Origin of the sequence: Weizmannia sp. FSL W8-0401, from assembly GCF_038009125.1 — a bacterium.
GTDB classification, from domain to species: Bacteria; Bacillota; Bacilli; order Bacillales; family Bacillaceae_C; genus Weizmannia; species Weizmannia coagulans.
Map to the genome: position 1 here is coordinate 749,728 of NZ_JBBPAG010000001.1, position 57,671 is coordinate 807,398.

The 57,671-nt window shown below is 45.4% G+C and carries 49 protein-coding genes, 2 tRNA genes, 2 pseudogenes and 1 riboswitch (2 of these 54 only partly in view); of the genes and pseudogenes, 37 read left to right on the top strand and 16 right to left on the bottom strand.

Translation table 11 applies throughout. The features are described from left to right. Positions 1-455 carry the 5' portion of an alpha-galactosidase gene (locus tag NSU00_RS03445; protein ID WP_340703414.1) on the bottom strand. The gene continues 1,738 nt to the left of window position 1, outside the view, so only the first 455 of its 2,193 coding nucleotides appear in the window; it begins with the start codon at positions 453-455; its stop codon lies beyond the left edge, outside the window. Positions 456-819: 364 nt separating this feature from the next. Between NSU00_RS03445 and NSU00_RS03450 the strand changes: the two genes are divergently transcribed. The 5 genes from NSU00_RS03450 to NSU00_RS03470 all read left to right on the top strand — a co-directional run bounded on the left by NSU00_RS03450 (position 820) and on the right by NSU00_RS03470 (position 6,845). Further along, positions 820-1,152: an acyl carrier protein gene (locus NSU00_RS03450; RefSeq protein WP_244490605.1), complete on the top strand. Its 333-nt coding sequence runs from the start codon at positions 820-822 to the stop codon at positions 1,150-1,152. Positions 1,153-1,333: 181 nt separating this feature from the next. Beyond that, a complete protein-coding gene (gene rlmD / locus NSU00_RS03455) occupies positions 1,334-2,731 on the top strand; it encodes a 23S rRNA (uracil(1939)-C(5))-methyltransferase RlmD (RefSeq protein ID WP_340703415.1) in 1,398 nt (465 codons plus the stop codon). 137 nt (positions 2,732-2,868) lie between these two features. Continuing rightward, the gene (locus NSU00_RS03460; protein WP_340703416.1) at positions 2,869-3,858 is read left to right on the top strand and encodes a DNA cytosine methyltransferase; all 990 of its coding nucleotides are present in this window, start codon (positions 2,869-2,871) and stop codon (positions 3,856-3,858) included. Between the two features lie 2 nt (positions 3,859-3,860). Then, positions 3,861-4,811, top strand: a complete 951-nt coding sequence (locus NSU00_RS03465) for a HaeIII family restriction endonuclease (RefSeq protein WP_340703417.1) — start codon at positions 3,861-3,863, stop codon at positions 4,809-4,811. Between the two features lie 768 nt (positions 4,812-5,579). Further along, on the top strand, positions 5,580-6,845 hold the full coding sequence (locus NSU00_RS03470; protein WP_340703418.1) for a transposase family protein: 1,266 nt from the start codon (positions 5,580-5,582) through the stop codon (positions 6,843-6,845). Here NSU00_RS03470 and istB read toward each other — a convergent pair whose 3' ends face one another. Both istB and istA read right to left on the bottom strand, forming a co-directional pair. Continuing rightward, a complete protein-coding gene (istB, locus tag NSU00_RS03475) occupies positions 6,846-7,616 on the bottom strand; it encodes an IS21-like element helper ATPase IstB (RefSeq protein WP_035191190.1) in 771 nt (256 codons plus the stop codon). Then, on the bottom strand, positions 7,600-9,195 hold the full coding sequence (istA, locus tag NSU00_RS03480; RefSeq protein ID WP_412734241.1) for an IS21 family transposase: 1,596 nt from the start codon (positions 9,193-9,195) through the stop codon (positions 7,600-7,602). The genes istB and istA overlap by 17 nt, the downstream gene beginning before the upstream one ends. 559 nt (positions 9,196-9,754) lie before the next feature. On the opposite strand from istA, the gene NSU00_RS03485 reads away from it, so the two are divergent. The 3 genes from NSU00_RS03485 to NSU00_RS03495 all read left to right on the top strand — a co-directional run bounded on the left by NSU00_RS03485 (position 9,755) and on the right by NSU00_RS03495 (position 11,961). Beyond that, the gene (locus NSU00_RS03485; protein ID WP_340703419.1) at positions 9,755-10,009 is read left to right on the top strand and encodes a hypothetical protein; all 255 of its coding nucleotides are present in this window, start codon (positions 9,755-9,757) and stop codon (positions 10,007-10,009) included. A 452-nt stretch (positions 10,010-10,461) separates the two neighbouring features. Next, the gene (locus tag NSU00_RS03490) at positions 10,462-11,559 is read left to right on the top strand and encodes a GH25 family lysozyme (RefSeq protein ID WP_340703420.1); all 1,098 of its coding nucleotides are present in this window, start codon (positions 10,462-10,464) and stop codon (positions 11,557-11,559) included. A gap of 87 nt (positions 11,560-11,646) precedes the next feature. Further along, positions 11,647-11,961 carry a hypothetical protein gene (locus NSU00_RS03495; protein ID WP_340703422.1) on the top strand — a complete coding sequence of 105 codons (315 nt, stop codon included), beginning with the start codon at positions 11,647-11,649 and terminating at the stop codon, positions 11,959-11,961. Positions 11,962-12,008: 47 nt separating this feature from the next. On the opposite strand, the gene NSU00_RS03500 is transcribed toward NSU00_RS03495, so the two are convergent. After that, positions 12,009-12,914: a TIGR01777 family oxidoreductase gene (locus NSU00_RS03500; protein WP_327076450.1), complete on the bottom strand. Its 906-nt coding sequence runs from the start codon at positions 12,912-12,914 to the stop codon at positions 12,009-12,011. A 260-nt stretch (positions 12,915-13,174) separates the two neighbouring features. Continuing rightward, positions 13,175-13,264, top strand: a riboswitch (TPP riboswitch). Here NSU00_RS03500 and tenA point away from each other — a divergent pair. From tenA to NSU00_RS03530, 6 genes are all read left to right on the top strand, one after another. Beyond that, a complete protein-coding gene (gene tenA / locus NSU00_RS03505) occupies positions 13,256-14,077 on the top strand; it encodes a thiaminase II (RefSeq protein ID WP_340703423.1) in 822 nt (273 codons plus the stop codon). Its footprint overlaps the riboswitch before it by 9 nt. Before the next feature lie 39 nt (positions 14,078-14,116). Continuing rightward, entirely contained in the window at positions 14,117-14,635 is a 519-nt protein-coding gene (gene thiW, locus NSU00_RS03510; RefSeq protein WP_340703424.1) for an energy coupling factor transporter S component ThiW, read from the top strand. 326 nt (positions 14,636-14,961) lie between these two features. Further along, positions 14,962-15,426: a phage tail protein gene (locus NSU00_RS03515; protein ID WP_340703910.1), complete on the top strand. Its 465-nt coding sequence runs from the start codon at positions 14,962-14,964 to the stop codon at positions 15,424-15,426. A 358-nt stretch (positions 15,427-15,784) separates the two neighbouring features. After that, positions 15,785-17,902, top strand: a complete 2,118-nt coding sequence (locus NSU00_RS03520) for a BglG family transcription antiterminator (RefSeq protein WP_237348986.1) — start codon at positions 15,785-15,787, stop codon at positions 17,900-17,902. Continuing rightward, positions 17,899-18,198: a PTS sugar transporter subunit IIB gene (locus NSU00_RS03525; RefSeq protein WP_035182291.1), complete on the top strand. Its 300-nt coding sequence runs from the start codon at positions 17,899-17,901 to the stop codon at positions 18,196-18,198. Before NSU00_RS03520 ends, NSU00_RS03525 begins: the two co-directional genes overlap by 4 nt. 111 nt (positions 18,199-18,309) lie before the next feature. Continuing rightward, positions 18,310-19,674, top strand: a complete 1,365-nt coding sequence (locus tag NSU00_RS03530; protein WP_035182290.1) for a PTS ascorbate transporter subunit IIC — start codon at positions 18,310-18,312, stop codon at positions 19,672-19,674. Between the two features lie 639 nt (positions 19,675-20,313). Here the strand turns inward: NSU00_RS03530 and NSU00_RS03535 are convergent. Together NSU00_RS03535 and NSU00_RS03540 are read right to left on the bottom strand one after the other, a co-directional pair. Continuing rightward, positions 20,314-20,943 (bottom strand): hypothetical protein, encoded by a 630-nt coding sequence (locus NSU00_RS03535; RefSeq protein WP_340703426.1) that lies wholly within the window; start codon positions 20,941-20,943, stop codon positions 20,314-20,316. Positions 20,944-21,015: 72 nt separating this feature from the next. Further along, on the bottom strand, positions 21,016-21,150 hold the full coding sequence (locus tag NSU00_RS03540; protein ID WP_340703427.1) for a hypothetical protein: 135 nt from the start codon (positions 21,148-21,150) through the stop codon (positions 21,016-21,018). A gap of 750 nt (positions 21,151-21,900) precedes the next feature. Here NSU00_RS03540 and NSU00_RS03545 point away from each other — a divergent pair. Both NSU00_RS03545 and gabP read left to right on the top strand, forming a co-directional pair. After that, positions 21,901-23,238 carry an aspartate aminotransferase family protein gene (locus NSU00_RS03545; RefSeq protein ID WP_340703428.1) on the top strand — a complete coding sequence of 446 codons (1,338 nt, stop codon included), beginning with the start codon at positions 21,901-21,903 and terminating at the stop codon, positions 23,236-23,238. 44 nt (positions 23,239-23,282) lie between these two features. Next, complete coding sequence (gene gabP, locus NSU00_RS03550; protein WP_340703429.1) at positions 23,283-24,674, top strand: GABA permease; 1,392 nt, start codon at positions 23,283-23,285, stop codon at positions 24,672-24,674. A gap of 50 nt (positions 24,675-24,724) precedes the next feature. On the opposite strand, the pseudogene NSU00_RS03555 reads toward gabP, so the two are convergent. Continuing rightward, positions 24,725-25,435: pseudogene (locus NSU00_RS03555) on the bottom strand (MFS transporter); the annotation flags it as partial. Between the two features lie 41 nt (positions 25,436-25,476). Between NSU00_RS03555 and NSU00_RS03560 the strand changes: the two are divergent. Together NSU00_RS03560 and NSU00_RS03565 are read left to right on the top strand one after the other, a co-directional pair. Then, positions 25,477-27,729 carry an MMPL family transporter gene (locus tag NSU00_RS03560; RefSeq protein WP_340703911.1) on the top strand — a complete coding sequence of 751 codons (2,253 nt, stop codon included), beginning with the start codon at positions 25,477-25,479 and terminating at the stop codon, positions 27,727-27,729. 204 nt (positions 27,730-27,933) lie between these two features. Beyond that, positions 27,934-28,719, top strand: coding sequence for a 5'-nucleotidase, lipoprotein e(P4) family (locus tag NSU00_RS03565; RefSeq protein ID WP_340702362.1), 786 nt, complete (start codon positions 27,934-27,936; stop codon positions 28,717-28,719). Positions 28,720-28,768: 49 nt separating this feature from the next. Here NSU00_RS03565 and NSU00_RS03570 read toward each other — a convergent pair. Together NSU00_RS03570 and NSU00_RS03575 are read right to left on the bottom strand one after the other, a co-directional pair. Then, positions 28,769-28,859 (bottom strand) — tRNA-Ser (locus tag NSU00_RS03570). Between the two features lie 18 nt (positions 28,860-28,877). Further along, positions 28,878-28,950, bottom strand: a tRNA-Thr gene (locus NSU00_RS03575). A gap of 140 nt (positions 28,951-29,090) precedes the next feature. Between NSU00_RS03575 and NSU00_RS03580 the strand changes: the two are divergent. The 8 genes and pseudogenes from NSU00_RS03580 (at position 29,091) to NSU00_RS03615 (ending at position 37,689) form a co-directional block, all read left to right on the top strand. Continuing rightward, a pseudogene (locus NSU00_RS03580) lies at positions 29,091-30,228 on the top strand (acyl-CoA dehydrogenase family protein). A gap of 238 nt (positions 30,229-30,466) precedes the next feature. Continuing rightward, positions 30,467-30,826: a hypothetical protein gene (locus NSU00_RS03585; protein ID WP_340702363.1), complete on the top strand. Its 360-nt coding sequence runs from the start codon at positions 30,467-30,469 to the stop codon at positions 30,824-30,826. Positions 30,827-30,929: 103 nt separating this feature from the next. Next, a complete protein-coding gene (locus NSU00_RS03590; protein WP_013858579.1) occupies positions 30,930-32,111 on the top strand; it encodes a galactokinase in 1,182 nt (393 codons plus the stop codon). Further along, positions 32,108-33,103 carry a UDP-glucose 4-epimerase GalE gene (galE, locus tag NSU00_RS03595; RefSeq protein ID WP_013858580.1) on the top strand — a complete coding sequence of 332 codons (996 nt, stop codon included), beginning with the start codon at positions 32,108-32,110 and terminating at the stop codon, positions 33,101-33,103. The genes NSU00_RS03590 and galE overlap by 4 nt, the downstream gene beginning before the upstream one ends. A gap of 5 nt (positions 33,104-33,108) precedes the next feature. Further along, the gene (gene galT, locus NSU00_RS03600; RefSeq protein WP_340702366.1) at positions 33,109-34,593 is read left to right on the top strand and encodes a UDP-glucose--hexose-1-phosphate uridylyltransferase; all 1,485 of its coding nucleotides are present in this window, start codon (positions 33,109-33,111) and stop codon (positions 34,591-34,593) included. A 293-nt stretch (positions 34,594-34,886) separates the two neighbouring features. After that, entirely contained in the window at positions 34,887-35,927 is a 1,041-nt protein-coding gene (locus tag NSU00_RS03605) for an aldose epimerase family protein (protein ID WP_340702367.1), read from the top strand. 19 nt (positions 35,928-35,946) lie between these two features. Continuing rightward, complete coding sequence (locus tag NSU00_RS03610; protein WP_340703430.1) at positions 35,947-36,933, top strand: LacI family DNA-binding transcriptional regulator; 987 nt, start codon at positions 35,947-35,949, stop codon at positions 36,931-36,933. 567 nt (positions 36,934-37,500) lie between these two features. Continuing rightward, positions 37,501-37,689: a cold-shock protein gene (locus NSU00_RS03615; protein WP_014095913.1), complete on the top strand. Its 189-nt coding sequence runs from the start codon at positions 37,501-37,503 to the stop codon at positions 37,687-37,689. A 168-nt stretch (positions 37,690-37,857) separates the two neighbouring features. Here NSU00_RS03615 and NSU00_RS03620 read toward each other — a convergent pair whose 3' ends face one another. Further along, on the bottom strand, positions 37,858-37,989 hold the full coding sequence (locus tag NSU00_RS03620; RefSeq protein ID WP_014095912.1) for a DUF6254 family protein: 132 nt from the start codon (positions 37,987-37,989) through the stop codon (positions 37,858-37,860). A gap of 5 nt (positions 37,990-37,994) precedes the next feature. Further along, positions 37,995-38,183 (bottom strand): hypothetical protein, encoded by a 189-nt coding sequence (locus tag NSU00_RS03625; RefSeq protein ID WP_019721660.1) that lies wholly within the window; start codon positions 38,181-38,183, stop codon positions 37,995-37,997. Between the two features lie 103 nt (positions 38,184-38,286). Here NSU00_RS03625 and NSU00_RS03630 point away from each other — a divergent pair, with 103 nt between their 5' ends. The 4 genes from NSU00_RS03630 to metA all read left to right on the top strand — a co-directional run bounded on the left by NSU00_RS03630 (position 38,287) and on the right by metA (position 41,584). Next, complete coding sequence (locus tag NSU00_RS03630; RefSeq protein WP_340703432.1) at positions 38,287-39,147, top strand: CvfB family protein; 861 nt, start codon at positions 38,287-38,289, stop codon at positions 39,145-39,147. Then, a complete protein-coding gene (gloA2, locus tag NSU00_RS03635; protein ID WP_340703433.1) occupies positions 39,147-39,542 on the top strand; it encodes an SMU1112c/YaeR family gloxylase I-like metalloprotein in 396 nt (131 codons plus the stop codon). The genes NSU00_RS03630 and gloA2 overlap by 1 nt, the downstream gene beginning before the upstream one ends. A gap of 97 nt (positions 39,543-39,639) precedes the next feature. Then, positions 39,640-40,587, top strand: a complete 948-nt coding sequence (gene manA / locus NSU00_RS03640) for a mannose-6-phosphate isomerase, class I (RefSeq protein WP_327076767.1) — start codon at positions 39,640-39,642, stop codon at positions 40,585-40,587. Between the two features lie 91 nt (positions 40,588-40,678). Beyond that, positions 40,679-41,584, top strand: a complete 906-nt coding sequence (metA, locus tag NSU00_RS03645; RefSeq protein WP_019721663.1) for a homoserine O-acetyltransferase MetA — start codon at positions 40,679-40,681, stop codon at positions 41,582-41,584. Between the two features lie 97 nt (positions 41,585-41,681). Here the strand turns inward: metA and NSU00_RS03650 are convergent, their stop codons facing one another. Then, a complete protein-coding gene (locus tag NSU00_RS03650; protein ID WP_340702370.1) occupies positions 41,682-43,160 on the bottom strand; it encodes an MDR family MFS transporter in 1,479 nt (492 codons plus the stop codon). A gap of 201 nt (positions 43,161-43,361) precedes the next feature. Between NSU00_RS03650 and nagA the strand changes: the two genes are divergently transcribed. From nagA to NSU00_RS03665, 3 genes are all read left to right on the top strand, one after another. Then, positions 43,362-44,495 (top strand): N-acetylglucosamine-6-phosphate deacetylase, encoded by a 1,134-nt coding sequence (gene nagA, locus NSU00_RS03655; protein ID WP_029142736.1) that lies wholly within the window; start codon positions 43,362-43,364, stop codon positions 44,493-44,495. Between the two features lie 225 nt (positions 44,496-44,720). Next, complete coding sequence (gene nagB, locus NSU00_RS03660) at positions 44,721-45,449, top strand: glucosamine-6-phosphate deaminase (protein ID WP_017553752.1); 729 nt, start codon at positions 44,721-44,723, stop codon at positions 45,447-45,449. After that, on the top strand, positions 45,442-46,152 hold the full coding sequence (locus tag NSU00_RS03665) for a GntR family transcriptional regulator (RefSeq protein ID WP_013858594.1): 711 nt from the start codon (positions 45,442-45,444) through the stop codon (positions 46,150-46,152). The genes nagB and NSU00_RS03665 overlap by 8 nt, the downstream gene beginning before the upstream one ends. A gap of 97 nt (positions 46,153-46,249) precedes the next feature. Here the strand turns inward: NSU00_RS03665 and NSU00_RS03670 are convergent, their stop codons facing one another. Both NSU00_RS03670 and NSU00_RS03675 read right to left on the bottom strand, forming a co-directional pair. Further along, positions 46,250-47,500 (bottom strand): C40 family peptidase, encoded by a 1,251-nt coding sequence (locus NSU00_RS03670; protein WP_340703434.1) that lies wholly within the window; start codon positions 47,498-47,500, stop codon positions 46,250-46,252. Between the two features lie 677 nt (positions 47,501-48,177). Next, a complete protein-coding gene (locus NSU00_RS03675) occupies positions 48,178-49,680 on the bottom strand; it encodes a methyl-accepting chemotaxis protein (protein WP_340703435.1) in 1,503 nt (500 codons plus the stop codon). A 117-nt stretch (positions 49,681-49,797) separates the two neighbouring features. On the opposite strand from NSU00_RS03675, the gene NSU00_RS03680 reads away from it, so the two are divergent. Both NSU00_RS03680 and NSU00_RS03685 read left to right on the top strand, forming a co-directional pair. After that, entirely contained in the window at positions 49,798-51,804 is a 2,007-nt protein-coding gene (locus tag NSU00_RS03680; RefSeq protein WP_340703436.1) for a penicillin-binding transpeptidase domain-containing protein, read from the top strand. 491 nt (positions 51,805-52,295) lie between these two features. Continuing rightward, entirely contained in the window at positions 52,296-53,333 is a 1,038-nt protein-coding gene (locus NSU00_RS03685) for a glycosyltransferase family 4 protein (RefSeq protein WP_013858600.1), read from the top strand. Between the two features lie 311 nt (positions 53,334-53,644). Here the strand turns inward: NSU00_RS03685 and NSU00_RS03690 are convergent, their stop codons facing one another. Then, complete coding sequence (locus tag NSU00_RS03690; protein ID WP_340703437.1) at positions 53,645-54,283, bottom strand: YigZ family protein; 639 nt, start codon at positions 54,281-54,283, stop codon at positions 53,645-53,647. A 272-nt stretch (positions 54,284-54,555) separates the two neighbouring features. Here NSU00_RS03690 and NSU00_RS03695 point away from each other — a divergent pair, with 272 nt between their 5' ends. Together NSU00_RS03695 and NSU00_RS03700 are read left to right on the top strand one after the other, a co-directional pair. After that, on the top strand, positions 54,556-55,719 hold the full coding sequence (locus NSU00_RS03695; RefSeq protein WP_340703438.1) for a sensor histidine kinase: 1,164 nt from the start codon (positions 54,556-54,558) through the stop codon (positions 55,717-55,719). 2 nt (positions 55,720-55,721) lie between these two features. Then, positions 55,722-56,405 (top strand): response regulator, encoded by a 684-nt coding sequence (locus tag NSU00_RS03700; RefSeq protein ID WP_013858603.1) that lies wholly within the window; start codon positions 55,722-55,724, stop codon positions 56,403-56,405. A 280-nt stretch (positions 56,406-56,685) separates the two neighbouring features. On the opposite strand, the gene NSU00_RS03705 is transcribed toward NSU00_RS03700, so the two are convergent. Further along, positions 56,686-57,671 carry the 3' portion of an amino acid permease gene (locus NSU00_RS03705; RefSeq protein WP_035180264.1) on the bottom strand. The gene runs 439 nt beyond the window's last position, so the window shows 986 of its 1,425 coding nt (coding positions 440-1,425); its start codon lies beyond the right edge, outside the window; it ends in the stop codon at positions 56,686-56,688.

Consider the following 57,671-nt stretch of genomic DNA (forward strand, 5'->3'; position numbering starts at 1 on the left):
AAGATGGTGTATAAAAGCGTTAATTGAAGGCCTGTGAGTTTGTCTTCCAGCATGATTCTCAATGTTTCGGCTTCATTTGGATTGGCAAAAGTAGCGGGAAGCCCGGGAAGCGCCGGCTTGCCTTTTAAAATGTCATACGCCCGGTAGCGGAAGTCCGTGACCGTTGACCCGTCCGCATGCCGGATAACATGCGCCGGCTCACGGAAATCGCCGTTGCCGTATCCCGGGAATTCCTGCAGCACCGTATCCAGTGAAAATTTGCGGTCTTTTGCACCGGGCGGGTTCGGGGAAAAACTGCGGCCGATGCGGGGATAGGCGCGCCCCCCGTGGTAGGCCCTGACCGGCGCTCCCCAATACAGATGTTCAACGCAGCCGAATGCATCTACTTGTAAGAGGTAACTCACTTCATCATTTTGCAAATGGAAAGTTTTCGTTTGTTCATCAAATGTAATCATCCATCTTCCTCCTTCAATAAAATGCAGAGGCCATTTTCAGTTATGCTGCTGAAGTTGGAATGGCCGGGGCATCCCGATTTTGTTCAATATTATACATATGGGATAAAGCAATGGCACATCTGCTTTACCGCTGGAATCCGTTTACACTAATATCATTTTAGTATTTGCACCGGGCCTTGTCACTTGATTTGTAGAGAAGCTGTCCGGGTACATTCGTATCCCAAAAATGCAGCGCCCTTTCCTAGGAAAAATTTGGCATAAAAAAGTTAGCGCCGGGATATTGCATTCTTGTGCTGGCGTTGTAAAATGGCTATTATTAAAAGTAGATGAGAAATATTTTGTTCACATTTACACAATGGAGCTGATGATGATGCGGGAAACCATTTCAAAAGAAAATATCCGGGAAAGAGTGCGCGACATTGTGTTGAACGATTTCGATGATGACCCTTCGGAAATAAAGGACGACACCCTTTTTGTCGATGATCTCGGTGCGGACTGGATTGATCTATCAGAGCTGGCTGTGGAGTTATCGGATGAATTTGATCTCGATATAGAGGAAGATGAAATCAATAAGCTCGTTTCCATTGAAAAAGCAACAGATTATATATATGAAAAACAGCGAAAATGCCGTGAACATCTGGCAATCAAACTGCCGAGAATACTGGAAATGAGAAAGCAAAACAAGGCCCGTGGATAAGCCGAGAACACGGGCCTTGTTTTTGCTTACGGGGTGGTGCCGGTGCGCAATGCACATTTGCAAACCGCTTTTTTTCCATTATACTATTACAAGGCAGTGAAGCGCCCTGTTTTTTGAATATAAGAACTTTACACATCAAATGTGTTGAGATATTCGTTTTTCATTGGAAGGAGAGATTGGATTGGCCATTTTGCAAGGGGAATCATTGATAACGGAAATCCGCGGCCTGGATACAAAAGGTTCCGGGCAGGCGGTTGTCTGGCGTGAAAATGAACTTGGCAACGCGAAAAAATTAAAACTGACCATTCCGCGTACGCTTCCGGGGGAGAAAGTGCGCGTCACCGTGGACCAGCCGGAAAAAAGAAGAAGAAAGGCACTGCCGGAAGAAATTCTCGAAGCCCATCCGGAAAGGGTGGCGCCAATGTGCCCGCACTTTGACCGGTGCGGTGGCTGTGTCTGGCAGCACTGGGCATACGAGGGCCAGTTAAAGCAAAAAACTGCCCATGTAAAAGAAGCCATTGCCGCACAAGGCTTTGACCCGGCGCTTGTCCGTGATACGATCGGCATGGACAATCCCTGGCACTACCGCAATAAAATGGAATTTACATTTGCCCCGGACGGATCGCTCGGCCTGCATGAGCAAGGGAATTTCCGGGAAGTGATTCCGCTTGAAACCTGCCTGATTGCCGGAAAAGAAATGGTGGGTGGCGCGATGGAAGTGGCCGCATGGGTAAAAGGACATGGCTTAAAAGGCTATGACAAAGATGCGCACGAAGGCCTCTTACGCCACTTAATGGTGCGCCAGTCTTTTGTAACAGGGGAAATGATGCTCGCCCTATTTGCAACAAAAGCGCCGGACGGAGAACTGGCTGAAGCGGCCCACGATTTGGCAGAGCGGATCACCGGCAAATTCCCGCAAGTAAAAAGCCTGCTCTGGCTCGAAAATACCGATTGGGCAGACCGGACACAGGCGGAAAAAACACATATCCTCTCCGGACGTGATTTTATTTACGATGAAATGGGCGGTTACCGTTACCGGATATGGTTCGATACATTTTTCCAAACCAACCCGGTACAGGCACAGAAACTCGTCGATCTTGCGCTTGAAATGGGCCGGCCGGAGAAAACAGAAAAAATGATTGACCTGTTCTGCGGCGTCGGCACATTTTCGCTGCCGTTTGCGGACCGTGTCGGGGAACTTGCCGGCATTGAAATCGTCGAAACCTCGATTGAATCTGCCAAACGGAATGCAAAAGACAATGGCATTTCAAACACATATTTCCTTGCCAAAGACGCACGCAAAGGGATTGATGAAGTGCTGGAAAGCTTCGGCAACCCGGAACTGCTGCTCCTCGATCCCCCGCGTTCCGGCGCCGGCGGCAAAGTCATGCGCAAAATCGGCCGGTCCAAACCTGCGCGCATTGTCTATGTCTCCTGCAACCCGGACACATTTGCAACGGATATAAAAGTACTCGAACCGTTTGGCTACAAACTGACTGCCGTCCAGCCGGTGGACTTGTTCCCGCATACGGTGCATGTGGAATGTGTGGCGCATTTGGTTTTGATAAATGAAGACTAGATTTTCATTTCTTTGATGGTCTCAGATTGAATCCGGCATGGAATACTTTATTTTTCTGGTCTTTTAAGAACAATTGTGCTATTATTTATCTTACAAAGAATACGATATAATGGTATATTAAGGGAGGAGCGTTTTTTATGTCTAATATAAACCAACCTGTTTATACAGCTGCTTCCTTGTTTTGCGGGGCTGGCGGTCTTGATATAGGCTTCGAAAGACAAGGGTTTAAGACAATTTGGGCAAACGATATTGATGCTGACGCTTGTGCTACTCACCGCCAATGGAGTGATGCAGAAGTAGTATGCGGCAAAATTGAAGATATAGACTTTAATACGATTCCTAAAACTGATGCTATTTTTGGTGGATTCCCTTGTCAAGGTTTCAGTCTGAGCGGACCAAGAAAAATCGATGATTCACGAAATACTTTATATAAATACTTTGTAAAATTACTGGAAGAAAAACTACCATATATATTCGTTGCTGAAAATGTCAAAGGAATTTTAACATTAGGTGATGGGGCTATCTTTGAGGCGATTGTGACAGATTTTAAAAGTAAAGGATATAAAGTATTCCATCAATTATTAAATGCGAGTAATTATGGCGTGCCGCAAGATAGAGAAAGGGTTATTCTGGTAGGATTTCGTGAGGATTTAAATGTTGAGCAATTTGATTATCCTGAACCACTACCACAAAAAGTAACATTATGTGATGCATTGAAAGATATGCCTGAACCACTACCAGGGGAAATTTGTGATGCACCCTATTCAAGCCGTTTTATGAGTCGAAATAGAAAAAGAAATTGGGATGAAGTAAGTTATACCATCCCGGCAATGGCTAAACAAGTTCCACTTCATCCGAGTTCCCCTAATATGGAAAAATTAGGGAAAGATTTATGGAAGTTTGGGGATGATGGGGTTACAAGACGATTCAGTTGGAGAGAAGCGGCTGCTATTCAAACTTTCCCGAGAAACCTGGAGTTTGTTGGAGATTTGACTTCAAAATATAAACAAATCGGTAATGCAGTCCCAGTTTTACTCGCTTCAGCAGTTGCTGAAAAGGTTTATCAGAAGTTAAACGAGTGTTTACAACAAAGTAAAAAAATTAATTTGGAACGGATGGTGGTGTAAGTATGGCTATACAAACTGAATTAGGTAAAGCGTTTGAATACGCTTGTTTACAGTCGCTGAATAACGCTTTAAGCGGAAAACAACAAATAGTAATCGAACAGAATAATGCATTAGACGTGGCAAGGGATAAATATGATAATGCTGCTACAGAAATGAAAAGCCAGATGGATTCGGGTGCAGACGCAGCGACAAGGGTGATCCTGCGTCTGGAACCCCAACTTACAACTCCTTTATCAAATGTCCCTCTTTATTTTGCTATTCAAGAGGATGCTAGAGGGATTGCGGGAGATGTTAGAGATGTGCTTTGTATTAGACGGCAAAATGATTGGGAAATCGGATTGAGTTGCAAACACAATCATACAGCCGTCAAACACAGTAGATTGTCCGCAAATATTGATTTTGGAGATTCTTGGCTTGGTATTCCTTGTTCGCAAAATTATTTTGATGAGATTACCCCATTATTTAATGAATTACAAAAGTTAAAAGTACAGGGTGAACTTTGGAGGGATATTGATGACAAAGAGGAGCGTTTTTACGCCCCCCTTTTGGAAGCATTTATGCGAGAACTGAAAAGATTAAGTCATGGGAATCCTAAAGTTCCTGAACGCTTACTTCATTATTTGTTAGGGCGAAATGATTTCTATAAGGTGATTACTCACGATCGTAGAAGAGTAACGCAGGTAATGGTCTTTAATATTTATGGAACATTAAACAGAAATGCAGGAAGAGTGCGTTCAATCGTAAATGTTCCTCAATTGAATATGCCAAATCGATTCTTTGACATTAGTTTTAAACCAAATTCACGAAATACTATTCTAGTCACATGTGATAATGGTTGGACAGTAAGCATGAGAATACATAATGCAAGTTCCCGGGTTGAACCAAGTTTGAAATTTGATGTCCAACTGACAGGTGTTCCACCTACCTTGCATAGTCACTATGAAGCGTGGTAATGTTTCGTGTAGTATCTAAAGAGTTTCGTATAGCAAAATTCAACCAGCATTTAACATATCTATAAACTAAGTAACTACATATAAATAAGTAACTACATACTAAAAAACAGGAGCCTTACTGGCTCCTGTTTTCTTTAACAGCTCCTTATTTCGTGTCTAGTTTTATGGGTCCATTATAGTGTTCGGATAATCTTTTTCTGTAATAAATACTTTATTATGTATTTTCACCAGCACCTCATGTGTTGCCACATACACTTCGGACATGTGGAATGTGTGTCTGGCGCATTTGGTTTTAGATGTGTAAACACCAACGATACAGAGCCCTGATTTTGTGAAAATCAACCTTTCCAAAAGCAGGGCTATTTTTTATCCGAAATCAAAATCTCCCAAAGCCGACTTATTACCGGGATTATAATGAATAAATATGATTTGCAATTTTTCGTTTTTTTCTTTTCGCTGAAGTATAATAAAATTAAAGCTGGATAAAATGAGCTAAACATTGCTATTTTGTTACCGGATGCAATAGCAATCATGATGAAAAATGGATGGCTTGGACTTAAACCTGAGCCAGCTCTGAGGAGTAAAAATTTTTCGTGATAATTTAACTATCCCCCCCCAAAAATGCGGCTAAATATGTAATAATTTAAATAATTAGAGCTTGCTGGACGAATATTTTGGCATGGCTTAGTGACAAGTCGAATACAAGCTAAAATTTGATTCGTTCAGCAAGCCCTAATTAAACTTGGCTGTTTTGAGGGGGTTTTTATTTTGGTTACTAGAAAAGAAAAAAGAAATCGTGAAAAAGAAGCAAATTATTTTTTCGAGTTCCTTAAAATTCAGAAGCATTTTTTCAAAGACCTGATGAATAACCTAAAAAAGGTAGCAGACCACCGACATCAAAGCTATATCACTTATGGTCCAGAGGTCCTTTTATTTACGATGATGTTGAAAAATATGACCGGCCTAAAATCCATGAGAAACATGAGTGAGAGTTTTAATAAAGAAGAATGTATTAAAAATGTAGGGAAGGTGTTAGGCTTAGATTCTCTTGAAGAACTTCCACATTATGATACAATTAACGACTTTTTATCTGGCTTAGATGTAAATGAATTAGAAAAAATTAGAACGTATATGATTAAAGAATTATTGAAAAAAAGGTCTCTCGAGTCTTATCGAATTGAAGGAAAGTACTGGGGTGTCATCATTGATGGAACTGGATTACACACCTTTCATGAGAAACATTGTAAACACTGCCTGAGACGGGCATATACAAATAAAGAAACAGGAGAAACGAACGTACTTTATATGCACCATGTACTTGAAGCCAAGCTTGTCGTGGGGGATATGGTCTTCAGTATTGCCTCCGAATTTATCGAAAATGAATCAGAAAATGTTTCTAAGCAAGATTGTGAATTAAAAGCCTTCGACAGGCTGGCAAAGAAAATAAAAAAAATATTTAAAAGACTACCGATTTGTATCTTGGGAGATAGTCTCTATGCATGTGAAACGGTATTTAATCTGTGCAGGGCGCACAAATGGAAATATATATGCAGATTTAAGGAAGGGAGAATTAAAAGTATCTCGACGGAGTTTAAGGCAATAAAAGAGCTGGAACAAAGTAAGGATCAGAATTCATTAGTTTGGGTGAATGATATTGCCTACAAAGACAGAACGGTCAATCTGATGGAGGCCACAATGAAAACAGAGGATGGGAAATCGAAAGAGTATGTATTTATAACGGATATTAAAATCACGAAAAAGAACGTGGAACGACTCATCGCTGCAGGAAGAAGCCGCTGGAAGATTGAAAATCAAGGATTTAACGAACAAAAAAATAATCGTTACAATATAGAACATGCCAATAGCCAAAACTACACAGCCATGAAAAATCATTATTTATTAGTTCAAATAACAGATATTATTAGACAGCTGTTTGAAAAAGGTTCGTCAATCTTAAAAGCACTCAAAAAAACGGCAAAAGAAAAATCCTCAAATCTGTGTAGCCGTCAAGTAAAATTGAACACTTTTTGCTAATTAATTTTGAACACTTTTTTTCATAAAAATGGATGATCGATGTTTCATACGATAGCTGTCATCGTTCCTAAAATGGATGACTTCTGCTCGGTGTAATAATCTGTCCAAAATAGCTGTCGTAATACCTGGATCCCCCAATAGTTCACCCCATTCATTTGGGCCCTTATTAGAAGTTAGAATGACAGAAGCATTGTCATACAAGTCGTTAATTAAATGGAAAAACAAATTTGCCTCCCGTGAATCCATGGCCATGAACATCAAGTCATCAATGATGACCAGGTTTGAATCCCGGATGCGCTTCATTCTTGTTTGCGATTTTCGGGTAACATCTTCCGTCTTCAATGTTTGGATAAGCTGCCCCATGGAGATAAAAGAAACTTTGTAGCCCTGATGAATTGCCTCTATCCCTAATCCCGTTGCCAAATGTGTTTTTCCTACTCCAGGCGGTCCCAGAATAATTAAATTAAAAAGCTGATCAAGCCATGTGAATTCTTTTAACTGATTGATCTGTCTCCTACTTAGCGATTGTTGCTCGTCTACTTGGAATGCATCTATTGTCTTGTAAAACGGAAACGTTGCCCATTTTAATCGTTTTTCAATCAATTTCTCATCTCGGCGTTCCAACTCATAGCTAGTCAGATGTTCCAGAAAAGTGCGGTATGTCCAATCTTGTGATTCAGCTTCTTGAATCAGAGATGGCAAATGATTTGCCGTCTCTGATAATCGCAATGTTCGAAGCTGCTGCTGAAGTTGTTCAAGTGACTGTGTCATACTTTGTTGCTCCTTTCAACACATCCAAATATTGTGCTAATTCCCGGTTCTCCGGCTGTGTATCCAGAAGTGAAGGTTCTATGCCATGCAATGCCTTAATCTCCTCTTCTGCCCGTTTAAATTCCTCTTTTTGTTGCTGCTGTCGCTGAATGAATGCCAGTACGTCACTATATTCACTCGCACTGTATATCCCACGTTTGATGCATTCGCACAATGCTTCATCCCTAGTTCTTTGATCAGAAGCTTTAGACATCTTTAAAACGATTCCCAGCTGATCCCGAACATAACGTGGATATCTGTGATGAATTTCTTCCAGAAAAGCTTTAGCCCTTTCTTCATCTGTAAAATACGAAGATACAGTGGAAATATACGCAGCTATCCCTTTAGTACGATCTCGTGTGTGCTGCCTATCTTGTATAAGTTTTCCTCTCTCGAATGAAATGATATGGTTGGCAATAACTGGCCCATCTGTTTGTTCACGTATTACCAGACGATTCTCAGCTGTTATTTCAATATAGACATCTTTATCTTTTTGATAGGTTCCGAGAGGAACCGAATAGCGATTGGATTGATAGACGATCGTATTGTCCTTACGCACTGTTCTTGTTATACTAGAATTAATACTTGTAGTAGTAATTTCTTTGATAACCGGTTTGAGGTGTTGCTTTTCCAATGTAAACACTTCAACTGGCCTTTTTTTTGTTGTATTATGCACTTTTCGGTTCCCAGTCCTCTCCAGCCAGGATATGCAGCTTTCATTCCATTGATCAATATTTTGAAAGATGCGGTGTTTGGCGAAATTGCCCTTCACATAACCAACGACATTCTCAATTCGCCCTTTGCTTTCCGGGTCAGCTTTTCTGCAGAAATAGACCTTCAATTTTCTCGCTTCCCGATAAGACTGAAATTCCTTTGTCAGAATTAAATCTCCCGCATTCTCGTTTACCATGAGCAGGGCATCCTGATCATATACCAGTTCATCGGTCATCCCTCCAAAGTATTGGAAAGCGTGCTCATGCATGCGAATCATATCTTTTGTCGTAAAAGGCCTGTCCAGCCATTCAACATACTTATATCTAGAATGCGATAACACAAAGCTTATAAAATACAATTTTACACATTTACCTTGAGGCGTTTTCTGATTGGTTTTCCCGAAGTCTACCTGAGCTTGTTGCCCCATTGGCGGGTCAGGTATCGCTTGATAAACCCGTTGATGTGTCTCTTTTGGTATGGCATATTTTTCACGAAGTTCTTTGACATAACTACGTACCGTACTTTCCCCAACAATTAGTTTAGGGTAGTGCTCCATCAACCAATCATGGATCTGTGCCGAAGACACATCTGGGTTTTCACTCAGCCAAGTATGAATAATCATTTCATAAGCATCGAGCTTCTTAGTTCGAGTCTTTGTTGAGGCCTCCCACAAAGCCATTTCTTCCGGAGACTTTTCCAGATATTTATATACTGTGGTTCTTGATATACCAAGCTTTCTGGCTATTCTTCTTATCTTAAATCCTTGTTCTTTTAATTGCTTGATCTTCATGTACATTTCCCATTTGTCCACCTTTACTTCCTCCATAACAATATAAATCAAACTATATTATTATATCGTATCGAGGGAATTATTATCAGGGGAATAACGTCGATGCATTTGATAGGTGTTGCCCCTCCCCGGGGCAACACCTATCAAATGCAAAATACCTGCCCCCATATCTCAGTAAAAGTGTTCATTTTTATCTAGCAGGAATGGTCTACTTTAGTTTAGCATTCACAATCTGTTGGAATCGTTTCGGACACGTATTTTAACAGACGAGGATTTCACCCATTTAAGTAAGCCAATACAAGTAAGGTTTACTTAATGGTTATATTATAGCAAAGGATGTGATGTAAAAAAAGGTTTTTTTGAAGTTATCCACAATTTTAAAAAAGAAATTTGCAAATTCGGCTCTTTTTGACTTTGAAAGCAGAAAAAATAGATGGAAAAATTTTCTAAATGTGGATAAGTCATTTTATCATAAAACATCTAAAAATTGATGAATTTACTCTTCAGAACTGAACCTGAGCCATGTGGAATGTGTTTGCGTTTTAAATTTGATATAATGAAGAAATAAACCACCAGGCGGTGAGAGGTTTTGAGGGTGAGCCGTGAAGAATTAAAGCGGATGATTGATCAAATTCCTGAACAAGATGTCCTTGAAGTGTATGATTTTATTGAATTTTTAACCTTCAAGCGGGGAGAACAAGCACTAAACGAAAAGGAAGTTGAATATCTGGCAAAAGATGAAGAAGTTGTTCGTCAGGTTCAAAAGAGTCGCGAAGATCGGCGAAACGGACGCATTTTCAGCAAAGAACAGGGGCTTAAGTATCTTCGGAGACGTTTCAAGGAGTCTTAAGCGTGGACAAAGAGTATCGTGTATTTTGGTCACAAACTGCGCTGGACGAATTGAGCAATATTCGGGGATACCCTTCAGATGTAAAAGAAAGAAATAATATAAAAATGGATTTTTGAATTATCTACAAAACGATTAATAAAAATTAAGTCTTTTTAGTAATACTCACCAGCATCTTATCTGTTACTTACGTAAATTTCGGACAAGTGCAGTTTGCCACACATTTGTTTTTGACGAATGAAGCCTAAAAAATATGAAGCCCTGAAATGGGAAACTTTACTTTTCCAATTTCAGGGCTTCTCTCACTGAGGTGCCGAACGCCGGGATTATTTTCTATCCCGAAAATTTATCCTTATTTTCATGGTCTCGGATTGAATCCGCCATCATTCGGGCGATGACAGCCCTTATATTAAATGTTAGAATAAGGTAATCTCATATATTCATAGGGGGACAAGATGGTCAAATTTGGATTTAAGTGCGTGATCTCTTTTGTAATGGCTTTCGCTTTTGTATTCCCCACTTTTTCAAATGGTTTGTTCATCAAGGCGCATGCAACTTCCATTACTGTCAAACATGCAACCAGATCGGTGAACCTTGTTTCGAAAGCATCAAGCGCCGGCAAAAAAGTTGGCACTTTGCCCGGCAATGCACCGGTATTTGTCACCGGTTCGTCGGGCAGCTATTACCGCGTTCAATTTCAAAATAAAACGGCCTATGCGTATAAAAAATATATGGCAAACGGCAGACCAAAGGCGTGGTATACCGGCTATGCTGCTGATACAGTGTATTTGCACGACATTCGTACGGGAAAAACATTGAAAAATACGCTTTATCTCGCAACGCCGGTTACCGTTTATGCGAAACAGGGCCACTGGCTGACCATTGGTTATGCAGACGGCTATTACGGATATGCCCAAACTTACGATACCCATATTGTCCGCTACGCCAAACGGGGAATAGATTTATCATATTTGCAACCATCCGGGACAAACGGGATTGATTTCAAAAAAGTGAAAGCGGCGGGTTTTAGCTATGCGATTATAAAAGCAAGTGAGGGAACCGATTTGCCAAAAACGGGCACCGAGGATTATTTTGTCCAGGATGTTAAAGCGGCAGCCAAAGCCGGTTTAAAAGTTCATGTTTATCACATGTTTGACGCCACTTCCATAACGGCCGCGAAACAGGAAGCAGACCATTTTGCGCAGAGGCTAAGTCCTGTGAAACAACAGATTGGCTATGTTTTTGTGGATGTCGAATACGAGAATCTATCGAAAAACAAAGATACTTTAACCCGCTATGTGGATGCCTTTATCACCGAGTTGAAAAGCAAAGGATTCCAACATACTGGGATCTATACGTACTACGATTTTTACAAGAATCGTTTAAATGCATCGAAACTGCCCAAGGGGAATCTATTATGGATTGCACGTTATAACGCAACGCTCGGCATGCAGGCTGACGTTTGGCAGCATCGTAAAACAAACTGTAAGATCAACGGCGTAAAAGGAAATTTTGATTTCGATCTGACTTACAACAAGGCCATTGGCGGCTAAGGTTTTTTGTAAAAAATGGAACGGCAGATAACCAAACAGTATTTGTTTGTGTACATGATGGATAAAAATAAAACGCGGGGCATATGTATGAAATGGGTTGAAGTTCATGCGCATTTTCCGGACGTGGTGTCTGAATGGAAATGCCAGCCATTGATGACATTGAAAACGGTAATGAAGGTTGGAAAGTCTAGTAAAAGCGCGTGCAGAAAATCAAAATCGCGAATGATGTATTTTTCAGGCTGGGGTGCAAAGAAGCGTATCAGATTTCAAATGGATAGCCATGTACCTCTAGTATCTATTGAAATGAAATACAAAGACCAGGGACCTACCATCAGGATGAAACCAGGTCTCCCAACAGCGGAAGACGGCTGTTGGGAGACCTTTATTTTTATGCGCGTGTGAAGAGGGGCCCTTCTGCCGTGGCGTTCGTTGCCTGTACTTTTTTGCCCTTATGGATTTGTAAGCAAATCTTCCAAAGCTTGCCGGAGCGTCGGGAACATGAATTCAAATCCTGCCTGCATGAGGACTTCCGGGCGTACATGCTGGCCTTCAAGCACAAGGCTGCTTTTTTGCCCGAGTGCCAGTTTCAAGGCAAAAGAAGGTACGGGAAGCCAATGCGGCCGGTGTAAAACAGCACCAATGGTTTTGCCAAATGCCTTCATCGTTATAGGCGAAGGGGCAGTGACATTGACCGGGCCGCGGATGTTCTCATTTTTAATAGCAAATAAGATCGATCTTACTACGTCTGTTATATGCACCCACGAGACCCATTGATTGCCGGAACCGACTGTGCCGCCAGCAAACCATTTATACGGCAATACCATAAGGGGCAGTGCTCCGTTTTCCTTTCCAAGCACAACGCCGAATCTCAATAAGACAGTACGGATGGCATGTTTTTCTGCTTGCTTCGCATTGGCTTCCCAACCCGATACCGTCCTGCCAAGAAAATCATTTGCCCTTTGCAATGATTTTTCAGTATACACAGCATTGCGTGATGGCGGATAGATGCCGATTGCACTTGCATTGACCAGCACTGCCGGTTTGCGCGGCATGGCAGACAGGATGCGCAACATTTCATCTGTTGCGCACATCCGGCTTTCATAAATTTGTTTTTGGTGTTTGGCACTCCATCTTCCATCGTTTATGGACACGCCGGCCAAGTTGATGAATACATCCGCATTCCCTATTTCATTTTCGGGAGAAGCATCTTCCACCAGCCATTTTACATACTGCACACGATTTGCCGGCTGCTTGTCTTTCCTTGTTAAAATGACCACTTCATGCCCTTCGCGAAGAAGCATATCCGTTAATTTCCGCCCGATAAATCCGGTCCCGCCAGCGATCACAATCCTCATTTTTGCCCTCCGTTCTGCAAATTTCTCCACGGTTTGCAACTTAAGTCAGGAATAAATGGGCACGAATGATGAAAAATCAAGGTTTCCAACTCATTCGTCCTTGTTTATGGGAAAAAGCCTTCTGTGATGTTCCCGGAGCTGTCCCGATATTAAAAAGTTAATGGAAGACGACATTTTAATCAAGATTAGGATGATAAATCTCCTGTTGCACAAAATTCGGGACTATGATATGGTAAGAGTAATGAAAATGAATATTCATAATAGTCTACTAGGGGCGCCGGGTTGGCTGAGAAGTACCCTTTGAACCTGATCTAGTTCGTACTAGCGTAGGGAAGTAGGTGATGAAATTACACCTGATGATTTGTAATTTATACACCCGCTTTCCGATGGAGGGCGGGTTTTTTATTTTGAAGCTGCTTAGGGCAAAGGGAGAAACCAGCCTGCAAACCGCAATCGGTTTCCCGGTAAACAAGGAGGAATCATTGTTGAAACGATCTTTTACAGAAAGGCTATATCAAAATGTCCAGCCGATTTGGGAGAAAAACCATAACCATCCTTTTGTCGTGGGACTGGGGAACGGAACTTTAGAAAGAGATAAATTTATCTATTATTTAAAGCAGGATTACGTATATTTAGTTGAGTACGCAAAACTGTTTGCCATGGGTGTTGTGAAAGCGGGTAACCTGGACATTATGACGAGATTTGCTGCGGTTCTCCATGAATCGTTGCATTTTGAGATGGAACTGCACCGCCAATACGCTGCCGAGTTTGGCATTACACGCACGGATTTAGAAGCAACTCAACTAACGCCGGCCAATCTTGCTTACACAAGTTATATGCTGCAAGTGGCCGCCAATGGAAGCTTGGCTGAACTTGTTGCCTGCTTGTTGCCGTGTGCCTGGGATTATTGGGAAATTGGGAAACTGCTGAAATTAAATCATCGAGACACATTGGAGACCAATCCTTACAAGAAATGGATCGAAACCTATTCTTCAGAAACGTTCGGCTCCGGAACGCAGTGGTTAATTGACTTAATGGACCAACTGGCAAGCGGAAAATCAGAAACGGAACTGGCAGTCTTAGAACACCATTTCCAAATAGCCTCAAAGTATGAGTATTTATTTTGGGATATGAACGATAAAAAACAAGACTGGCCGGTCTGATTTTCATTCGCAACTAAAAAGGAGGGAGGGTTGGTTCTAATGAGAAAAACACAAAAAATAACAGCAACTGCAGTTATTGCGGCTATCACAACTGCATCCAGCAGCTTGATTTATATCCCCGTAGGTTTTGCAAAAATTTTTCCGGTACAGCATTTTGCCAACATACTCTCGGCTGTTCTGCTCGGCCCCGGTTATGCGGTTGCGCAAGCTTTTATATCCTCGCTTTTACGTAACTTGCTTGGGACAGGAAGTATTTTTGCCTTTCCGGGAAGCATGATCGGCGCGTTTTTGGCAGCTTATCTGTACGCGAAGACGAATAAGCTCATTTTTGCCTTTGTTGGGGAGGTCATGGGGACAGGCATTCTCGGTGCGCTGGCCTGTTATCCTATTGCTGTTTTCCTGCTCGGCCAAGCGTCAACGCTTTTCGGATTTATCCCTGCCTTCTTTTTAAGCTCTTTTGCAGGGGCCATTTTTGGCTATGTTTTGATAAAAGTTTTACAAAAGAATAAAGGATGGGGCAGGATGATCAATCATACCACAAGCAACCACAAGCTTTGAGCCAAGCACCGGGGAGGATTCAAGGCATTTACCACGGTACATACAGGTTGCAAGCAGCCGGTCAAAATCCATGCCAGCAAAATCAGGCTCTTGAAAACAGAGCCTGATGCTGTTGGCATTATGACGCACTCCGGCATAGTCCCATTCATTGCATGCCATTTTGCTATAATAGAAATGCCGGGCGGCGGGCCTGAAAATATCAGTTATGATTTTTGAATTGTCCTTAAGGGGAGTTATGACAAATATTGTGAACTGTTGAGTATAGAATAGGTTTCATATATTTTTGTGTTAACAATCAAATCCATTCAGGAAAAGGAGAATTGCGCATCTCCCATACCGTTGATTTCAAAAATGTGTCTGCTGTTGGTCTGGAGTCTTCGCCTGTTGCGAAGGCGCTGGCCGGTTTGCGTGCGAATGAGGCGCGTTATTTTATGAATAAATACAAACACGTATTTACTGTTTTTCCAGCTGCAGAAAGCAGGGAGACCCTTGACTATGTGAATAGAATTTTGAAAGAAGAACGCGGCATTGAATTTGCAGCCAAGCCATTGGAAACTTCGCGTTTTCAAGTGGAAAATATCCAATTTGCTTACGTCTTTTACGAGGATGGCCTCGTTGTCAATGTAATGTATTCCATAGATGATCCGAAGAAGCGGGCGGTTGGTTTTAAACTTTCTGAGGGGATGGAAGTACCAAAGGAATTAGAAGGGAAATTTAAATTTGCCAGACAAAAGTCAAAACTGGCCGGCACCATACGGGGGTCATTTTTTGTCATAAAAGGCGAGTATTAAAAGCAATAATCTGGACGAGCTTGCTGGACGAGTCAGAACAGGCCAAAAGCTGATTCGTCCGGCAAACTTTCGGTACTTTTCGTTCTTCAAGGACGTAAACTATTCTATCAACTGCCATCTACATAACCAATGCCACATTTTCCATCACTTTTTATTAATTTCATTTGTTTTTTCAACTTAACTGTAAGATATTCCAATTTCCGCCCAGCTGAGAAAAACTCCCCATCCTAGTGATATTGTAAATATTTTAGTTGATCCTTCAATTAAGAAGCCCAATTTTGCACATAACCCTCTGCACTGATTGCGCTTACATGTTTTAACATTTGTTATATGATGAAGATGTAGGAAGGAGGAACAAATGGGAGTGAAAAATATGGGCGCTTCCAAGAAAAAGCTGATTTTAAATTATTTAGCGCATCAAGAAGGATACACATCTGTTGAAGATTTATCAAGCACCTTTAAAATTTCCAAAAGAACGGTCTATTATATTTTCAACGCTCTAAATAAAGAATTGCTTGCAAAAAAAATGGAGCCTATTCAAAATGTCAGGAATGAGGGCTACTATCTAAAAAAAGAAACGAAAGAAAAAATACTTAAAACAGGTGATGTCATCGAAGAATTAACACCGATTAAATATTCAAAAGATGAAAGATGCAACATAGATATTCTGCTTAGTCTAATCAGTACGAAAAAAGTTACCCTTGAAGGGCTGTCTGAACTTGAAAATATCTCAAGAAATACTGCTATAACAGATATTGATCGGGCCAGAAGCCTGCTTAAAAAGTCTAATCTTACTCTTAAGAATGATCCTAAACACGGCTACTGGTTAAGCGGAAAAGAAGAAGATATCCGTTGGTGGTTTCATGAATTTATTAGCAATCACTCAAATTTGTATAGAAAAATGATAAGCAGTGAATATTTTCAACGCTTCATCGATTGCAAAGCTGAAAATCAATTCATACGTGGAACTGGTGCATGGTTAGAAGATGTAGAAAGATTGACAGGAAAACATTTTTCGGACGACGCTATAAACATTTTATCGGTTTATATCCCGTTTGTTATTCAGCGAATTAAAAAGAATAGAACAGTCGGACCATTAAAAGAATACGAATTAAATGTTCTAAAAACGTACCCTGAATACGAACTGGTTTCGCAGCTGTTAAAGTTATTTGATATTAATCCTGAAACATATGAAAACGAAATCTTTTATATAGAAACACTTCTTTTAAGCAGCCAGATCAATTTTATCAGTTCGGAGTCCAAATATGCACCGCAAAAATTTACCGGATTGGATACGGTCGTTGAAAAAGTGATTTTACGTTTTCAACAAATATCCGGCATCAATTTCGATAATATTTATGAATTGAAAAAGAATCTGTACGTGCATCTTCTTGCTTGTTACTATCGGGTGCGTTATGGCGTGAAGTATCAAAACAGGCTGTTAAAGGAGATCAAAAAGAATTACGGGAATGTATTTTCCTTTACAAGATTCTCCATTCAGCCTTTTGAAGCCTTTTGTAAACATTCTATCAGTGAAGATGAAATCTCGTTAATTTCGATTTATTTTGGTGCGGAAATTGATAAACAAAGGAAAAACTGGCCTACAAAAGCAGTTCAAAAAGTTTTGCTTGTCTGCAGCAGCGGTGTTGGAACTGCAGCCATCTTGAAACAAAAACTTCAATCGTTGTTTCCATTTGTAAGTTTTGAAGGTCCAATCACAGAGCGAGAGTATTTAAAACAATCGGAAATACAGGAAAACCTGGTGATTTCCACGGTAAACATTCCGGAAAAAAATAAAAAAGTCATTACAGTTCATTCCATCCCGGATCATCAGGATTTAAAAATACTCACCAAAAATCTTGTTCAATTTGATATTTATCGAAATGAACTTGTCTCATCTATTTTGGATGTTGTTAGTGATTATGCGAAGATTCATGACTTTAATGGCTTAACACAAGGATTAATTCAGCTGTTTAATAAACCAAACTTCAAGAGTGGAACAGGAGGGATCTATCAGCCAATGCTGAGTGAGCTATTAACTGATCATACAATTCAAGTTGTAAAAAATGATGGCCTCGATTGGATGAAAGCCATTCAAAAGAGCGCAAGCCCGCTCTTAATGGAGGGCAAAATTAACCAGGAATATATTGATGCCATGATAAACGTTGTCAATCAGCATGGGCCGTTTATCAATATTGGCAGAGAAATTGCCTTGGCGCATGCACGTCCCGAAAATGGTGTCAAGCACTTAGGAATGTCACTGTTGAAGCTTGATAAACCGGTTGATTTAGTAGATAAAGAACATCCGGTTAGGATTTTTATTACTTTAGCAGCCATCGATAATACGGCCCACTTAAAAGCATTATCCGAGCTTGCAACATTGCTGGGGAAGGAAGAAAAATTAGAGCAACTTTTACATGCGAAAACGAAAGAAGAAATTTTATCCATTATTACAGAGGAGGAGAATATTCAATGAAAATTGCAGCTGTATGCGGATCAGGTTTAGGTTCCAGTTTCATGATTGAAATGAACATCAAGTCGATTTTAGATCAATTAGGGATTAATCAGGATGATATTGAAGTGACTCACTTCGATATGGGAAGTGCTACCCCGGATTCTGCAGACCATTTCTTTGTCGGCCAGGATTTAGCTGAGGCAACTGAAAAACTTGGAGCCGAGAAAGTAACAGTATTAAAAAGTATTATTGATAAAAATGAATTGAAAGAAAAAGTGGTTCAATTTTTGCAAGAATCCGGTCGTTTGCCTGAATAATTCATGGATAAGCAAAAAATTCGTGCATGGATGGGTTTTTATCCAGATCTAACCAAAGATGAATGAACAAAGCATTATTTTTTCATTCAGACAAATTGAGGTGACGAGATCATGAAAGATTTTTTAAATGTATTAATTGGTATTGCCAGTACGCCGGCACTTCTTGTTGCTTTAATTGCCGTTATCGGTTTAATCCTTCAAAAGAAATCGATCAGTAACATATTGCTGGGCGGTATAAAGACGTTTGTAGGATTCCTGGTTTTAACAGGGGGTGCGGGTATTGTACAGAATTCTTTAACACCATTTGGGGAAATGTTTAAACATGCTTTTTCCGTTCAGGGTGTTGTCCCAAATAATGAGGCGATTGTAGCCCTTGCCCTCACAAAATATGGTACACCAACAGCATTGATTATGCTGGTTGGCATGATTGTCAATATTTTCATTGCACGATTTACGAGATTTAAATATATCTATTTAACAGGGCATGCGACTTTATATATGTCCTGTATGATTGCGGTCATTATGACGGTATCCGGTTTTACATCCGTACCCTTAATCCTTTTAGGCGGATTGATTCTCGGAATGGCAAATGCCTTGTCACCGGCTATCGTGCAGCCATTCATGAAAAATGTTACTGGTACAGATGAAGTTGCACTTGGACATACCGGTAATTTTGGATACATGATTTCAGCTGTTATTGGTAAATTTTTCGGAAATCAAAACCATTCAACAGAAGATCTTAAAGTCCCAAAAGGCCTTTCCTTCTTGCGTGATTCAACGGTTGCCATAACGCTTACGATGGGAGTTATTTATATAATTCTAGCTATTTTTACTGGCAAAGGATATATTGAAGCAAAACTAAGCGATGGAACAAACTTTATTATTTATGCCATCCAAATGGCAGGTACTTTTGCTGCAGGTGTGTTTGTCATCCTTTCGGGTGTCCGTTTGATCTTAGGCGAAATCATTCCGGCGTTTAAAGGGATTTCTGAAAAATTAGTTCCAAACTCTAAACCGGCACTTGACTGTCCAATTGTTTTTCCATATGCCCCAAATGCTGTTTTGGTCGGCTTTTTCTCAAGCTTTATCGGAGGAATCGTGAGCATGTTTCTGATGATTGCCTTCCACACGATAATCGTTTTACCAGGTGTCGTTCCTCACTTTTTCTGTGGTGCAACAGCAGGGGTATTTGGCAATGCAACAGGCGGGCGCAGAGGTGCGATACTCGGTTCATTCATCCATGGAATCGTTATTAGTTTCATGCCGATTGCGTTGATGCCGGTATTAGGCAATCTTGGCTTTGAAAATTCTACATTCTCTGATACAGACTATGGTGTTGTCGGCCTTTTCTTAGGAGGTTTAGGAGGATTAGGAGGCGTTGTACTGATAACGACAGGAATTTTTGCTGTTCTTGCCATTATGCTTATTCTAACCGCGTTCAAAAAGAAAAATGCAAATCCTGCTGGAAATAAATAACCAATTGGTTTGGGGAATTTTAGAGATGAGATAAGTGTAAATGGTCTGGACATCCATGGCTGCCATTTTAAAAGACTAAAGCGGATGAATGGATCCGTATGAACGGATGTACTGCTAAAATGCTGTGGGACTCTTCAAATCACTTAAAAAGAAAAAGCAATTGGCTTAAAAACGAAAGAAAGCTCTTTTTGTAGCCGCGAAAAGAGCTTTCTTTTAATGTAGAAAGCCGAGTTGCTGATGGTGCCTACTCATGCGAATGTTTAAAATGAAAACAACGGTGTTAAGAAAAAGCCCTTATTATATAAAATGAACTTAAGTTTTTCATCAAGCATGAGCAGCAATTTGCATGAGGCCTACTTTATTCAGCAGGCAACGGAGCCGCGATATTTTGTTCATTTATATAGGAGCTTTTTTAAGATGTTTTTTTCGTGATTACATCTATTAATTTGATGAATGCTTTTATTATAAATGTGATTACTGCAGCGATCACAAAAGATCCAAAGATCAAGGCAATATAATTAACATTTATAGCTGGAGACATTATTTGTGATGCAAATGCAACTAAGACAATCAAATAAGTAATAATAAACGTTTTAGATAAAAAGAAGCTTTTCAAGCCGCACACCTCCATTCATCATTTCATTTAATGGTTTGCCCGGACCAAGTCTTTCCGTTTTTATCTCCTCTTATATAAACTTTAACATAAACATCTTCAACAGTAAGCTCTATCCCTTGATATTCAGCACCATAATGAAAATTTCCTTTTCCATAGACTTCTCCATGATTGGCACTATTTATAAGCGTCCCATGTGACCACCCAGAAACTTGCCATATTGATAAATTACCTCTTCTATACCACGCATCCACAAAATGAGGAGTAACTTTTGAATGGTTATAAGAGAAATAGCCTTTTACACCTACTTTAAATAAAGTTTGCCCTAGCACATATCCCTTAGCCGTGTAAGTATGTGTAATAGTTTTGGTATTTTTGGTGGCGGCCCTTGCATATAATACGTTTGTATTACTTAATGTTGGTGTTTCTTCCGTAATATTTACAAAATAGGCGGGACCATCTGTAAATATTACCGAAACATTATCGTTTATCGTTTCTTCGACAAAGTTTCCATTATCAATATTTTCATCTACATAATCATCTAAATTTACTTCTTGGCCTGTTCCTAAGTCTTCCGATGGCTTATCAATATCAGGTAAAATTTCTTTGTCCTGAAACTCTTTCGTGTCAATATTTACAGTATTTTCTTCATACACCTTGTCGATGGATGAATCAACTTGATCATCAGTGGTAGGATTATCTTTTTTTAGTTCACTAACAACCTTTGCTTAAAGTTCGGGAACAGAATCGATGGTAGGCTTTTCATCAGCATGAACAACTGAGCTAAAGTTTACTGAAGGAAAAGAAACCAAAGAAATTGACAAAGCAACAGGGACAATTACTCTAAATAACTTTACTTTCATAACTATTAGCCTCCTTTTTGATATGTGACGCACTTATTATAACATCATTTTGAAATCGATTCCATAAAAAATTAAAAAAATACAATTTTTTTGAATCTCTATCCGTTTCACGTTCCTCATTAGTTTTTCTTTATGGGGTATTATCTTCTTTCTCATAGGTTACAAATTCCATCACAAATGCCTTTTTTCAGATAATGGCAGACACGGCTGCAATAAAACCTTTTCTGCCTGTGGTCAGAAAAAAGGTATTGAAAAGCGAAAAAATTCATTCTATAATATGCGCATAGTGTTATTTAGCCAACCATTGTGATGTTCCGGGCAGGGGGCACCTTTTATATCCAAAATTCTGGCTACTGGTTTCTTCAGTTTTATGGTTGGAGGATGGTTCTCTGTCGGAATGTAATGTGAATAGGTGAATCATTTGTCAAACCATTTGCTGAATCCGCTTACAAAAACAGTTGCGAAACAGGGGTATGGCATGGCAAATGGCGAAAAATCGATATGGGCGGCAGGGGGGAGACACCCGTTCTGTAAAGAAGAATGAAAGTCCAGCATATTTTTTCAGGATGGATGCCATGCCGGGGCGAATGCGGTAATGTAAAAAATGGAAGCGCATACTTTCAAGCGGCAAGGCAGTCCGGATATTGCCAATGGGCTGCTTTTGGCCGGGAAATGGGCAAAGGATGCACACTGTTTTTACGCGCAAAAAAGACGACAGCGTGTAACTGAATCAAGGGGATGGGAGGATGAATGCATTTGCAAACAAAAACGTTACAGGAAACAGATGAAAAATATTTATGGCATGCCATGAGGGGAGCCGCAAGTCCCGGGCAGCCCAATTTGATTATCACAAAAGCGGAAGGTGCTTGGGTAACGGACATTGAGGGTAACCGCTATTTGGACGGGATGGCCGGGTTATGGTGTGTGAATACCGGTTACGGCCGGAAAGAATTGGCGGAAGCGGCATACAAGCAGCTTCTTGAGATGCCGTACTATCCGTTATCCCAAAGCCACGTGCCTGCCATTCAGCTGGCCGAAAAATTAAACGAATGGCTTGGCGGGGATTACGTCATTTTCTTCTCTAACAGCGGTTCGGAAGCCAATGAGACGGCTTTTAAAATTGCCCGCCAATACCACCGGCAAAGAGGGGACCTGGACCGGTACAAGTTTATTTCCCGTTATCGCGCGTATCACGGCAATACGATGGGGGCGCTTGCGGCAACAGGCCAGGCACAAAGAAAGTATAAGTATGAACCGCTTGGACAGGGATTTCTTCATGTTGCACCTCCTGACACGTACCGGCATCCGGATGACGTGGAAACGCTTGAAAGTGCCAAGGAAATCGACCGTGTAATGACGTGGGAGCTAAGTGAAACGATTGCCGGTGTTATTATGGAACCGATCATTACTGGCGGAGGGATTTTACTGCCGCCTGATGGTTATATGGCGAAGGTGAAAGAGATTTGCGAAAAGCACGGTGCCCTTCTGATTTGTGATGAAGTCATCTGCGGATTCGGACGGACCGGAAAGGCATTTGGTTTTATGCACTACGGCGTGAAGCCGGACATCATTACAATGGCAAAAGGGATTACGAGCGGTTATCTCCCGCTATCAGCGACTGCTGTCAAAAGGGAAATTTACGAGGCATATGCGGGCAGTGAAGATTATGACCGTTTCCGGCATGTTAACACATTCGGAGGAAATCCTGCAGCCTGTGCGCTGGCTTTAAAGAATTTAGAATTAATGGAAAATGAGGCGTTGTTTGAACGTTCCCGCTTACTGGGTGAACGGCTGCTAGAAGCGCTAAAAAGCCTGAAGGATCATCCAAATGTAGGGGATGTCCGCGGAAAAGGATTGCTGGTTGGCATTGAGCTCGTGGAAAATAAACAAACAAAGGAACCGGCTGCAGTCGAAAAACTGAACAAAGTGATAAGCGCCTGCAAAGAAAAAGGCCTGTTAATCGGCAAGAACGGCGATACTGTTGCGGGATTTAACAATGTCTTGCAGCTTTCCCCGCCGTTAAGCATAACCGATGATGACTTTCACACGATCGTACAGGTTTTAAAAGAAAGCATCTTCCAATTGTAAAAACGTTTCTTGTTAGAAAATGTGCTTCAAAGGAGAGAGAGGGTTTGGAGAATCAGCAACTGAAGAAGGACTTGAAAATTCGCCATATTACGATGATTTCAATCGGAGGAGTCATTGGCGCCGGCTTGTTCATGGGAAGCGGCGCCGTCATCCATTCGGCCGGCCCGGGTGCAGTCATTTCGTATGCTTTGGCAGGTTTACTTGTCATTTTTGTTATGAGAATGCTGGGGGAAATGGCATCGGTGAACCCGACAAGCGGTTCGTTTTCCACCTATGCGCGTGAAGCCATTGGCCCTTGGGCAGGGTACACGATTGGCTGGCTGTACTGGTTCTTTTGGGTCATTGTCATTGCGATTGAAGCAACTGCGGGGGCAGCGAATATTCAATACTGGTTCCCTGAATTGCCGTCATGGCTTTTAAGCTTAATATTAACCGTTTTATTGACGCTCACCAATGTATACTCCGTTAAATCGTACGGCGAATTCGAATACTGGTTTTCAATTATTAAAGTGGCCACTATTGTTTTATTCCTGCTGCTCGGCCTCTCCGTTATTTTCGGCATCGTTCCGGGCGTCCAGTCCCCGGGGCTTTCCAATTTGACCGGGCATGGCGGCTTTATGCCGAATGGCTTTGGCAGCGTCCTATTGGGCATTACGGTTGTCATTTTTTCTTTTATGGGAACCGAAATTGTTGCTGTTGCAGCTGGGGAATCCTCCGAACCGGCAAGGGCAGTCAGAACGGCTACCAACAGTGTCATTTGGCGGATTCTGATCTTTTATGTCGGTTCGATTGCAGTTGTAGCCACCTTGCTTCCGTGGAACTCGGCGAATCTGTTGAAAAGCCCGTTCGTCGCCGTTCTTGAACATGTCGGCATTCCGGCAGCGGCCCAGATTATGAATTTCATTGTGCTGACCGCCGTCCTTTCCTGTTTGAATTCCGGTTTATACACAAATTCGCGGATGCTGTACGGGATGGCAAAAGCGGGCGATGCCCCGAAAATTTTTCTGAAGTTAAATAAAAACGGGGTACCGGTTTATGCCGTTTTGTGCGGCACGGTTTTCGCTTATGTCGGGGTCGTCTTTAATTATATTTCCCCGGATAAAGTATTCTTGTTTTTAGTAAACAGTTCAGGCGGGATTGCTTTATTGGTTTACCTTGTCATTGCCTTTTCCCATTTGCGCATGCGCCGGACGGTGGAAAAAACGAATCCGGATGCCTTGAAGGTGAAAATGTGGCTGTATCCGTATTTAACCTATGTAACCATTTTGGGCATTGTTGCAGTTTTAGTCGCGATGATCTTTATCGACTCATTGCGCACGCAAGTACTGCTGACTTTGCTTATTGCCGCTCTCGTTGTCGGCTCGTATTTCCTTTTGCATCCTAAAAAAACAAGTACGCTGCCGCTGGACAGTGAAGATTCAAGCGTAAAATCTTAAGCACAGCAAAAAGCACCGCCTCTTTTTAAGGCGGTGCCACTCATCAGCTGTTAATCTGAAGCCGGTTTTGTTTGCAAGGGTTTCTTTCTGTTTTCCTTTTTGGCGCCTGGTTTAAATGTATCTGCCCGTTTCACAAAAAGGGACATGATCAATACGACAATATTAATGGCGAGCGCGACGTAGAAGGAATATTGGATGCCGGCCAGCAACGCTTTTTGCCCTAAGGCGGCTTTATCAGCTGCTGTAAAGTGAAGCGGATTGATCCCGGACATCAGGTCTTCCGCTTTCGATTTTGTGACAGCATTCATGATCGTGACAAAAACGGCTGTTCCGATTGACCCGGAAACTTGCTGTGCTGTATTGTTAACCGCCGTTCCGTGCGGGTTCAGCCGGGAAGGCAATTGATTCAAGCCGTTCGTCATAATCGGCATCATCACCATCGACATCCCGAACATCCGGAGTGTGTAAACCAGAATAATATAGGTGTAGCTTGAGTCAATTTGCAAATTCGCCAGCATATAGGTGGAAACAGCTGTGATGGAAAGCCCCGTGACAGCCAGCAGGCGCGGGCCGAATTGATCAAACAGCTTTCCGGTGATCGGCGACATAATCCCCATGGCGATGGCGCCCGGCAGCATCATTAAGCCGGAGTCAAGCGGAGAGATGCCCCGTACGTTTTGCACATAGGCAGGTGTTAAAATCATGCCGGAAAACATGGCTGCCGCATTTACAATGGCAATGACAGAGGCAAGGGCAAACAGATGAAGCAATTGTCCGCACATACCGGACGGCGGGAAAAACGATCGCCTATAGTATTGTGACCGTTTTTATCGCATTTCTGGCGCTTATATTTTCCGAATCGCCGATATATCGGTCAGGTGTCGTTGTGGTGATCGGGGTAACGATCCTTTTGCTTGAAATTTTAACCCTAACCCCTTTCATCATGAAAGTCCTTGGTACAAAGCTTTTCTGGCCGTCGAAAAATGCAGGCGGGCATAAGCCGAACCGGTACTGGGGAAAAGCTTCTTTCATCGCCGTAAAACATCCGATTATTACAGTCACGCTCATTCTTTTGATCATTGCCCCGGCATTGATCTTCCATCAGGAGAAGCTGAATTTTGATACGGTCGGGGAACTTGGCAATCAATACCCTTCTTCCAAAGCAATCAACCTTGTTGCTGAACATTTCGGGAAAGGGCAGTCCATGCCTGCGGAGGTTGTGATTGAAAACGGAAAAGCAATGGATAACAACGCGTCCATGGCTGTCATTGACAATATTGCACAAAGGCTGGAAAAAATAAACGGTGTCGAGAAAGTTTCTTCGGTTACGCGGCCTGAAGGAAAGAAAATGGAGGATTTTTACATCGATAAGCAGATGATTACGGTAACGGACGGCTTGTCGCAAACGCAGAACGGTGTAGACCAAATCAATGCCGGATTAAAGACAGCGCGGGAGAAACTCGGATCCGCCGATTTTTCCAAAGTGAACGACATGGTAGATGGAACCGCCAAACTTGAAAACGGAATGGGCGCTCTCGCGACCGGACTTGAAAAAATCCAAAACGGCATTGGCAATGGGTCCGACCAGCCGGAAACACTGGCAAACGGTATCGCTACCATTGAAAAAAATCTTTCCCAAATGAGCAGCGGGATCAGCGCATTGTCTGCAAATTACGGGAAAATGCAGGCCGGCTATGCTGAAATGGGCAAAAATTATCAGCAGGCTGCACAAGCACTCCTTGGTGTAAAAAGTACGATTGCACAAATGCAGACGCTCGTGACGGCGCTCGGGCAAAGTACGCCAAGTGTGCAGCGCGACCGGAACTATTTGGCGCTTTCGCAAATGACGGACCGGCTCTCATCGTCCCTCAAGCAAATCACGCCGGAAGGAATCAACACGCTGAACAGCAATTACGACAAGACGACAGCCGGGTTTAAGACAGCAAACGCCAATCTGTCCAAGATGGCAGGCGGGCTTTCGCAAATGGCAGACGGGCTCAAGAAGACCGAAACCGGGCTTGGCCAGGCGTCTGATGGCATCGGCAAAATTGTAACCAATATGAACGATGTGGCAAAGGGGCTGGGCCAAATGAAATTGGGCCAGCAGCAACTCGCTTCCGGCCTTAGCGGTTTTAAACAGTTCGGCGATAAGCTGTCGGATGTTAACCGCGGATTAAAGCAAATTTCAGACGGCCTTGGCAAAACAAATGACTATCTGGCACAGCTGAAAACGGAAAAAACCTTCCATATTCCGAAAGAAGCGCTCGCCAACAAAGATTTTAAAAAAGCAATGGAGACGTATATGTCGGATGACAGAAAAGTGACGAAACTGACTGTCGTGTTGAGCAACGATCCTTATTCAAATCAATCATTGGATACCATTGATAAGATCAATAATACGGCTGCCGCCGGGCTGAAAGGAACGGTGCTTTCAAAAGCGGACAGCGGGACAGCCGGCACAAGTGCGACGACCAACGACATGAACCATATTCTGTCAAGGGACCTTGCTAAATCGACCGTGATCGTGACCATCAGCGTGCTGCTTGTGCTCATGCTGGTTATCCGGTCTTTCTGGCCGCCGGTTTTCATTACGGCATCCTTTGTCGGTGCCTATTATACAGCCATGTTTGTCATCAACTCTATTTTTCTTGGCATGCTGGGCTATGAAGGCATTTCTTCGTTTGTGCCGTTCTTTTCCTTTATTATTATCGTCTCGCTTGGTGTAGATTACAGCATCTTCCTGATGATGCGCTATAAGGAATATCCGCTGCTTGACCCGAGGGAAGCGATTATACTCGCCTCAAGACATACAGGCGGTGTCATCATTTCTGCTGTCATTATTTTAGGCGGCACCTTTGCCACCCTGATGCCTTCAGGAATGCTCCTGCTGGCTGAATTGGCGATCGCTGTCATTACCGGCCTTGCCGTGCTTTGCTTTATCCTATTGCCATTTTTTCTGCCAGGCATGATCGCCTTGCCGGAAGCCTTGGAAAAAATATTTTCGGACAAAAAGAAAGAAAACTTGGTGCTGGAGAAAGAATCATCCAAGCGATAATGAAAAAAGCAGCCGCTTATCCAAATTGGAAAAGGGCTGCTTTTTGCTGGCACGGATGAGACATAGGCTTAAGTGAAGGTGCGGGTAAAATCCGGAAAAAAGTGAACGTTGGCCACCCTCGTGAAAGATGCCATTTTAGCATGTATCAATTTCCGGGGTTCCTCTATACTAAACGTAAAAGCATTTTAGAAAGAAGGGGCAAGCATGAACTATTTTGCAGGATTGCTAATGGTCTTTGCACTGGTGCTCGGCAATGCAGGATGCTCTGCTGAAGGCGGCAAACAAAACCGGGAAGCTGCCGTCATGAAGACGGTTCCGGTTTCGGGCTGCACGGCAAAGCAAAAAGCGGAACAGACCAAAATGGGGGTTGCCTGGTATCGGACATCCGGGGAAGCAAGAGCGCTCTATTATCAAGGATACAATATCGGAAAACAGCGTATGGAGGAGAGCCTGAAAACAAAGGTAAAAAAGAAGCGGGCCATCGTGCTGGATCTCGATGAAACGGTGCTGGACAACGGGCCGTACTTATCTTATATGGCAGAAAAGGGCATTTCGTTTGGTAACGGCTGGGGAGCATGGGTGAAAAAAGCAAAAGCAAAACCGCTCCCGGGGGCGCTTTCCTTTTTAAAATATGCCGACAAAAAAGGAATCGATATTTATTACATTTCAAACCGTGACGAAAAATATATGGATGCCACCCTTCGCAACTTGAAAAAAGAAGGGATCCCGCAGGCCGTCCGTTCCCATGTGCTGTTGCAACAAGGAACAAGCAGCAAAGAAACGCGCCGGCAGGCTGTTGAAAAGGACCACGACATCATTGCCTTGTTCGGTGATAATCTGGGGGACTTTTTTAAGGCATTTGACGCAAAAGGAAACAAGGCGCGCAGCCTGGAAGCAGACCGTTTCCGCCATGCATTTGGCCGCAAGTTTATCGTATTCCCGAATCCGGTTTACGGGGATTGGGAACATGAACTGCCATGTGGTTCATAAACGCAAAAAAATTCCGGAGTTTTTCCGGAATTTTAATATGCGCTATGTATGGCGGAGAAGGTGGGATTTGAACCCACGCGACGGTCACCCGCCCTAACGCATTTCGAGTGCGTCCCCTTCAGCCGCTTGGGTACTTCTCCATATGGAAAAAAGAAAGATGCTGGTGAGAGGACTCGAACCTCCGACCCCTTCATTACGAGTGAAGTGCACTACCAACTGTGCTACACCAGCATGGAATCAATCAGGACAATGTAAATTATATTATAATAAAATCCGGATTGCAAGAGGAAATTTAAAAAAAGTGTTGTCATGTTTTTCCGGCATGTTTCCGGTAAAATAAAAGGAAAGAGTTTTTACGGGGAGGAAAGGATATGGATTTTTTACAAACCTCAACGCTGGAGGAAAAACTGGAACTGATTCAAACGCTTGCCGGCCCGTTTTCCGAAAGGGCGGCTGCCAATGACTTGAAAGGGCGGTTTGCTTTTGAAAATATTCAAGATTTAAAAGAAACAGGCTATACAAAGCTGACTGTGCCGCAAAACTACGGTGGGGGCGGCATTTCGCTGTATGAGCTTGTCCGCCTGCAAGAGGCCATCGCGGTTGCGGACGGGTCGACTGCCCTTTCCATCGGATGGCATATGGGGATTTTCATGCATTTGTCCGAAACAAGAACATGGAACGGGCAATTGTTTGAACGCATTTGCCGTGCGGCAGCAGGGGAGGCCGCCCTCATCAACACTTGCGCAACCGAAGTGCAAACGGGCAGCCCGACGCGCGGTGGCATGCCGGAAAATAACGGCAACGGAAAAGAACGGCGAATGGGTATTAAACGGGAGAAAAACATTTGCCACCATGTCTCCGGTGCTCGACTTTTTTATCATTACCGCAACGATTCCGGAAAAAGAAGCGGTTGGCAGTTTTGTCGTTCCGCGGGATACGGCAGGCCTTTCCGTCATCGAAACATGGGACAGCATTGCTTTAAGGGCAACCGGCAGCCATGATGTTGTGCTGGAAAACGCCAAAGTCCCGCTTGCGAACCTGGCGGAGATCCAGACGAAAAAGAAAGAGCCGGCCGGTTATCTGCTCCATATCCCGGCCTGTTATTTAGGCATTGCCGAAGCAGCGAAACGGGAAGCGGCCCGGTTTGCGAAATCGTATACGCCGAACAGCCTGAACCATCCGATTGCGGAACTGCCGGCGATCCGCCAGAAATTCGGTGAAATCGAGCTGAAACTGATGCAGGCGCGGCATTTTCTGTATTCGGTTGCAAAAATGTGGGATGAAGCCGGGGCAGAACAAAGAAAAGAGATGGGCCCGGAACTGGGGGCGGCGAAAATGGCGGTTACAAATCATGCGATAGAAGCAGTTGATTTAGCGATGCGCATCGTAGGTGCCAGAAGCCTGTCCGAAAAAACCCCGCTGCAGCGCTATTACCGGGATGTGCGTGCGGGATTACACAATCCGCCGATGGATGATGCCGTCCTCATGCAGCTCGGCGCGCGGGTGTAAAACAAAAAGATCCGATGGTCTAAATAGCCGGGAAGAAAGGGGGGGCGCAAAGCAGCAAAGCGCCGCCTCTTTTTTTGGCCCGCTTTGCCGCTGCCGCTAAAAAAGCGGCAAGTGCTGAATTTGCACCGTTGCCGCTCTATGGTTCGTTTACATTCTATGATTTGCCGGATAAGCCCGTACGTTTTCATCCTGCCATTTTTCAAGGATTTTCCTGATATTTTCCGGGGCGGTTTTCGGCTTGCGGGTATATGACAGCAGGCCGTTTGTTTCTTACTCAAAAAACCTCGGCACATGGACGTGCCCGGGAAACTTTTCGGATATCCGCGGCAAATACAATCCCGGCTGGTGGGAGAGCAACCACAGCCAGTACGGCCTTTTGAAACATTTGCGGATCAACCAGTATGGCACGTATATGGACGGGGAATGCCTGTCGGATGTCAAAATTTCGGATTTGCCGCTCCGAAACAGCCTGATCACTTTCCGGATTGCTGTACTGGAAGATACGGAACATGTCGGTGGCGCGACCATTTTTGGAAAGGGTTTTGGCAACCACGACCAGGACATCGAATTCAAACTCTATTATTCAGATGTTGAATGATGCAGGTAAAATTTTAGTAAAAAATATTGCATTTTTTTACTTCCTCGTGTAAGATGAAAACGAAGAAACCGTTTACAATCTATTACACTTAGGGGGAACGAACATGAGCAACCCAAATTTGCCTCAGGCTTTCAAGGAGTATTTCGGGACGGCGGCGGAGCGCGCGTTTTTTGCGCCGGGCCGGATAAATCTGATCGGGGAGCACACTGACTATAACGGCGGCCATGTGTTTCCGTGCGCGATTACCATGGGGACGTATGCTTTGGCGAAAAAACGCGGTGACCGCAACATCCGCTTTGTATCTTTAAATTTTAAAGAAAAGGGCGTCATCGAATTTACGCTCGACAACCTTGAGTACACCAAAGCGCATGACTGGGCCAATTACCCGAAAGGCATGCTGAAATATTTGAAGGAAGCCGGGCATGAAATAGAACGGGGTTTCGACTGTCTCGTGTACGGCAATATTCCGAATGGGGCCGGCCTGTCTTCTTCCGCCTCCATTGAACTATTGACCGGCGTGATGCTTGAAAAATTGTTCAACCTAAAAGTGGAACGGCTGGATCTTGTCAAGCTCGGGCAAAAAACGGAAAACCAATTTATCGGCGTAAATAGCGGGATCATGGACCAGTTCGCGGTCGGGATGGGCAAAAAAGACGCGGGCATTTTGCTCGACTGTGCCACGCTTGCATACGAATATGCCCCGATCAAGCTGGATCACCATAAAATTTTGATTATGAACACGAATAAACGTCGCGAACTTGCGGACTCTAAATATAATGAACGGCGTGCGGAATGTGAATCGGCACTGAAACAGCTGCAAAAGAGACTCGATATCGAAACGCTCGGCGATTTGACAGAAGAAACATTTGAAAAAAACAAGGAAATCATAGACAATGAGATTGTGAGGAAACGGGCAAAGCATGCCGTTTATGAAAATGCGCGCACGCTTAAAGCGCTTGATGCATTAAAACGCGGCGACCTGCCCGCTTTCGGGGAACTGATCAATGCCTCCCACCGTTCGCTGCGGGATGATTACGAGGTGACCGGCAAAGAACTTGATACGCTGGCCGAAACTGCCTGGAAGCAGGAGGGCGTGCTCGGGGCGAGAATGACGGGCGCAGGATTCGGCGGATGTGCAATTGCAATTGTCGAAAATGACAAAGTCGATGCGTTTATCAAAAATGTCGGGGACGTCTATGAAAAAGAAATCGGCTACCGGGCGGACTTCTACACCGCAAGCATCGGCGACGGGGCAAAAGAAATCACAATGGAGGAACTTGCATGAGCATTTTAGTATTAGGCGGAGCCGGTTATATCGGCTCGCATGCCGTATATCAACTGATCGACCAAAAATATGACGTGGTGGTGATTGACAACCTGCAGACCGGCCACCGCGGCGCAATCCATCCAAAGGCAAAATTTTACGAAGGCGATATTCGCGACCGTGCCTTTATGCGGGACGTGTTCGGAAAGGAAAAAATTGACGCGATCATTCATTTTGCAGCCAACTCGCTTGTCGGCGAATCGATGGAACAGCCGCTGAAATATTTCGACAACAACGTATACGGCACGCAAATTGTGCTTGAAATGATGAAAGAATTCCATGTGCCGCATATTGTGTTCTCTTCGACCGCCGCAACATACGGGGAACCGGAACGCGTGCCGATTACAGAGACAATGCCGACCGTTCCGACCAACACTTACGGCGAGACAAAACTGGCGATGGAAAAAATGATGAAATGGTGTGAAAAAGCGTACGGCATTAAATACGTTGCACTTCGCTATTTTAACGTAGCCGGCGCAAGATCAACCGGCGAAATCGGCGAAGACCACCATCCGGAAACGCATCTTATCCCGGTTGTATTGGAAACGGTGCTTGGAAAACGCGAGGCGATTACCATTTTCGGCGAAGACTATGATACAAAAGACGGGACATGCGTCCGCGATTACATCCATGTGGAAGATTTGATTGATGCCCATATTCTTGCGCTTCAATATTTACAGAACGGCGGCGCAAGCGATGTGTTCAACCTCGGATCAAGCAACGGATTTTCTGTCAAAGAAATTGTGGATACCGTCCGGGAAGTGACCGGCAAAGGCTTTAACGTCAAAATCGGCGACCGCCGCGCCGGGGATCCGAGCACGCTCATCGCTTCATCCGAAAAGGCTAAACGTGTGCTCGGCTGGAATCCGCAAAAAACGGATATCCGCCAGATTATCAAAGATGCATGGAACTGGCATGAAAGCCATCCAAACGGTTACGACGACAGAAGGTGAAACCAGTGGCAATTTTTGAAACGGTCGAGCAGCTTGTAAACAAGGCTGTCCGCACCCGGTTAATCGGGGAAGAAGATCGGGTGTATGCGAGAAACCAGGTGCTGTCGCTTTTGCATCTGGATGAATTCCGTGAACCGGAAGCAGGCGGGGCAGATCAGGATATTCCTGATCTCCTCGGCATGCTTGTCCGTTACGCGTGCGAAAAAGGCATCATTCAGGATGTACTGGATGAGAAAGACATTTTTGCAAGCCACGTCATGAATGTGTTTACACCGCGCCCATCAACGGTAAACCGTATTTTCCGGGAAAAATATGCGGAAAGCCCGGCTGAAGCGACCGATTATTTTTACGCGTTAAGCAAACACAGCAATTATATCCAAACGAAGCAGATTGCGAAAAACATTGTATACAAGACATCAACGGAATACGGCGATCTTGACATTACCATCAATCTTTCAAAACCGGAAAAAGACCCAAAGTCCATTGCCAGGGAAAAAAACGCCAAAAAAGGCCATTACCCGAAATGCCTGCTTTGCATGGAAAATGAAGGATATGCCGGCAGAACGGGGCACCCGGCACGGTCGAACCACCGGCTTATCCGCCTTACCCTCGGCGGCGAGCCGTGGTATTTGCAATATTCACCATATATGTATTACGACGAACATTGCATTGTGCTGTCAGAAACACACCGCGATATGAAAATCGACAAATCGGCTTTTCAAAGATTGCTTGAATTTGTCGGGCGGTTCCCGCATTATTTCCTGGGCTCAAATGCCGATCTGCCGATTGTCGGCGGTTCGATTTTGTCGCACGACCATTATCAGGGCGGGCGTTATGAATTTGCGATGGCAAAAGCGGCTGACGACTGGCGTTTTGAAATGAAGGCATTTCCGGATGTGAAAGCCGCCGTTATCAAATGGCCGATGTCGGTCATCCGGCTGCGGAGTACAGAGGCGGCACGTCTTACCGAGGCTGCGGATCATATTTTGCAAATCTGGAAACAGTACAGCGACCCTTCCGCCGATATCCTCGCGGAAACAAACGGGACGCCGCATAACACGATTACGCCGATCGCAAGAAAACGCGGGGACAGGTTTGAACTTGATCTTGTACTCCGCAACAACCGGACAAGCGAAACCCATCCGCTTGGCATTTTCCACCCGCACGCCGAGGTCCATCATATTAAAAAAGAAAATATCGGGCTGATTGAAGTGATGGGGCTTGCGATTCTGCCAGCACGGCTGAAAAATGAGCTGGCCGAAGTGGAGAAATATTTGCTCGGGCAGCCGAATGCCATTGCCGCCTACCATCTTGACTGGGCAAACGGTTTAAAGAAAAAATACGAAGGCACGGTGGCAGCGGAAAACGTGGAAGGCATCGTCCGCAGCGAAGTGGGCAAAGTCTTCTTGCAAGTTTTGCAGCACGCCGGCGTCTTTAAACGGGACGAAAGAGGAAAACAGGCATTCCGGAATTTTTTGCGTAAGTTGTAGCGGCGGTCCGTTCCAACCTTTTTTGCGCATGTTCACGACGAAAGGGTGCAGGCTGCTAAACGCCTTCCGGAATGTACCGCGCACACCAAACAGCAGACCGGTTTTTACGGGGCTTTCAGGCCGGCCGCGGATTCCGGAAGCGATTGGCGCGGTCGCGGGGAACTGGAGCCGGAAACACTTTAACGCGGGCTCAACCGAAGGCTATACATCACATTCCGTAACTTTTAGCTCGAACGGGTACACCGGGCCGTTTTTTATGGCCCGCAATCTTTAACGGAAAAGGGATGATCAAAATGGAAATCAAAAAGGCATTGTTTGGGGAATTGGAAGGACGTCCGGTCCATGCTTATGAATTGAAAAATGACCGCGGCATATCTGTAACGGTGCTTGAATACGGCTGCATCATCAATAAGATCATCGTGCCGGACAAAAACGGCAAAGCGGAAAACATCGTGCTCGGGTATGACAACCTTGACGGCTACCTCCATGGTGTTCCGTATTTCGGCGCTATTATCGGCCGTATTGCCGGCAGGATCGCTGGAGCATCTTTTGAACTGGACGGCAAAACATACAAGCTTTCTGCCAATGAAAACCGCAACCATCTCCATGGCGGCTTCAAAGGGTTCAACGCCGTCATCTGGGACAGCACGCCCATTGAACAAGACGGCGCAGTTGGTGTGAAATTTACGTATACAAGCCCGGACGGCGAAGAAGGCTATCCCGGAAATCTCGATGCCACCGTGACCTATCTTTTAACAAATGAACAAGAACTGAAGCTGTCTTATCAGGCACATACGGATAAAAAAACGATCGTCAACATGACCAATCATGCATACTTCAATTTAAGCGGCGACATGAAACGCGATGTGCGCGGCCATGAACTACAAATCCCGAGTGGCCGTGTGCTGGAACTTGGCCGGGAAACGCTGCCGACAGGGAAAACTTTTGATGTTAGAGGTACCGCATTCGATTTCCGGAACGGGCGAAAAATCGAAGACGGCACGGTATCGGATCATCCGCAAAACGTCCTTGTCGGAAACGGCTATGACCACGCGTTTTTATTGCCAGAAACGGAAAAACCGATCCGCTTAAAAGACGAAGAGAGCGGGCGCATGCTGACGGTGGAAACCGACCAGCCTTGCGTCATCGTTTATACTTGCAATACGATGGGAAATGACACATATGAAATCCGCGGCCGCAAGCCTTGTGATTATTTGGCGGTCTGCCTCGAGACGCAGGGTGTGCCGGATGCGATCCATCACCCTGAATACCCGTCTGTGATTCTGGAGCCGGGTGAAACATACCGCGCCCATACAAAATGGATTTTTGGCTGAAAAAGATTGAGGTGTAACAATGGCAACGATTAAAGATATTGCTGAGAAGGCGGGTGTTTCCATTTCAACGGTTTCACGCGTGCTGAATAACGACCCGTCACTTTCCGTTAGTGACGATACGAAAAAAAGAATCTTTGAAGCAGCAGAAGCACTTTCTTACAAGAAAAAGGCAGCCCGGAAACCGGAAAAAATCAAAATTGCGCTTGTGTACTGGTATACGGAACAAGAAGAACTGAATGATTTGTATTATTTATCAATCAGAATGGGCATTGAAGCACGCTGCAGCATGAAAAATATCCGGCTGACGAAATACGATTTGACCCATTTGGAAGAGATGGGGAAAGAGCAAATCCAGGGCATCATTGCCGTCGGGAAATTCAGCCTTGCGCAAGTGGAGAAGCTTCTCTCTGTTACCCCGAATATCGTATTTGTCGACTGCTCGCCTGATGACAACCGTTTTGATGCCGTTGTGGCCGATTTTGAAAAAGCGACGGAAAAAGTGCTCACCTATTTTACGGAAAAAGGCCATACGCAAATCGGCTTTATCGGCGGCAGGGAAAATTATAAAGATGCCTCCGCCACGATTGAGGATCCGCGCGAAATGGCGTTCAGGCGCTGGATGCAGGCAGCGGGCCGCTGGAATGAAAAATGGGTATATATCGGCGCGTTTTCGACTGAAGATGGGTACCGGTTGATGAACGAGGCGGTCCGCGAACACGGGGACGCGCTTCCAACTGCTTTCTTTGCCGCCAATGATGCGATTGCGATCGGTTGCCTTAAGGCGCTTGCGGAAAACAACATCCCGGTGCCCGGCCGCGTGAGCCTTATCGGCGTCAATGACATCTCGCTGTCCAAATATGTTTTCCCGCCGCTTTCTACTGTGAAAGTGTATACGGAATTGATGGGCGAGACAGCAGTCGATACGCTGCTGGAACGTTTGGAAGGCAGAACCGTTGCAAAGAAAATTTTTATTGCCACAAAACTCGTTTGCCGCAAAAGCGGATGAACGGGCAGCAAAATGGCGAAGCCGGAAAAATGATTGGCCGGGCGTTGCAATGCAGTGCGGATCTCGGTTTCGGAATAGCATGTGCGTGTAAAGAAAATGGCCGCGACTTTGCGGAAAGCGGGGCAAATTTTAGGGCAGATCATGCAAAGGCGCCGAAGCAGGGCAGGTTCCTGTTTCAAAATGGCATAGATTGCAAACAAAATTGCCGAACCCTTCGAAAAGTGGGCAGGCATTTAGGGCAGATCTTGAAGCAGTGCAAGTACCGGCTTCAAAAATAGCAGGGGCGCGAAAAAATAGCAGCGAACTTGCGGAAAGTGGATCAGAATGTAAAGCGGGTGCTGCCAATGCATCAAAGCAGGGCAGGCACCGGCCCCAGCCCGGTTGCAAGCCGCAGCCCTTGCCTGGTGCAAAGCGGGCGCATAAAGCCGGGGAAGCATGCATATAATAGAAGCATGCACGAATGCGCCGGGACGGTTTGCACACTTGCCTGCATACGTTAACGCAGCAGGGCCGGTCCCCTTTTTTGTGTTAAAGTGTGTTATACTAAACATAAGAAGGGAGTCTTTTATGATGGCATATTTTAATAACCAGAAGGAGCCGGTGCCTGAGGTGGAAACGACCGTATGGGCCTGCACAAACGATGATTGCAATGGTTTTATGCGTGAAAACTTTACTTTTGAAGAAAAGCCGCACTGCCCGCTCTGCCACTCCGATATGAAAAAAGAAGTACGCGTGCTGCCGGTTATCGGAAGTTAAAAAAAACAGTTATTTTTTGTTGCCATTTTTCGGGCCTGTTGGAAACCTTGTTTTCAACGGGTTTTTTATTGTCTGCGCCCGCTATGGAATCGTTAAGCCATTTCGGAAAACCTGATTGGGCACGGTCTCCAGCATACAAAAGGGGTGCCATGAAAGCACCCCTTTATCTCACTTTTTCTCTTTCCATTCGGCGAATATCTCATCCGCGATTTCTTCCAGAGATTTCACTTTGCCGTGCGGGTTTTGCGATTCTTTCCGGACTTTCCACTGTCGTTCTTCTTCGCGCTTTGATTTACTCACTTGGATCACTCCTGTTTGCCATCTGTAAATTTCGCGAATCTTTTCATATCCTCATCCGTTTCCAGTGCTGTCACAGCAAACGGTTTATAAGGCTTATGTTCACTGAACAAGCCAACCTGGTTGCTCCCATGCGCATCATTGACAACCGTTTCCGCCTCATTGTCCCGATGCGTCACCTCACGTTTGTCAGGCATAGTATTTCCACTCCTTGTTCAAAATAAAATCATGTTTTCCGCCGATCAATGTTATAATTACCTATTATGAAGCAAACGATTTACGGAGGAGGAAACTGCTGCAATGGATTTAACACCAGGAACCGTTGCCGAACTTACGGTGGTGCGGGAAGCGCCGTTCGGTTATTTTTTATCTAACGGGACAGAAGACGTGCTCCTGCATCACCGGGATATTACGGAACCCTTTGATCCGGAAGCGGTGCAAACCGTCTTTCTATATCAGGACCATCAGGGGAGGTTGGCCGCGACAAACGTGATTCCAGACATCCGGCTGGGGACATCCGGCTGGGCGGAAGTTGCCGGCACCAAAGAAAAACTTGGCGTTTTCGTTTCGATCGGCATTCACAAAGATATGCTTCTTTCTGTTGATGACCTGCCCCCGATCCGCTCGCTCTGGCCGGAAAAAGGCGACCGTTTATATATTACCCTTGATCTTGACAAACATGGGCGGTTATTCGCAAAATTAGCCGGAGAAAACATAGTCAGGGATTTAGCGAAAAAAGCCGGCCGAGAAATGTGGAACAAAGATGTCACCGGGCATGTGTTCCGACTGGCAAAAGCCGGTTCTTCAATCATAACCGATGAGGGCTATATCGGCTTCATCCATGAATCACAGCGCAAAAACGAACCGCGCCTCGGGCAGAAAGTGGAAGGCCGCGTCATTGATGTAAAAGAGGACGGGACATTGAATATCTCGCTTTTAGGGCGCGCCTATGAAGCACTGGATAAAGATGCGGAAAATATCCTTGCCTATATGGATTCGCGCGGCGGAAAAATGCCATATTGGGATAAAAGCATGCCGGAAGAGATTCAGGAGCGGTTTGGCATCAGCAAAGCGGCGTTTAAACGTGCGCTCGGCCGTTTGATGAAAAACGGCACCGTCTACCAGCAAGAAGGCTGGACATACCGGAAGGAGGGGAAATAATGGCAGTTCCAAGGTTGAAACGCATTCACCATATTGCCATCATTTGTTCCGATTATGCAAAATCAAAGCATTTTTATGTGGATTGCCTCGGTTTGGAGCCGGTGCGGGAAGTATACAGGAAAGAACGTGATTCCTACAAACTGGATCTTTCGGTCGGCAGCGTATATCAGATCGAACTGTTTTCCTTTCCGGATCCGCCCGCGCGCCCGACATTCCCGGAAGCTGCGGGCTTGCGGCATCTTGCATTTGAAACGGACGATGTAGAAGCGGATAAAAAGCGGCTTGAAGAAATGGGCATTCAAGTAGAAGACATCCGCATTGACCCGCTTACAGAGAAAAAATTCACCTTTTTCCAGGATCCCGACGGCCTTCCGATCGAATTGTATGAAAGCTGACGGCGCGGCTGCAGGAGCGGTATGCTATAATGAAAAGGACTGAAAATGCTTTGTTCATATTTGAGCAAAGGATTGCCTTTCAAGGAGGAAGATTTGTATGACCGAGCCTTTATTTCTTGAACCGGTTTTTAAAGAAAGAATTTGGGGAGGCACCGCGCTGAGGGACCGGTTCGGTTACCGCATCCCGTCTGACCATACAGGGGAATGCTGGGCCATTTCCGGCCATCCGAACGGTCCGTCGGCTGTAAAAAACGGCGAATTTGCCGGCAAAACGCTGATGGAACTGTGGGAAGAAAGGCGTGACGTATTCGGCGGAATGTCTGGAAAAGGATTCCCGCTCCTGACAAAAATCCTCGATGCAAATGCAGATTTATCGGTCCAGGTTCACCCGGACGATGCATACGCCAATGAACACGAAAATGGAGAACTCGGCAAAACGGAATGCTGGTACATCATTGACTGCAAAAAAGGCGCACAGCTCGTTTACGGGCATCATGCCAAAACGAAAGAAGAATTTGTCCGCCTGGTTGAAGAAGGAAAATGGGACAGCCTGCTGCGCAAAGTGCCGATTCACCCGGGGGACTTTTTCTATGTGCCAAGCGGGACGATTCATGCGCTTTGCGAAGGGACACTTGTGCTCGAAACGCAGCAAAGCAGTGATACAACGTACCGCGTTTATGACTACGACCGGACGGATGCTGCCGGCAACAAACGCGAACTGCATTTGCAAAAAGCGATTGATGTTACGATGATACCGCACCGGGATGCCGCAGTCCGCCCCCGTACGGAAGAAAAACCGGGCGTTACCATCACAACGTTTGCAAAGGAAGCCTTTTTCTCTGTATATAAATGGGATGTAGAAGGGACCGCACTTTTTACGCAAAACGAACCGTTCGAACTGGCCAGTGTGCTTGACGGGGAAGGGACCATGAAAGCCGGCGGAAAAACTTATCCGCTTGAAAAAGGGATGCATTTTCTGCTTCCGTCCGGATTTGGCAATTTTGAACTGGACGGCCGTCTGACGCTGATCGTATCCCATCCGTAAAATGTCTGTCTATCAAGAATATTGCAGCAAACGGCAGAAAACCGATATAATGAAAAATACATGACAACTGAGTATGGGGGAGACGTTGAAAATGCCAATCAATATACCGAAAGATTTACCTGCCGGAGAGCTGCTGAGACAAGAGAAAATTTTTGTGATGGATGAGGACAGGGCGAGAACGCAGGATATCCGTCCGCTGAATATATTAATCTTAAATTTAATGCCGGAAAAAGAAAAAACGGAGTTGCAGCTGCTGCGCCTCCTCGGCAATACGCCGTTGCAGGTCAACATCACTTTTCTCCGGACGTCGACTTACCAATCCAAAAACGTCAGCAGCTACCATTTAGAACATTTTTACACGGTTTTTGACGAAGTGAAAGGCCGCCGTTTTGACGGGATGATTATTACCGGCGCCCCAGTTGAAAAAATGGACTTCGAAGCGGTGGATTATTGGGACGAGCTGAAGAAAATCATGGATTGGACCAAAACCAATGTCACGTCGACATTACATATTTGCTGGGGTGCGCAGGCTGCATTGTATTACCATTATGGCATTGAGAAGTACGAACTGCCGGAAAAGTGTTTCGGCATTTTCAAACACCGCTTGTTTTTGCCGATGGTTAAGCTGGTCCGCGGATTTGATGAGGTTTTTAACGCGCCCCATTCCCGTTATACGGATGTTGCGCGCGCAGCCATTGAAAACCATCCGGAACTTCAGCTCGTTTCCATATCGGAAGAGGGCGCGCCGTTCATTGTAATGGATGAAAACGGGAAAAATATTATGATCACCGGCCATTTGGAATATGATGCAACAACCCTCGCTGATGAATATGTGCGCGATCAGCAAAAGGGGCTTGGCACCGCCCTCCCGAAAAATTATTTTCCGAATAACGATGCCAATGAGAGGCCGCTCCATACGTGGCGCTCGCACAGCTATTTGCTGTTTTCCAACTGGCTGAACTATTATGTATATCAGGAAACACCGTATCAATGGTAAACAAAGGGCTGTCCCGCAAACAGGGGCGGCTTTTTTAAAAATCCGCAACTGCCCTGCCGGAATCATCTGAAAAACAAAAAAGAGGCAGCCCCGCGTATCAGGACAGCCCCTTTTCCCCTTCCGCTTTCGGAACCGCGAAAGAGAGAAGAAAACAAACAAGTGAAATTACGGCAAGCAGGATGAAAATCGAATGAATGCCTGAAAAAAGCACATGCCGCAGCCATTCGCGCGCCGCTTCCGAAAATCGGCCCGCGCTTTCCGGATTGATCAGCCTGTTCAGCGAATTCGTCGTAAACCCGCCCGGATTGCCTTTCGCAAGTTCCTCGGCAATCTTTGCATTGAAATACGTACCGAATACAGCGGAACCGGCCGACTGCCCCAGATTCCGGAAAAATGTATTCGATGCTGTCGCCGCCCCGCGCAATGACCAGTCCACCGCCGACTGCACCGAAACGAGCGAGATCGTCATGACAATCCCGAACCCGAATCCGGAAATGGCGGAGAAAACGTAAAAACTCCATTCCTGCGTTCCCAATGAGAACAGGCTGAGCCAGACTGTGCTTCCTAAAATGAAGGCCATTCCCGTTAAAAACGCCAAACGGTCCCCGTATTTCAGCTGAAGCCTTCCGCCGGCAAAAGAGCCGAGCATCCACAGGACGGGGCTCGGTGCCAGCATGAGCCCGGATAGCGTTGCGCCATGCCCTTCAAGCCCTTGGATCCACATCGGAATATAAACGTTAATCCCCATCAGAACGGCACTGCCCAAAAAACAAACCAGATTTGAAACCGAAATGGCCCGGATGTGGAACAACGAAAGCGGCATTAATGGATCCGGATGCCGGTACTCAATCAAAATGAATAAACCAAGGAGAATGACACTGCCTGCTAACAATCCCAAGATCACCGGGTTTCCCCAGTCGTTTGTATCCCCGCCTTTTTGCAGGGCGTAAAGCAATGCGAGCATCCCGGCGGAAAAGGTGGCAGCCCCCCATACATCAATCGCATTTTCCGTTTTTTCCACCCGCTCATGTAAAAACAGGATGACCATCAAAACGGAAATCGAGCCAAACGGGAGATTGATGAAAAAGATCCAGTGCCAGGTGAGCTCGTCGACAAAGAAACCGCCGAAAAGAGGCCCGATGACACCGGCAATGCCCCATGCCGCTCCCATAAACCCGAGCATTTTCGCCCGTTTTTCATGCGGATAAATATCGGCAACGATGGTATTCGTAACCGGCATGATCGCCCCGGCCCCGATTCCCTGAATGGCACGGAACACAATCAGTTTCCCCATCGAACCGGCGAGACCGCACAATGTCGAACCGGCAAGGAAAACAATGGTGCCGGCCGTAAAAATTTTTTTGCGGCCGTACAAATCCGCAAGCTTCCCAAAAATTGGAACCGTTACCGCGGAAGTGAGCAAGTAAATGGCAAATACCCAGTTCATCACGCCGATCCCTTTCAGATCGCTTACAATCCGCGGCATCGCGGTGCTAACAATGGTTCCCTCAATGGCTGTTAAAAAGGTGGCCACAAACAAAGCAATCGTGACCGCCTTGATATTGGTTTGCTTCATAAAAAATCCTCCATGATTTGTTCGTTCTGCACTTTTTCTAGTATATCTCAACTTACCGCGGAAAAATAGATTTACAGACAATCAGGAAAGAACCTGTATAAAAAGAAATCCTTTCTCCATAATAAAGATTGACAACTGAAACACAATAAATGATAATTGGTATAGACAACTATATAAATTTTAAAAAAGAGGTGTTTCCCGTTGGCGGAAAAAGTGCTGATTCACAGCAATCTTTATACAGGAAATGAACATATTGCAGACGGATTTATCCGGTTTACAGATAAAATCATTGAAACCGGCAAAATGGCAGATTACCGGCCGAAAGCAGGAGAAGAAGTGATCGACGGGAAAGGGATGACAGCCATCCCGGGCATGATTGATGTCCATATCCACGGCGGTTATGGCATTGATGCGATGGATGCCGATCCGGAGGCGCTCGTTACATTAAGCCAAAAATTGCGGAAGGAAGGTGTAACTTCCTTTTTCGCAACAACGATGACCCAGGATTACGGAAAAATCGAAGCCGCCTTGCGTGCCGTGAAAGCGGCAAAAGAAAAAGGGGGCACAACGATCGAAGGGATTCATCTCGAAGGGCCGTTTGTTTCAAAAAAAAGAGCGGGGGCCCAGCCGCTTGAATATATCAAGGCGCCGGATACGGAACTGTTTTTAAGATGGGTTGAAGCTTCCGGGAATCTTATTAAGCTCGTCACCTACGCCCCAGAAAATGAAGGTGCACGGGAATTTGAAAATGTGATGATTGAACGCGGCATCGTGCCTTCCATGGGCCATTCAGATGCCGTCCGTGCTGAACTGTTACAAAGCAAGGCAACCCATGCGACCCATCTTTATAATGCCATGCGCGGCCTGCACCACCGCGAGCCCGGCGTTGCAGGGCATGCGTTGCTGTCACCTTATGTACAAGTGGAACTGATTGCTGACGGCCTCCATGTGCACCCGGATATGGTGAAGTTCACGTATGAAATAAAGGGGCCGGAAAAAATCTCCGTCATTACCGATGCGATGCGGGCGAAAGGATTGCCGGACGGGGAGTCGGAGCTCGGCGGCCAGAAAGTGCTGGTGAAAAACGGGGAAGCCCGGCTTGAAAATGGTGCGCTTGCCGGCAGCATCTTAAAGATGGACGATGCGTTCCGCAACATCATGAAATTTACCGGCTGCTCCATTTCGGAAGCGGTACAGATGACTTCCGTGAACCAGGCGCGCGAGTTCGGCCTCACGCAAAAAGGAAGCCTGGCAGCTGGTAAAGATGCCGATTTCGTACTGCTGGATGAACAATGGCAAGTCAAAACAACATACCATCTTGGAGAGCAGGGATAACGCGCATAAACTGTTGCCAACCACAGGCGTGCGGGTTCGGTCCCGGCTAAAACTGGAAAGATGCCGATTTTGTCCCGCTGGATGCACCATGGCACGTTAAACTAACGTATCATTTTGGAAAGCGGGATAACACGCAACCTGCTGTGGACCATGCGTGTAAGAAATGTGTCTGATGGCCAGGAAAGACAGATTAAAAAACGATGATCTTGGAAAGCGGGGATAAAAATGAACGTGGAAATTTTTAAAACAAGCGATGAAGCAGCAAAATACGCCTATGAACTGATCGAAAAAGGGATCCGGGAAGGGCAAATCCGCACGCTCGGGCTTGCGACAGGGGGCACGCCGCTGAAACTGTATGCGTACATGCGGAATGCCGGACTGGACGTTTCAAATGTCACCACCGTCAATCTTGATGAATATGTGGGCCTCAAAGATACAGATGAACACAGCTACCACTATTACATGGAAAAAGAACTGTTTTCGCATATGAATTTTAAACAATCGTATCTGCCTGATGGAACGGCAGAAGACCTCGAAGAAGAATGCGCGCGGTATGAAAGAATTTTAAAATTGCATCCGGTCGACCTGCAAGTGCTCGGCATCGGTAAAAATGGGCACATCGGCTTTAATGAACCGGGCACTTCCTTCCATTCCAGAACGCATATTGTCGAACTGACCGAATCGACGCGGGAAGCAAACCGGCGCTTTTTCGAAAGAGAAGAAGATGTGCCGGACCGCGCCCTTTCGATGGGGATTGCTTCGATTATGGACGCGAAAAAAATCGTTCTGCTGGCATTCGGCAAAAGCAAAGCTGAAGCAGTCCGCAGCATGATCAAAGGTCCGGTGGACGAAGCCTGCCCGGCATCCGTTCTGCAAATGCATCCGGATGTCGTTGTCGTTGCTGATGTAGATGCCGCTTCTTTGCTGGAGGATGCTGGAAAGCGCCATGATTGACAAAACCTCCCCGATCCCGATTTACTTTCAAATTCAGGAAGAAATCCGAAAGAAAATTAGGGAGAGGGAATGGAAAACAGGTGAAGCCATTCCGTCTGAACGGGTACTAAGCGAACTTTTTGAAGTGAGCAGAATGACAGTCCGCCAGGCGGTACAAGGTTTGGTGGATGAAGGCATTTTAATGAGAAAACGGGGAAGCGGCACGTTTGTCAGCGAACATAAGGTAGAGCAGCCTTTGGAAGGGCGGATGAGTTTTACGCGGCTGATGGAAGAGCGCGGGATGAAAGCTTCGAATAAAATCGTGGCGTTTCTGGAAAGGGAAGCCTCCGTGCAGGAAATGGAGGCACTCGCGCTGGAAGAGCCGGAACACGTTCTCCATATCGAGCGGCTCCGTTACGGGGATGAGATCCCGATTGTATTCGAATCGATCATCACCCCGGCAAGGATTTCGGCAGGGCTTACGGAAGAGAAATTAAACCGTTCTTTCTACCAGTTTCTCGAACGCGAAAAGGGATTGCGGCTCGGAAAAGGGGTCCAGACAATTGAAGCCGTTGCGGCGAGCGCACGGCTGGCAAAACTGTTAAAAGTGGCCCCGGGTTCGCCGGTACTGTCCATTGAACGCGTAACTTCGCTTTCGGATGGCACGCCGTTTGAATATGTCAAAGCGCAATACGCCGGCAGCCGCTTTAAATTTTATATGTAGGAAGGGTCAAACAGGTCATGCCGGGGCAAGCCGGTACAGATGCAAAAAAACCGCGGAATCTTCCGCGGTTTTTTAGTTCAATTTATAGAACGGCAAATTAATACAAACGTTTATAGCTGTCAAAATGGGATTTCCAGTAATTGTAGCTGACAGAAGAAACAGACACGCCATCGGAATTCGCGGCGATAAACCGGCCGCCGCCGAGATAGATACCAACATGCGTGATCGCGCTCGGATTGGTTCCGTACGTGCCTTCAAAGAAGACAAGATCTCCCGGTTTCGGGCTGCTCACATAGTAAGAACGGTTATAAAGGCCTGCTGCATTCGTACGGGAAATATCGTACCCGGCTTTTTTATATACATAATAGATAAAGCCGCTGCAGTCAAATCCGGACGGGCTCGTGCCGCCCCACACATACGGCGTGCCGATTAAGCTGTTCGCAATGCTGATTAAAGAAGATACAGAATGGGTACTGCCTGAAGTTGTATCGACTGTTGTGACCGATGTGGAAGAATCGGACGGACTGCCGGTTACTTTCAGCTTCTGGCCGGCATAAATCAAGTCGGAACTTAAATTGTTCAAAGATTTAAGCTTACTGACGGTGATTCCGTACTGTTTGCTAATGCCGGACAATGTGTCTCCGCTTTTTACCGTGTATGTAGCCGTAGCCGTGGAACCGGAACTGTTTGAACTTGCAGCGCCTGCCGTTCCCGATGTGGAGGAACCGGATGAGCTGCTACCGGTTACTTTTAGCTTCTGACCGGAAAAAATCAAATCGGAACTTAAATTGTTCAAAGATTTTAGCTTGCTGACAGTTGTCCCAAACTGTTTGCTAATGCCGGATAATGTGTCTCCGCTTTTTACTGTGTATGTAGTCGTGGAACTGGAACTGCCGGTTGAACGCGAACTGCTGCTTGAACTGGACGAGGAAGCGGAATCTGCCCCTTTGGAAACAGCCAATACGTCACCGGGATGGATCAGCGATGAAGAGAGCTTGTTCCAGCTCATTAAGTTTGAAACCGATATGCCGTGGTTTAAGGCAATCGTGCTCAATGTATCCCCCGGCTTGACCGTGTACGTTTTGGCAGAAGAGGATGGGGCCGAAACAGAACGTGCCGAAGCTTTTGCCTTGGACGCTGAAACGTTCAGTACCTGGTTCGGGTAAATCGTGTCAGATGCCAAATGGTTGGTTGATTTCAATGCATCAACGGACGTATTATACTTCTTTGCAATTTTCCAGAGGGAATCCCCTTTTTGGACTTTATATGTCTGGGCAAATGCCTGCGATGTAAACGAAGTGGCCAGAATGGTTGTAGCGGCAACAGAAAAGACAGTTTTCTTTCTCACACTCGTGTAACCTCCATTTATATTTTTATCTCTCTATTTAACATTCTATCAAAATTTTTTCACAATGGTACCCCATTTCGGCATTTTATAGGAAAAGATTGCACTTTTTTCCAATGAAAGCGGCAGAAATAGCGAAATTTGTTAAGATATCCGGCAAAATCGAAGGTCTTTCTTAACATAGAGTTCGTCTACGTTAAGATACCCGGGAAAACTGAGGGTCTTCCTTAACATAGAGCGGTTCTACGTTAAGATATCCATAAAAATTCCGCGTCTTCCTTAACGTAGAAGCGTTCTATGTTAAGATACCCGGCAAAACCGAGGGTCTCCCTTAACCTAGAGCGCGACTACGTTAAGATATCCGCAAAAATTTTCTCGCTTCCTTAACATAGAGTGCGTCTACGTTAAGATACCCGGCAAAATTGAGAGTCTTTCTTAACATAGAGCACGTCTACGTTAAGATATCCATAAAAATTCCGCGTCTTCCTTAACGTAGAGTGCTTCTATGTTAAGATATCCGGCAAAATCGAAGGTCTTTCTTAACCTAGAGCGCGACTACGTTCAGATACCCGTAAAAATTCCGCGTCTTCCTTAACATAGAAGCGTTCTATGTTAAGATACCCGGCAAAATCGAGGGTCTTCCTTAACCTAGAGTGCGTCTATGTTAAGATATCCGTCTGCTAAATGATTTGATCGGCAAACTTTTTCTGCATTTTTTCGGTTTTTGCCCGGAACTGCTCCGCCTGGACAGCCGCTTCGTTGAGCGTTTCTGCGATCGTATGGTGGTCATTCGTTAAGCTTTCAATCGTGGCTGACATTTCTTCCAGGCTGGCAGAGGTTTCTTGAATGATGGCCGCGAGTTCGCTTGATGCGCCTTCCACGCCATGCGCCTTTTCGGTCACTTTTTTGGATAACGTATCGAATTCTTTAAACTTCTCAACCTGCCCGTTTAAAGTTTTTAATAGTTTACGGAAATAGGTCGTTACATTTTGGCTTGATTCCGCTGTCGTCAAAATTTGCGTGCTGCTTAATTCCAGCTTATCCCGTGCCGCCGCGTTGCTCTGGTTCAAATCAGCCAAATTATGGTTAATTTTTTCGGTGGTTTCGTGTGTCGTTTCCGCAAGGCGCCGGATTTCATCGGCAACAATCGAAAACCCGCGGCCTGCTTCCCCAGCGCGTGCCGCTTCAATCGAAGCATTCAGCGCAAGCAGGTTCGTCTGTTCTGTAATTTGTTTGATGCTGTCGGTGAACGTATTCGTTTCTTCCACTTTTTGCGTTAACACTGTAAATGTGTTGTTCAGCTCCATAATCGTATCTACCACATCACTGATTTCAAGCGTTAAATTTTCTACCGCCTTTTCACCGGCTTTTGCCGTTTCCTGTGCTTCAAGCGATTCGTTTGTCAGTTCACCGGACATTTGTGTTAAAAATTCCATCGATTGCACCGTATCTCCGGCGTGTCCGGCAATTTGCGTAATCTGCTCACTTTGGGTTACACTGCCTTTAGAGATTTCATGAACGGCGGACTTCATTTCGTTTTGGGCATGTAAATTGGTCTGAATATTGTCGTTCACATTGGAAACGCGGTCAAGAATCTCCGCCATTTCCTGCCGGTAAGCCGAACCTTGATCTTCCATGGTTTGAAGGGTTTTCTTTATGGATAAAAGAAAAGAATCCATCAAATTTTGATGCAGGTAGATCATGGCGTATAATAAAATTGCGGTTAAAACATAGCAGAGCAAAGCGGTCGGGACCAGGTTATGAATGAGGCCCGAATCGGCGGCCGGCACCAAGTAGCTGGCAAGAAATCCGGCAATGCCAAGACCGGCTCCGATAAAGAAAAGGACATTTTCAAACTGCAATGCCGCATAAGCAAGCAGAAAGAAAAACAAAATGTCTACGGAAAAGCTGTTTTGAACAAAAAGGGTGGCATATATTCTGAACAAATAAGAAATGATGACGCTCGCATAAGAAAACAAGCGGAATTTTTTCATGGCGCGCCCGAGTGTAAAATACAGTGCCAGAAGAACAACGATTTCCACGCCGTACAGGACAGCCATTCCGGCCTCTTGTTTGTAAAGATATGTTACAAAAACGACCAGCAGGGCAACAAGCAGGGTAATAAACATGAGAAGACTTTTTTTGCGCATGTTGTCTGCTTTTAACTGTGTAATGATGTCCACGTTCTTACCTCCAAATCTAGTTCTTCTTATCTAACACAAATGTAACACAAAAACCGGCAAACTTCTCCATTTTTTTCTCAAAAGGTGGAAACTTGTCGTTGTCAGGGAGGAGATTTTTTGAGGAAATATGTATTTATCATCGGTTTGCTGCTCGGGGTTTTGGCGGCCCTTGCCGGTTGCGAAAAAACGCCGACACCGAATGAACGCCTTGCAGATTATGTAAAAGCATGGAAGCAGGAAAAATTTGCGGAAATGTACCAAAGTTATGTATCGGCTTCCACAAAGAAAACGTATGCGAAAAAAGAGGTGGCGGACCGGTACAAAAAAGTGTACGGGGACTTGAATGTTTCAGATTTAAATGTTTCATACAAACCGTTGGATAAAGACGCCTATAAAAACAAAGAGAAAGTTACCGTACCGGTCAAAATTTCGTTCCAAACCTCAGCCGGAAAAGTCGCCTACAAGGATAAAGTGGCGCTTGTAAAGGAAAAACGGGACAAAAAAGAAAACTGGTATGTTGATTGGAAGCCGGATCTCATTCTCCCGCATTTGGCCAAAGGGGATACGATTAAAGTGTCCGAACAAAACGCTGTCCGCGGGGAAATTTTGGACCGGAACGGAAAAGCATTGGCCCAAAACGGCAGCGTGTACCAAATTGGCGTCATTCCGGAACAATTGAAAGGGGATAAACAAGCGGATATGCAAAAAGCTGCCGACCTGCTTGGCATGCCAGCAGATGAAATCAAACAAAAACTGGACGAGGACTGGGTGCAGCCTCATTTGTTTGTCCCGTTAAAAAAAGTCCCGATGGAGAAGAAGGATCTCGTGAAAAAAGTCACCTCCATCCCGGGCTTTTCTTCGCAAACGGTTGGTGCCCGCGTTTATCCTTATGGGAAAGCCGCTGCGCATTTAACCGGTTATATCGGTGCGATCACTGGCGAAGAACTGAAAAAACTGCAAAAGAAAGGCTATACTGCGGAGAGTGTAGTCGGCAAGCGCGGGCTCGAACAGTTGTATGACCAAAAGCTCCGCGGCCGGGCAGGAGAAAAAATTTACATCGAGAAGCAGGACGGCAGCACCTATACCGTTGCTGAGCAAAAAGTGAAAAACGGCGAAAATATCAAAGTCACAATCGATGCCGAATTGCAAAAGAAAATTTACAATCAAATGAAGGGGGATGCCGGCACGGCCGCGGCCATCCAGCCGAAAACGGGTGACGTGCTTGCCCTTGTAAGCACGCCTGCTTTTGACCCGAATGATTTTATTTCAGGCATGTCTTCTTCCACTTACACGAAGCTTGAAAAAGATCCGGGTAAGCCGCTCATTAACCGGTTTGCCCTTACGTATGCGCCGGGTTCAACGATCAAGCCGGTCACAGCTGCCATTGCGCTTGATACCGGGACTACAACAGCCGCGGCAACAAAAACGATTACAGGGACTTCATGGCAAAAGAGCGCTGACTGGGGCAGCTATAAAGTGACCCGCGTCCACGCCAACAACAGCCCGGAAAACATGGAAAAAGCGCTAGTGTTATCCGATAATATCTTTTTCGCCCAAACCGCGCTTGATATCGGGGCGGACAAATTTGCAAAAGGCCTGAAGGGTTTCGGATTCGGGGAAGACATTCCGTTTGCGTATCCGTTAAAGGCATCGCAAATTTCGTCCACCGGCAAGTTCAGCAGCGACATCCAGCTTGCGGACACAGGTTACGGCCAGGGGCAGATGCAAATGAATATTCTCCATCTCGCCATCAGCTACACGCCGTTTTTAAATAGCGGCGATGAACTGAAGCCAAATTTGCTTGCGGGTGAAAAAACAAAAGTTTGGAAACATGCTGCCAGCAGCAAAACTACCGGGGAGATTTCCGGCATGCTCCGCCAGGTTGTTGCGGATCCGTCCGGCACGGCGCACGCTGCCAATATCTCCGGGGCGCAGCTTGCGGGAAAAACGGGCACCGCTGAACTGAAAAAGAGCCAAAAAGACCAAAACGGCAAAGAAAACGGCTTTTTCGTCGTATATGACGAGAAAAACCCGAATATGCTTGTTGCGATGCTGATTGAAGATGTTAAACACCGCGGCGGCAGCGGGCTTGTCGTGAATAAAGCCGTAAATCTGTTTCGATAAGTAAAATTTGCAACGGCCATCCGGCCATCCCCCTGCAGAAAACGGTAAAGCCCAATTCCGGCACAAAAAGCAGTATTCCGGGGAGCGACACGGATGCCCGTGTGGCCGCTAAAAAGGCCTGTTTTTAGATGCCGGCCGCTTCGCTTAAACAACGCGATTCTTGTTCCAAGGGCATCCTGACGCTAAAATGGCCGGGGATGCCCTTTTTTGCAGTTTTTTGGGCACGGCAAAAAAACGCTGGCGGCCATCCTGCTGCGAAAAAAAGCATGAAAAATAGTAGATTCGCTCAAATGATAGTGGATAAATTGTCGGAGAACAATTATAATGATTACAGTGAATTTCGGGTAAATATTTTTTTAAGCTTATGTTAAGAAAGTTAAGGTATGATGTTTTCGAGAAGAAGTGAAACGGTTATCATGCTCAGGCATCGGTGGCGCGTTCACGACCACTTCAATCCTTATTGGTTATGATCAACCAAAGGAGGCAGCACATTGATATTCCTGACCTTGTTTATATGCTTTATGCTCACAATACTCCTGACGCCGCTGATCAAAAAACTGGCGATCCGGATCGGGGCAGTTGACAAGCCGAACCAGCGGAAAGTCCATATGAAAGTCATGCCCCGTTTAGGCGGCCTCGCCATTTATATCAGTTTTATCGCCGGCGTGCTGTTGCTTCAGCCGGACAACCCGCATTCGCTGCCTATTTTGCTCGGCAGCTTGATTATTGTTTTAACGGGCATCATTGATGATATAAGAGAGCTGTCGCCGCGCGTCAAACTCATGGGCCAGCTGGCAGCCGCACTGGTTGTCGTTTTAAGCGGCATTCATGTCGAATTCATCAATCTTCCTTTCGGCGGACAGCTGGAATTTGGGATTTTCAGCATCCCGCTGACGATTTTGTGGATTGTCGGCGTCACGAATGCCATCAACTTAATTGACGGATTGGATGGGCTGGCTGCGGGGGTTTCCTCGATTGCACTGCTGACGATTTCCGGCATGGCGATCATTATGGGGGACGCCTATGTGACGGTGCTCGGCCTGATTTTGATGGCCAGTACGATTGCGTTCTTATTTTATAATTTTTATCCGGCAAAGATTTTTATGGGCGATACCGGCGCGCTTTTTCTAGGCTACATGATTTCCGTGCTGTCATTGCTCGGCTTTAAAAATGTAACCTTTATTTCCTTGATTATTCCGGCGCTTATTCTCGGTGTGCCGATTTCGGATACCTTCTTTGCGATTATCCGCCGGCTTGTCCATAAGCAGCCTTTATCGGCCCCGGATAAGTCGCATTTGCACCATTGCCTGCTGCGCCTCGGCTTTTCACACCGCCAAGTCGTGCTGATTATTTATGCGATTGCTGCCATGTTCAGCCTCGCCGCCTTTATCTTCTCGATGGCGACGCTTTGGGGCTCGCTCATTTTTATCGGTGTGATCCTGATTACAATTGAAATTTTCGTTGAAAGCATCGGCCTGGTCGGAAAAGATTATAAGCCGCTGTTAAATTTTATAAAAAACCGGTCATAGCCGTCCGGATCCACCGGGGCCGTTCCCGCAATAAATAATCCGGGGCGGTACCTGCACACAACCGCAACTGGCAGTTTCAGGTTTGCGGTTTTGGCAGCCCCTGGTCATTGTAACGATGATGCCGTTCCGGCCGGCTGAAAACCTGTTTTGCAAGTCCCAAATTTTACGTCAATCTGGCTGAGATTTCAGTATCTCCCGCCACGGCCGGTTGTGTCCGGCTCAGCGCTTGTTCAGCCGTTTGCGGTATAAAAAAGCAGAAAGCCGGATGACGGGCTTTCCGCTTCTGCTTTTTCTAATTTGTGCGTTTCTCTTTACCGGGCAACATCCGTTTCCAAATAAAGTTTTTCTCCCTCGGCCACATCCGCCTGCCCGTTCGTTAAATCTGAAATCCACGTTTCAAAAGCATGCTGTTTCCCTTCTTTTACATAAATATCCAGCTCCACCTGCCCGAGGTACCGGATTTCTTTTATTTCATAAGGGGAATGGTGCAGCGCATTCTCGACTTTTCCGAGCCACGTATAATCCAGTTTGACATGGAAAGTGGCGGTAAGCGTCCTTTTGACGATGCCGCATGCGTTGATGCCTTCTGAAGCTGCTTTGCTGTACGCACGGATCAACCCGCCGGCTCCGAGTTTAATCCCGCCGAAATAGCGCGTCACCACGACTGCCGTATCCTTCAAATCCTTCTTTTTCAGCACTTCCAGCATCGGAACGCCCGCTGTGCCGGCCGGTTCGCCGTCATCCGATGCTTTCTGAATGAGATTCTGCTCACCGATCATATAAGCGGAACAGTTGTGATTAGCGTCCCGGTGCTTCTTTTTCACAGAAGCGATAAAACTGAGCGCCTCCTCTTCCGATTCCGCCCGCTTCACATGGGCGATAAACCGTGATTTCTGGATATCTATTTCATGCACAGCCTCGCCTTTGACTGTATAATATTCTTTTAACATTGCAACCTTCCTTTAGCAAAACCTGTTTTTCTCTCATTATAACATGCTTTTGTATGATATAATTTCAGTATATAAGAATATGTTGAAACTGCCGTATATCGGGTCGTGTTTTCCTACGAAAGTACCTGGGAAAATAGTCCTGATATACGGTTATACTTTATTTTCTGATCGTTTACCGGCGGTTTTCGCGCTAAAATAACATTAGCCGCGTGTGTGCTGTGGCTTGCCCTGCTTTCGGATAAGCCTTTATTATACCTTTTGGGGGAAGTAAGATGACTTTTAAAACATTCGACTCCAAAGCATTGGATGCGATCCTGGAGAAAATGGTTGCAACAGTTGAAGAAAGCAAACACGAAATTTTTGAAATCGGAGAAAGATGCCGCCAGGATTACGATGCGCTCATCAATGAGCTTGAGGAAGTCAAAGCAACAGTGGCTAAAGTCATTGAGCAGACAGACGAGCTGGAAACGAAGTCCAAATTTGCAAGGCGGCGCCTGGCGGAAGTAAGCCAGCATTTCCGGGACTTTTCCGAAAAGCAGGTGCGCGAAGCTTATGAGAAGGCACATACGATCCAAATCCAGCTGTCCATGAACCGGCAGCGCGAACTTCAGCTGCGTGAAAGAAGAAATGAACTGGAACGCAGGCTGTATTCATTAAAGGATACGATTGATCGGGCCAATCATCTCGTCTCGCAAACAACGGTCGTGTTAAATTATTTAACAAGCGACTTGCAAAATATCAGTGAGGCGATTGAAGATGCAAAGCATAAACAGGAATTCGGTTTGCGTGTCATTGAAGCGCAGGAGGAAGAGCGGAAACGTATTTCCCGGGAGATTCACGACGGTCCCGCACAAATGCTGGCCAATATGCTGCTCCGTTCCGACCTGGTGGAAAAAATTTATCATGAAAATGGCATGGAGGAAGCCATTGCTGAAATGCGCACGTTAAAAGAACTGGTGCGCGATTCATTGAAAGAAGTGCGGCGCATTATTTACGATTTGCGGCCGATGGCATTAGACGATCTCGGGCTGATTCCGACGCTCAAAAAATATTTGTCTACGATTGAAAACTATAAAGGGAGCCCGGTTATTACATACAGGCATCTCGGGGAAGAACGAAGGCTTCCGACCAATTATGAAATCGCGCTTTTCCGCCTCATCCAGGAATCCGTCCAAAATGCGTTAAAGCATGCGAAGGCGACGGAAATCCAGGTGAAATCGGAGCTGAGGAAAAACAGTTTTATCGCGACAGTCAAAGACAATGGCGTCGGTTTTGATATCCGCAGCATTCGCGAAGGGGCTTTTGGCATTGTCGGCATGAGGGAACGAGTCAGCCTTTTAAATGGTGAAATTTCCATTCATTCAAAAAGAGGAGCGGGAACATTGGTGATTATCCAAATCCCGATGCAATTAGACTTGGAAAAGGAGAAAAGGTGACCATGACGGTAAAAATTGCGATTATTGACGACCACCAGTTGTTCCGAGAGGGCGTCAAGCGGATTTTGGAATTTGAAAAAACATTTGAAGTGGTAGCCGAGGGTGAAGACGGCGAGGAGGCGCTCGGCATTATTGAAAAATACCATCCGGATGTTGTCCTGATGGATATCAATATGCCGCACCAAAACGGGGTAGAGGCAACAAGAAAGCTGATCGAGGCCTACCCGGAAACAAAAATTATTATTCTTTCCATTCACGATGATGAATCGTATGTCACTCACGCATTAAAATCGGGCGCAACCGGTTATTTGCTAAAAGAAATGGATTCCGATGCGCTGATTGAAGCCGTGAAGGTGGTTGCTGAAGGCGGCAGTTACCTGCATCCGAAAATTACCCATAATCTCGTGGAAGAGTTCCGCAAATTGTCGAACCGCTATACACCGGGTGGCGCCTACCAGCAGCCGCCGGCAGTTGTCCCGCCGCTGCATTTGCTCACGCCGCGCGAGTGCGAGGTGCTGCAGCTGCTCGCGGACGGAAAAAGCAACCGGGCGATCGGAGATGCTTTATACATAAGTGAAAAAACAGTGAAAAACCATGTAAGCAATATTTTGCAAAAATTAAAAGTAAAAGACCGTACCCAGGCGGTGGTAACCGCCATTAAAAACGGGTGGGTTGAAGTCCGCTAAAACAAGGCCTTGGCCGTACACTTATGTATGTCAAGGCCTTGAATGGCGCACAAAAAGGATCTCCGGTTCGCGTCCGCGCGCCGGAGATCCTTTTTTTAACTATACACCTGTATGCCACCTTCATTTTCCGGTGTTTCATTGTAAAAGGGCAAAAAGCGTTCGTCCGTACGCTTTTTGCCCTCTTTGAAGAAAAATGGCGGCATAATGCAAATGCTATTTTGCTTTTCCGCTGCCCCGCCCGGCATTTTATACAGGTGTTGCTTTCTGCGTTTTTCCTGCTTTAATTTTTAACTGGGTCAGCTGGCGTTCTGCCATCTTTCCAATGCCCGAGTTCACTGTGCCGGTACCCGTATCCGAAATAAATGGCAAGCCCGATGATGAACCATATGAGAAAGCCAATCCAGGTCACTTTCGACAGGTGGACCATTAAATAACCGCAGGCGGCCACTGCCAGTACCGGAATAACCGGGACGAACGGGGTTTTAAAACTGCGCGGGATGTCCGGCCGTGTTTTTCTGAGCACAATAACGCTGATCGAGACAACAATAAAAGCAAACAAAGTGCCGATATTGGTCAATTCTGCAAGCTGGTTCAGCGGAACAACGGCTGAGAAAACCGTTGCCATCAGCCATGTCAAAATGATGCTTCTTGTCGGCGTTTTTGTTTTTTCCGTCAGTTTCGAGATCGATTTTGGAAGCAGGCCGTCGCGGCTGATCGCAAAGAACAGGCGCGTCTGCCCGTACATCATGACAAAGAGAACGGTTGTAATGCCAAGAATCGCACCGAGTGAAACAAAGCCTGCCACCCAATTTTGATGGACAACACGGAGCGCAAACGCAACCGGATCGCCGACATTCAGCTTGGCATACGGAATCATCCCGGTCAGCACTGCGGATACAGCGACATAAAGGACAATGCAAATCGCTAGGGAAGAAATAATCCCGATCGGCATATCCCGTTGCGGGTTGCGAACCTCTTCTGCCGCAGATGAAACGGCATCAAATCCGATGTAAGCGAGGAATGCGGTTGCCGCCCCTTTAATGATGCCGCTAAAGCCATAAGGCATGAAAGGCGTCCAGTTCTCCGGTTTGACATAAAAAATCCCGACGGCGAGGAACAATAAAATGACGCCGATTTTGATGCAGACCATGACATTATTGATTTTGCTCGATTCCTTCACGCCGGTCAACAACACAGCAGACAGGAAGAAAACGACCACAACAGCCATCAGGTCGATATACGAACCCTTGGCCGGATTATAGGCGC

Excerpts from the sequence above, each read along its gene's own strand:
- NSU00_RS03450 (WP_244490605.1), top strand. The coding sequence starts at position 820 with ATGATGATGCGGGAAACCATTTCAAAAGAAAATATCCGGGAAAGAGTG.
- NSU00_RS03460 (WP_340703416.1), top strand. The coding sequence starts at position 2,869 with ATGTCTAATATAAACCAACCTGTTTATACAGCTGCTTCCTTGTTTTGC.
- NSU00_RS03465 (WP_340703417.1), top strand. The coding sequence starts at position 3,861 with ATGGCTATACAAACTGAATTAGGTAAAGCGTTTGAATACGCTTGTTTA.
- istB (WP_035191190.1), bottom strand. The coding sequence starts at position 7,616 with ATGACACAGTCACTTGAACAACTTCAGCAGCAGCTTCGAACATTGCGA.
- istA (WP_412734241.1), bottom strand. The coding sequence starts at position 9,195 with ATGGAGGAAGTAAAGGTGGACAAATGGGAAATGTACATGAAGATCAAG.
- NSU00_RS03490 (WP_340703420.1), top strand. The coding sequence starts at position 10,462 with ATGGTCAAATTTGGATTTAAGTGCGTGATCTCTTTTGTAATGGCTTTC.
- NSU00_RS03495 (WP_340703422.1), top strand. The coding sequence starts at position 11,647 with ATGAAATGGGTTGAAGTTCATGCGCATTTTCCGGACGTGGTGTCTGAA.
- NSU00_RS03500 (WP_327076450.1), bottom strand. The coding sequence starts at position 12,914 with ATGAGGATTGTGATCGCTGGCGGGACCGGATTTATCGGGCGGAAATTA.
- tenA (WP_340703423.1), top strand. The coding sequence starts at position 13,256 with ATGAAATTACACCTGATGATTTGTAATTTATACACCCGCTTTCCGATG.
- thiW (WP_340703424.1), top strand. The coding sequence starts at position 14,117 with ATGAGAAAAACACAAAAAATAACAGCAACTGCAGTTATTGCGGCTATC.
- NSU00_RS03520 (WP_237348986.1), top strand. The coding sequence starts at position 15,785 with ATGGGAGTGAAAAATATGGGCGCTTCCAAGAAAAAGCTGATTTTAAAT.
- NSU00_RS03525 (WP_035182291.1), top strand. The coding sequence starts at position 17,899 with ATGAAAATTGCAGCTGTATGCGGATCAGGTTTAGGTTCCAGTTTCATG.
- NSU00_RS03530 (WP_035182290.1), top strand. The coding sequence starts at position 18,310 with ATGAAAGATTTTTTAAATGTATTAATTGGTATTGCCAGTACGCCGGCA.
- NSU00_RS03540 (WP_340703427.1), bottom strand. The coding sequence starts at position 21,150 with ATGAAAGTAAAGTTATTTAGAGTAATTGTCCCTGTTGCTTTGTCAATT.
- NSU00_RS03545 (WP_340703428.1), top strand. The coding sequence starts at position 21,901 with ATGCATTTGCAAACAAAAACGTTACAGGAAACAGATGAAAAATATTTA.
- NSU00_RS03565 (WP_340702362.1), top strand. The coding sequence starts at position 27,934 with ATGAACTATTTTGCAGGATTGCTAATGGTCTTTGCACTGGTGCTCGGC.
- NSU00_RS03590 (WP_013858579.1), top strand. The coding sequence starts at position 30,930 with ATGAGCAACCCAAATTTGCCTCAGGCTTTCAAGGAGTATTTCGGGACG.
- galE (WP_013858580.1), top strand. The coding sequence starts at position 32,108 with ATGAGCATTTTAGTATTAGGCGGAGCCGGTTATATCGGCTCGCATGCC.
- NSU00_RS03605 (WP_340702367.1), top strand. The coding sequence starts at position 34,887 with ATGGAAATCAAAAAGGCATTGTTTGGGGAATTGGAAGGACGTCCGGTC.
- NSU00_RS03610 (WP_340703430.1), top strand. The coding sequence starts at position 35,947 with ATGGCAACGATTAAAGATATTGCTGAGAAGGCGGGTGTTTCCATTTCA.
- NSU00_RS03615 (WP_014095913.1), top strand. The coding sequence starts at position 37,501 with ATGATGGCATATTTTAATAACCAGAAGGAGCCGGTGCCTGAGGTGGAA.
- NSU00_RS03625 (WP_019721660.1), bottom strand. The coding sequence starts at position 38,183 with ATGCCTGACAAACGTGAGGTGACGCATCGGGACAATGAGGCGGAAACG.
- NSU00_RS03630 (WP_340703432.1), top strand. The coding sequence starts at position 38,287 with ATGGATTTAACACCAGGAACCGTTGCCGAACTTACGGTGGTGCGGGAA.
- gloA2 (WP_340703433.1), top strand. The coding sequence starts at position 39,147 with ATGGCAGTTCCAAGGTTGAAACGCATTCACCATATTGCCATCATTTGT.
- manA (WP_327076767.1), top strand. The coding sequence starts at position 39,640 with ATGACCGAGCCTTTATTTCTTGAACCGGTTTTTAAAGAAAGAATTTGG.
- metA (WP_019721663.1), top strand. The coding sequence starts at position 40,679 with ATGCCAATCAATATACCGAAAGATTTACCTGCCGGAGAGCTGCTGAGA.
- NSU00_RS03650 (WP_340702370.1), bottom strand. The coding sequence starts at position 43,160 with ATGAAGCAAACCAATATCAAGGCGGTCACGATTGCTTTGTTTGTGGCC.
- nagB (WP_017553752.1), top strand. The coding sequence starts at position 44,721 with ATGAACGTGGAAATTTTTAAAACAAGCGATGAAGCAGCAAAATACGCC.
- NSU00_RS03665 (WP_013858594.1), top strand. The coding sequence starts at position 45,442 with ATGATTGACAAAACCTCCCCGATCCCGATTTACTTTCAAATTCAGGAA.
- NSU00_RS03690 (WP_340703437.1), bottom strand. The coding sequence starts at position 54,283 with ATGTTAAAAGAATATTATACAGTCAAAGGCGAGGCTGTGCATGAAATA.
- NSU00_RS03695 (WP_340703438.1), top strand. The coding sequence starts at position 54,556 with ATGACTTTTAAAACATTCGACTCCAAAGCATTGGATGCGATCCTGGAG.
- NSU00_RS03700 (WP_013858603.1), top strand. The coding sequence starts at position 55,722 with ATGACGGTAAAAATTGCGATTATTGACGACCACCAGTTGTTCCGAGAG.